This window comes from Streptococcus sp. zg-86, from assembly GCF_017639855.1.
GTDB classification, from domain to species: Bacteria; Bacillota; Bacilli; order Lactobacillales; family Streptococcaceae; genus Streptococcus; species Streptococcus zhangguiae.
The window spans coordinates 2,030,722-2,088,392 of sequence record NZ_CP072115.1 but is presented as its reverse complement, the minus strand read 5'-3'; the positions used below and the strand labels follow the sequence as shown (position 1 = coordinate 2,088,392).

The following is a 57,671-nucleotide window of genomic DNA, read 5'->3' as shown; positions in this document are numbered from 1 at the left end:
TCCTACCATAAAACAATAACATCCCACTCTAAATCCCTGTGGAAGAAAGGTTAGTACAATGTTCCCTTTTCCTTTTTGAATATCTATTTTCATAAAGCCATTTTGAGCTTTTACAATTGGTAGAACTTTTCCATTTTGCACTGCTGACCAACCTCTATCATAAGGTAGGGTAAGCAATAGTGAGGCATCAGACTCTGTTTGATAATCAATCGAAATTTTATTTTCTTTTGTCTTGACAGAAACATCTTTTTGTTTAAGAGTTTCAATAGCAGTTTGATATGCTTGTGTATCTAATCTATAGAATTGAGGTTTATCAAAGGAAACTTGAGAATTATGAGGGAAACTTATTGATAATGTAATGGACTGTTCATGCTCAAAGTATCCAGCGTCAAATAGTGAAAAAGTATTGTCCAGTGTAAAGTTTTTTGTTTCGTTCTGAATAGTAAATTGAACATTTTTGGTATCTTCATTTGTAAAATGAATGTTTGGAATAGTGACATACAGCTGTGTATGAGCTGGGACCATCAAGGAATAATGAATCTTAGGAGTTTCATCGCTATCTGTTCGAGATAGGGTCACGCGATTGTCCAATTCTACTCCATTTTCTACTTTAAATGGACTCAGTGAAGAATAATACTGTGCATCTAACCCTGAAAGCTGGTTTAAAAAGTTCGCTTGATTATCTAAGGTTAAATTAGAAAAGGTTACATCTTTGTAACGATTAGTAGTTAAGATTGCTAAGGGAAGAGAGTAGGCATTTTCATAAAGAGTATAGTTTCCACTGCTATGTATGGGTGTGAATCCAAATTTGTTGAGAGTATTTTCTAAGAGATTGTACTTGATTGAAAACAAGCTATCTGCTAAAAGTGTATTATTTTGATAGCGCAAGTTAAGATTGGTACCATCTGAACGAAAACCTAGCTTGTCTAATGTTGAACTCGAAGAACGATTACGAATGGAAGAAAATTGTGAAATTCCATTATAGTTGTACTTCATACTATCATTACCTGTTTGAGGAAACAGTCTTTCTGTCCTATAAAAATCTTCATTTATCAATTGACTATATTTTACAAGGTTGTCAATATTTGCCAAGTTTTGCTCATAATTTTCACGACTTGGGAAATGCCATTCATTAGCTAATCCATCGACTTGATAGTTTGTATTTAAACCGAGTTCAAGTAAAACAAACAATAAGCTAATAGATGAAAATACCTGAAACTGAATCCGTTTTTTACTGACTGCAAATAGAAGAATGCCATAAGCAGCTAAAAACTCAAATGATAGTAGGAAGTGAATGGAGTTTAAAAACTCGTACTGATTTTGGAAGAAAAATGTTGCTACAAAACCAAAAGTCAATAGGGCAAGAGGAATGAGGTACTGACAGGTCTGAATTTCTCTCCATCTATTTAATGTTTCTGCGGCCATGTAAATGATAATAAGAGAAAAAAGCCAAGCGTAGCGATGTAGGAACATATTTGGCGCGTGCAGTCCCTGCCAAAATAAATCAAGTGGTTGTAGATAAAAACTAGCAATAAAAATACAAAGTAGTAGTCCGTAACTCATTTTGACTTGCCATTTAATGGACTTTAAAGTAAAGAAAATAAGGGAAAGCAGTAAAGGAAAAATTCCTACATAAATCATGGGAATAGCACCAAATTTAGTGGTATCATAACTTCCTACTAAATTTTTAGCAAATATATCCAAATACCAAGAATTTTCAGTTTGTAGATTGACAATCTTTGTCAACTGTTCCCCATGTGTTTTTAAATCCAGATAAGTTGGCAGTAGCATAATCATGCTAGACAGACCAGCTAATAGTGACAATACTGTAAAGTCAAGGATAGATCTTATTCTTTTTTTGACATCCCAGGAGAGTTGAACAAGGAACCAAATCGCTAAAAATAGTGCCATCATGTAGCCAAAATAATAATTTTGAATGAAGAGGAAGGTGAGGCTGGCAAAATATAAGATTCTTCCTCGACCTTCTAAAAGATGATGAAGTCCAAGCAGGATAAGTGGAACGAGAATGAAGGTATCTAACCAGCTATTGATTTCAAGTTGACTAGTTGAGAAACTCATTAGCGAAAAGGAAGTTGACAGTAAAATAGCTAATAAGGGATGTAATTTTTTATGAATAGAAGAAAGACTAAAATAGGTTGACAGTCCTGTCAATCCGAATTTCAGAAGTGTAAAGAGATAGAGAGCATCAGGCATACTTTTTAAATCGAAAAAGTATGTTAAGGGTGACAGGATGGAGCCGAGATAGTAAGAAGATAGGGCATAGAAATTTAAGCCTAAGCCACTAGTGAAGGTATAAAATAATGAGCCATTGCCATGTAATGCATTTCGTAATACTTGATTAAAAATAACATACTGGTGGAAGGCGTCGCTTGCTAAAATGGTTATCTCGCTTCCCCACCAGATTCCTCTTATTGCTAATATGATAGCAATGATAAAAATAGGTAAGAAAAAGGAGAGGGCTAAACGTATAAATTTTGAGTGTTTTATTGAACTAATCATAATACTAGTGAAAAGAAAAGGCGACTTTTTCGCCTTTTCTTTAATCTTTCCAAAGTTCTTTTACTTTTGCTTGAACTTCTTGATTTTCCAAGAATTCGTCATAGGTTTCATCAATGCGGTCAATGACACCATTTTTTGAAATAACAATAATATGGTTTGCTAAGGTTTGAATGAATTCGTGATCGTGACTGGCAAAGATAATTGATTCTTTAAAGGCTTTTAATCCGTCATTCAAACTAGAAATAGATTCTAAGTCCAAGTGATTTGTTGGGTCATCAAGGACAAGGACATTTGATTTGAGGAGCATGAGTTTTGAGAGCATCACGCGCACTTTTTCTCCCCCTGAGAGGACATTGACAGATTTGTTGACTTCGTCACCAGAAAAGAGCATACGCCCCAAAAATCCGCGTAAGAAGGTATTATCATCTTCTTCTTTGCTTGCAAATTGACGAAGCCAGTCAAGAATGGATTCATCAGTTGCGAAATCGCGACTATTATCTTTTGGTAGGTAAGATTGACTGGTTGTTACTCCCCATTTAATTGTACCTTCGTACTCAATGTCTCCCATCAATGCACGGATAAGAGCAGTCGTTTGGATATCATTTTGTCCAATAAGAGCTGTCTTATCCCCTGGACGAAGAATAAAGCTAATATTGTCTAAAATGACTTCGCCATCAATAGTGACTTTCAAGTTTTCAACCGTTACTAAATCATTTCCAATTTCTCGCTCAGTTTTAAAGTTGATAAATGGGTATTTACGACTAGACGGAATAATTTCTTCTAATTCAATCTTATCGAGCATTTTTTTACGAGAAGTTGCCTGTTTTGATTTTGAAGCATTGGCAGAAAAGCGTGCAACGAATTCTTGTAATTCTTTGATTTTTTCCTCTGCTTTTGCATTACGGTCAGCTTGTAATTTCGCAGCTAATTCGCTAGATTGTTTCCAGAAATCATAGTTCCCGACGAAGATTTTGATTTTACCAAAGTCTAAGTCAGCCATATGGGTACATACTTTATTTAGGAAATGACGGTCGTGAGATACGACAATAACGGTATTTTCAAAGTCAATTAAAAATTCTTCTAGCCAGTTAATCGATTGAATGTCAAGACCATTTGTCGGCTCATCTAGTAATAGGACATCTGGTTTACCAAAGAGCGCTTTAGCCAAGAGAACCTTTACCTTTTCTCCATTGGTTAATTCACTCATATTTTGGTAGTGAAGATCTTCAGCAATATTTAGATTTTGAAGAAGTTGTGAGGCCTCACTTTCAGCTTCCCAACCGCCAAGTTCGGCAAATTCACCTTCTAATTCGGCTGCACGGACACCATCTTCATCTGAAAAGTCTTCTTTCATGTAAATGGCATCTTTTTCTTTCATGATACTGTAAAGCTGTTCATTTCCCATGATAACGACATCAATGACCCGTTCGTTTTCATAGTCAAAATGATTTTGGCGAAGCACAGAAAGGCGTTCGTCTGGTCCAAGGGAAATATGACCAGTTGTTGGTTCAATATCCCCAGCTAAAATTTTAAGGAAAGTTGATTTTCCGGCACCATTCGCGCCAATCAATCCATATGTGTTTCCTGCTGTAAACTTAATGTTGACATCGTCAAATAATTTTCGATCGCTAAAACGAAGCGATACATCTGATACTGTAAGCAATACAATTCTCCTATTTTTGTGATTAGTCCTATTCTACTCTAAAAAAGATGATTTTTCAATTGAAATTACATCGGAATCAGAATATCTTCTTCTAAATTTTGATGCGTCTTTTGTAAACTAAATCCTCTACCTTTTACTTGTGTAGCAGGCATGACAATAATAAAGGCTGTTTCATCAATGGAAAGGATATTCGTCTCCAATTTTTGATATTCTAGTCTTGAGACAGTTGTCATCAACATGCGGTTTTCTTGACCTGTAAATCCACCGATAATTGGAAGTTCAGTCACACCACGATCTGCCACTTTTGTAATGTACTTTTCTATTTGTCTATGGTGTTTTGAGATAATCATCACATTCCGTGAAGAATCAGCTCCTGCCATAACAAGGTTGACAGCATAGGTAATGGAAAGTAAAGCGATGATAGAGTACATGACAGTGTCTGCATCAAAAGCAACAAATCCTAGTCCAACGACAATTCCATCAACCAATGCCATACTTGTTCCCAATGGAATAGGAGTATATTTTTCAAACAACTGAATAATGATACCTGTCCCACCAGTTGATGAATGACCAATAAAGACAAGCCCAAGACCAAATCCAAGGACAACTCCTCCAAAGATGGCTGCGAGCAATACATTATGTGTCAAGGTTGGTAAACCTGCTGTCAATTTAATAAAAATCGGATAAATCCACGCGCCATAAACTGTTTTGATAAAAACTTCTTTTCCTAAGAGGAAAAAACATAGGAGAAGGAGGGGAATATTCGCGTAGAGTACAAAATTCGCAGTATTCCAACCAAACAAGGCGTTCATACTAATAGCAAGTCCTCCAACACCCCCGGAAGCAATATGGTTTTCAACAAACATGCTATTAAAGGCGATAGCAGAAATGAATGATCCAATAGTGACTAGGGCAAAATCTGTTAATTTTTGTTTCATATCAGTATCCTATCTGTAAATTTCCAGCTTCTATTATCCCTAATTCTCCCCTTGCCGTCAAGTTATTGAATAGCTTGACTTTCTATTTTTTAGGGTATATAATTGAAAAGAATCAGAAAAGTAATGAATCGGTTATTTTAAGAGAGTTTGTGGCAGGTGAAAACAAATAATAACGATTGATGAATGGGCTGATATAGACTGTAAATCGGAAAACAATAAAGATTTGGCTTGCAGGCCTTATATGCAAATGAGATGAGTTAACTCATAAGTGAGGTGGCACCGTGTCTTTGACGCCCTCGCATGGCTTTTGCTATGCGTGGGCTTTATTTGTATAAACAAAGGAGAATAGTATGACAAAACCAATTATTTTAACAGGAGACCGCCCGACTGGCAAATTGCATATTGGCCACTATGTCGGTAGTTTACAGAATCGTGTTCGTCTACAAAATGAAGAACAGTATGAAATGTTTGTCTTTTTGGCAGATCAGCAGGCTTTGACGGATCATGCTAAGGAGCCACAAAAGATTGTTGAGTCGGTTGGGCAAGTTGCATTAGACTATCTAGCTGCAGGATTAGATTCTAGGAAATCTACTATTTTCATTCAAAGTCAAATTCCAGAATTGGCTGAGCTATCTATGTATTATATGAACTTGGTTTCATTAGGGCGTTTAGAGCGTAATCCGACTGTTAAGACTGAGATTGCTCAAAAAGGTTTTGGAGAGAGTATTCCGACTGGATTTTTAGTCTATCCTATTGCTCAGGCAGCCGATATTACAGCCTTTAAAGCAAACTACGTACCAGTTGGTGTCGATCAAAAACCGATGATTGAGCAAACGCGTGAAATTGTCCGTAGTTTTAATCATGCCTATCAAACGGATGTTCTAGTTGAACCAGAAGGCATTTATCCTAGCCATGAAGGTGCTGGTCGATTACCAGGATTGGATGGCAATGCTAAGATGTCTAAGTCACTCAATAATGGGATTTATCTAGCTGATGATATGGATACTCTGAAGAAAAAAGTGATGAGTATGTACACAGATCCTGATCATATTAAGGTTGAAGATCCAGGAAAGATTGAAGGCAATATGGTTTTCCATTACCTAGATGTGTTCGGCCGTGAGGAAGATAAAGCGGAAATAGAAGCTATGAAGGAGCATTATCAACGGGGTGGTTTGGGAGATGTGAAGACCAAACGCTATTTATTGGAAATCTTAGAACGAGAATTAGCTCCTATTCGTGAACGTCGCTTAGAATTTGCGAAAGACATGGGTGAAGTCTATAACATGCTTCAAAAAGGAAGCGAAAAAGCACGTCAAACAGCTGCCCAAACCTTATCGGAAGTGAAAGCAGCAATGGGGTTACATTATTTCAACTAATCCAGATATTCGAAAGAGTAGGAATAGAATTTCTGCTCTTTTTGTGAACGAATTACTTTATTTTCAGGAAAAAGTTCGTCTTATATAGGATAATTTTCCTTAAATATCTTATTTAGAATATTTTTTAGAATTTAAAACGAATAATATTTGACAAATGATTTCAAAATGGTATGATATTTAAAATACAAATTAGCTAGTAGTAGCCTGAGAAAATAAAAAGAAAAGAGGAATCTGTGGATGTCTAATTGGGACACAAAATTTTTGAAAAAAGGTTTTACATTCGATGATGTATTGCTTATTCCTGCTGAAAGTCATGTTTTGCCAAATGATGCCAATCTTCAAACAAAACTGGCAAAGAATTTAACACTGAATATCCCAATCATTACGGCGGCCATGGATACCGTAACAGAGAGTAAAATGGCGATTGCCATTGCGCGTGCCGGTGGTCTTGGGGTGATTCATAAAAATATGTCAATTGAACAACAAGCCGATGAAGTTCGTAAGGTAAAACGCTCTGAAAATGGTGTCATTATTGATCCATTTTTCCTAACTCCTAATCATACGATTAAAGAGGCAGAAGAATTGATGGGCCGCTATCGAATCAGTGGTGTACCAATTGTTGAAACCATGGAAAATCGGAAATTGGTCGGAATCATCACTAACCGTGATATGCGTTTTATTTCTGATTATGATCAGCCAATTTCAACGAATATGACTAGTGAAAATCTTGTGACAGCGCCAGTTGGAACGGATTTAGAGACAGCTGAAAGTATTCTTCAAGAACATCGCATCGAAAAACTACCTCTTGTAGATGAAAATGGGCGTTTATCTGGCCTCATTACGATTAAAGACATTGAAAAAGTTATTGAGTTTCCAAATGCTGCGAAAGATGAATTTGGCCGTCTACTAGTTGCAGGTGCAGTTGGAGTTACTTCAGATACGTTTGAACGTGCAGAAGCTCTTTTTGAAGCAGGTGCAGATGCCATTGTGATTGATACTGCACATGGACATTCTGCCGGTGTGCTTCGTAAAATTGCTGAAATTCGTGCTCATTTCCCAGATCGTACTTTAATTGCTGGAAATATTGCAACAGCAGAGGGAGCTCGTGCTCTTTACGACGCTGGTGTTGATGTGGTGAAAGTTGGAATTGGACCAGGTTCAATCTGTACAACTCGTGTGATTGCAGGTGTTGGGGTGCCACAAGTGACAGCTATTTATGATGCAGCTCAAGTAGCGCGTGAATATGGAAAAACAATCATCGCTGACGGTGGAATCAAGTATTCTGGAGATATTGTCAAGGCTCTTGCAGCAGGTGGACATGCAGTCATGCTTGGTTCTATGTTTGCAGGTACAGATGAAGCACCTGGAGAAACAGAAATCTTCCAAGGACGTAAATTTAAAACTTACCGTGGAATGGGTTCCATTGCAGCGATGAAAAAAGGATCAAGTGACCGTTACTTCCAAGGTTCTGTCAACGAAGCGAACAAGTTGGTTCCAGAAGGAATTGAAGGTCGTGTGGCATACAAAGGTGCTGCAGCTGATATTGTTTTCCAAATGCTTGGTGGTATCCGTTCTGGTATGGGATATGTGGGTGCAGCTAATATCCAAGAATTGCATGATAATGCCCAATTTATTGAAATGAGCGGAGCTGGTTTGAAAGAAAGTCATCCGCATGACGTCCAAATCACCAACGAAGCACCAAACTACTCTGTACAATAATAAATAAGTAGTTAGGTAGCGGGAAAGAATGGAAATTATCCAATTAGAGATTTCGTTTCTGCATTTTCAAGCTTGGATATCTCTTATCTTCTAAAGTATCTTTGGAGTCTTATTCAAGAGTGAATAGAGATAACAATCAACCGTTGATTTGCTAATTTTGATAATAGAGGTAGGGACAAAAGTCCCTGACCTCATTATTTTTGTAGATTTAACAGTTTAGCGCAGTAGTTGTCTGGTTTTTAAAATGTTGATAAATCAACATTCTATTAGAAGATGCTAGCAAACATTTCTTCGCTAGCCCCATTTCCAACCTTTCACAATTCTCAATTGTGAAAGCTAGTCAACATGCGGGGTATTAACAGTCCGGTGGACTGTTAATACTTAAGCCTAGAAATTAGAAAGCGAAATTAACAAAATCGATTTCTACGAAATCACGATTTTTGTCCCACTCCCATCTTTTCTTTACAAAATAAGGTCATTATGTTACAATATAGAACTATGTTTTTCATTATAAAAAAATAATCAAAAAACTTTACAGGACAGTAAATAAAATTTACAATCTTGTAAAGTATGTTGTAAAGGAGAAAAATGGAAGGTATAGTATATGCACTCATCCCCATGGTCGCTTGGGGTAGTATTGGTTTTGTAAGTAACAAGATTGGCGGTAGACCAAATCAGCAAACTTTTGGAATGACTCTAGGTGCTCTCTTGTTTGCTTTGGTAGTTTGGATTTTAGTAAGGCCAGAAATGACTCCTATTTTGTGGGGAGTTGGTATTATTGGTGGTATGCTCTGGTCCATGGGGCAATATGGACAATTTCAAGCGATGCAGTACATGGGAGTATCTGTTGCAAATCCTTTGTCTAGCGGAGCACAGCTTGTTTTTGGTAGTTTAATTGGAGCGATTGTATTTGGAGAATGGACGAAATCGATTCAATTTATTTTGGGAAGTATTGCCTTATTGCTATTGGTCATTGGTTTTTATTTTACAAGTAAACAGGATTCACATAAAGTGGTTATAGAGAAAGGTTCTGATTTTGGAAAAGGATTTCGTGCTCTAACTTCCTCCACAATAGGTTATTTATCGTATGCTATTTTGTTTAATAATATCATGCATTTTGATGCTCTAGCGGTTATTTTACCAATGGCTGTCGGAATGGTCTTAGGAGCGCTACTATTTATGAAATTCCATATTCAACTTGAAGCAGTTGTCATTAAAAATGCGTTAGTTGGAATCATGTGGGGAATCGGAAACATCTTTATGCTACTTGCAGCTGCCAAAGCTGGTTTAGCTATTGCCTTTAGTTTTTCTCAATTAGGTGTGATTATCTCAATTATTGGTGGTATTCTCTTTTTAGGTGAAACAAAGACAAAAAAAGAAATAGGTTGGTTGAGCATTGGGATTATTTGTTTTGTAGCAGGTGCCATCTTACTTGGTGTTGTTAAATCATTCTAAACTTGACAAGGTTGTAAAGAGAACAATAAAAGCTGGCAATGCCAGCTTTTATTGTTCTTCAATTATTCCTTGATGGACAGTAAAGATTTTTACATTATCAGGTAGTTTTGATAGGTGATCCAGACTAGTTGTGGTGATAAATGTCTGGATATTTTGAGAGATAGTTTCCAGTAATTTTACTTGACGATTGTTGTCAAGTTCACTCATGACATCGTCAAGTAGTAAGATGGGATATTCTCTAGTCATTTCTTTCATGAGTTCAATTTCGGCCAATTTCAGCGAAAGAACTAAACTACGATGTTGACCTTGACTTCCATAGTGGGCATTGACACCATTTAGAAAGAAGCTAATATCATCGCGATGGGGTCCAACACCTGTATTTTTTTTGAACAAATCTCGTTTACGACAGCTTGCTAATTCTGTCAAGAAACTGTCAACTATTTTGTCTGAATTTGTAAACTTAATAGAAGATTGATAGTGGATAGTTAATTCTTCACCTTGATTGGAAATTTCAATCACTTTTTTGTTGCCAAAAAATTCCAATTTTTTGAGAAATTCCATTCGTTGTAGGATCACTTTGCTGCCGTATTCAGCTAATTGTTGATCTAGGATAGAAAGAAAGGTTTCATCAATCGCATTAGCAGATTTTAGATAGGTATTTCGCTGTTTTAGGATGTGATTATACTGAGATAAATCAGACAGATAGATTGGCTTGATTTGCCCTAGCTCGACATCTATAAATTTTCGTCTGAGAGCGGGTGCTCCTTTAATCAGTTGTAAATCTTCTGGAGCAAAAAGAACAACATTCATATGACCGATATAATCGGATAATTTAGACTGTTTGAGATGATTGACCTTAGTGATACGTCCTTTTTCTGTCAACTCAATGTCAAGTGGTAGTTTACCTGTTTGCCGGTGAAGTAATCCATTTAGAGTCAGCTGCGTTTGTTCAAATTGAACTAAGTCTTTGTCTACACGGGTTCGATGGCTGCGGGTAAGGGCTAAGAAATAGATACTCTCTAGGATATTCGTCTTTCCTTGTGCATTTTGTCCAAGAAATATGTTTAATCCGTCATGAAAACGAATGTCTAATTCTTGGTAATTACGGAAATGTTGTAAACGTAAAGATTCTAGCCACATACTTAGGTACCTGGAAAGCGGACAGGAGCTTTTTTCTTTTTGTTTTTAGGAGTCTTAGCAGAAGGAATTGCTGTTATCTTTCCCTGTTTATTTTGCGCATTTAGCTGTTTTACGAGCTTAGCGACACGCTCTTTTTCTGCCTTGTCTTCCTCGTATTGTTTTTGCTCATCCTCAGTTGGTGCAACAATAGTAATCGTAGCATTTTGGCTTGGAATACTGATAACATCTCCAATACGGATTTTTTTGCGTCTGCGTTCTTCTTTTTCATCATTAAAAAAGACGGGAAATTCCTGTAAAAATCCCTTAATAGCCCCTCCGCTTTGGATAATCCCAACTTCCTTTAATAAGGCTTGCAAAAGAATATATTCGTCATATAGTTTGTAGTCCATAAGTTACCTCGTTTCAGTTTATTATACCATAAAATGGTATAATTGAATTTAGAATGTTTTAGAGGAGTTAGGTATGAAATTGCAAGAGGGTGTTCATCTACATTTTATAGACGGAGAGAAGTTTACAACGAATCAGATTTTGGTTCGTTTTGCTGCTCCAATGAATCAAAAAACAGTAGCTGGACGCGTTTTACTCTCTAACTTGCTGGATATAGCCAATCAAGAATATCCCAGTTCTTATCAATTTTACCAGCGCTTAGCAGAATTATACGGTGCGCATTTCTCTGTTAGCGTATCGAAAAAAGGTCGAGTACATTCGATTGATATCAAAATAACCTATATAAAATCAAGTTACCTACCAGAAAAATTAGATTTAACGATACCATTACTAGATTTTTTACATGCCTGTCTCTTTAAGCCATTGATAAAAAAGGAGGCTTTTGAGAAAGAGTTCTTTGATATTGAAAAGAAAAATTTATTAAACTATCTTGATACAGAAGTGGAAGATCATTTCTATCATGCAGATGTGGAACTCTCGAGCTTGTTTTTTGAAGATGAATCGTTGAAAATTCCGCGTATTGGAAAACGGTATTTAGTAGAAAAAGAGACAGCAGAGACAGTTTACAAGACTTTACAGGATATGATTCATCTAGACCGGATTGATTTTTTCTTTTCTGGGGAATTTGACCAAGAGGAAGTTATCAATCGATTGAAAGCCTTTCGTTTTTCTTATCGTAATCCAAAATTAGAATGGACCTATAAGCAGGATTTTTCAAATGTTGTTAGAGAAAAAATGGAGCGAAAAGAAGTAGGACAGTCCATCTTAGAACTAGCCTATCATTTACAATCTATTTACAGAGATGTCAATTATATTCCTCTGGTTGTTCTGAATGGTTTATTTGGAAGTTTTGCCCATTCAAAATTATTTGTAAATGTCCGTGAACAGGAAGGCCTTGCTTATACAATCGGTAGTCAGTTGAACATTTTTTCGGGTCTTTTAAAAGTATATGCAGGAATTGATAAAGACAAGCGTAAAAGGACTATGAGACAAATCAGTAAGCAGTTGCTAGACATTAAAAGAGGTCATTTCACGGATGAAGAATTAGAGCTGACAAAAAAGATGTTGCTCCATTCTGCTACCCTTTCTCAGGATAAGCAGGGACAACTGATTGAACAAGCCTATAATAAGGTCATTTTTGGAGAAGAGCAGTTAGAACTAGAAGAATGGATGGAAGCTGTCAAGCGAGTTTCAAGAGAAGATATTATTCGTGCTTCAAAATTTGTTCGGTTGCAAGCAGTTTATTTTATGGAAGGAGTTGAACTGTAAAGATGAAGTTGACAGAAATAAACTACTCTTACTTGAAACATCCTGTTTATTATGGAAAGTTGTCAAATGGCTTGAAACTCGTGTTGATTCCCAAAAAAGATTTCCAAGAGACCTATGCCATACTAAAGGTTCAGTTTGGGTCAGTTGACAATGAATTTACAGATGTTGACAGTATAAAAAAGAGTTATCCGGCAGGTGTTGCACATTTTTTAGAACATAAACTGTTTGAAATGGAAAATGGTGGTGATATACTGCAGGAATTTGCTCGATATGGTGCAAATGCAAATGCTTATACCAGTTTTACCCAGACGAGTTATCTTTTTTCAACGACAGAAGATATCCGTCAACCTCTTTCCTTACTCCAGAAAATGGTGAGGGAAACGCATTTTACGGAAGGAAGTGTTGAACGAGAAAAAGAGATTATTGGTCAGGAAATTGATATGTATGCTGATGATCCAGATCATCGTTTGTACTTGGGAATATTAAATAGTTTGTACCCTGATACAGCCTTGGCTGAGGATATTGCAGGTTCGAGAGAGTCTATTGAGCTTATTTCTGCTAGGATTTTGCAAGAGAATTTTGGCCAGTTTTATCAGCCGCAAGAAATGACATTGGTTGTTATGGGGGACATAGATGTCCATGAGGTCTTTCAATGGATTGTGGAGAATCAGTCGGAGAATCTTACTACTTTTAAAAAGAACCGCAACGTTACCCTACTTCCAAAAAATCCGATTTTGCAGAACCGCAAGGAATATGTTGAAGTGGCTCTACCTAAAATGGCGATTGGTTTACGAGGGAATGATTCGATCGGGCAGGAGGAAGAGCAGCATTATCGAATTTGTCTCAGTTTTTTACTATCCATGTTGCTTGGTCGTACCTCCAAGAGATACCAAACCTTATACAGTGAAAATAAAATTGACCATTCTCTTTTATTTCATGTCGAGGTACATGGAGGTTATCACTTTGCAGTTGTGACAGCTGATACGGCTGAACCTATTACTGTTTCAAGTCAGTTAAAAAAGGCCTTGTTGAATTTTGAGCATGATGCTGATGTGACAGAGCAACATTTTACCATTTTAAAAAATGAGATGTATGGAGAGTTTATTCGCGGTCTCAATTCGTCCGAATTTACAGTTGGTTATTTTGTAGAACATGCTTCAGAAACAGAAACAATTTTTGATATTCCAGAGCTCTTGAATCATCTGACACTTGAGGAAGTGATAGAAGTTGGGCGACAATTTATTTCTAGCTGTGATATGACAGATTTTATGATTTTTCCAAAATAAAAGTGAATTAGCATCGAAATTTCCCTAATTTTTTGGTACAATATGGTATTGAAAACTAATTGATAGAGAGAGGAACTTATGAGACAAAAAAGTATAGGAGAGGTATTGCGTGCGGCTAGGGAAAGTCGTGGTTGGAATTTTGCTGATTTGCAGCGAATGACGAAGATTCAAGCGAAATATCTGCAGGCTTTAGAGTACAATGATTTTGAATTTATTCCAGATAAAACCTATACTCGTTCATTTTTACAGCGATATGCTGAGGTACTGGAATTGGATGCAGCTGTGTTACTGGATGCCTATGACCAAAATAGTTTAGTGATGTATTATGAAGCAGGAGAAGAAGTAGAGCTACAGTCTGAACTGAGAAGAAGCTATAAGGTGAAAAAAAAGAAAACGTCGTATCTACCGTTGATTTATTTATTATTGGCTTCGACTTTTATTCTTTGTTTTGTGACCTACATTGTCTATTCTCGCGTGCAAAATCAGGCACGAATTACCGGAACAAGCACTTCTTACAGTGTGGTATCGCAATCTTCGAGTACGATTATGGAGGAAAGTGAAACTTCTACAAGCACTTCCTCGTCTACAACTCCTTCTTCTAGTAGTCAAGTATCAGGTGTTAGCTTGGTAACTTCTGGTGGTGGGAGCGACTTAGCTGTTGCCGTTAAAGGGGCTAAAGGACCTGTTACTGTTACTCTTGCAGTTTCTAATGTAACAAGCTGGGTCAGTTTAACAGATAGTGAGATTGCGGGTGGGTTTACCTTGTCAACAGAAAACCCAACGGTATCAGCAACTCTTCCAGCAGGGACTTCGACAGCAACTCTGGTATTAGGTGTTGTTCGTGGCGTTGATATTACAATTGCAGGACAAAAGTTAGATACATCTGCTTTAACGAATCAGTCAGGAAATGTGATTCTGACGATTGAACAATGAGGAAGAAAATGAAAAAAGAACATATTCCCAACACTTTAACGCTTGGTCGTATCTTGGTAATTCCGTTATTTATTCTAATTTTAAGTGTTTGGAACAGTCTTGCTGCTCATATTGTAGCAGCAATCTTGTTTGCACTTGCTAGTTTGACAGATTATCTTGATGGTTATTTAGCGCGTAAATGGCAGGTGGTAACCAATTTTGGTAAATTTGCGGATCCAATGGCGGATAAAATTTTAGTAATGACAGCTTTTATCATGCTGGTTGAGCTAGGATTTGCTCCAGCATGGATTGTTGCGGTTATTATTTGTCGCGAATTAGCTGTAACTGGTTTGCGTTTGCTCTTAGTAGAAAATGGTGGAACGGTACTTGCTGCGGCAATGCCTGGTAAAATTAAGACATTTTCTCAAATGTTTGCGATTATCTTTTTATTAGTTCACTGGCAATTATTAGGGACAATTACTCTTTACATCGCCTTATTTTTCACTCTTTATTCAGGTTATGATTATTTTAAGGGGGCTTCCTATTTATTTAAGGATACTTTTCAGTAATGACAAATATAATTGAAGTAAAGCATGTAAGCTATAAATATGATGTAGAAGATCACCACTATACTCTGGATGATGTAACGTTTCACGTGAAACAAGGGGAATGGTTATCGATTATTGGTCACAATGGGTCTGGTAAGTCAACTACAGTACGCTTGATTGATGGTCTTTTGGAGGCTGAATCAGGAGAAATTATTATTTCTGGAGACATTTTGACACCTTCAAATGTCTGGGAGAAACGTCGCCAGATTGGCATGGTTTTTCAAAATCCAGATAATCAGTTTGTTGGGGCAACTGTTGAAGATGATGTTGCTTTCGGTCTTGAAAATCAAGGAATTCCACTAGAAGAAATGACACAACGGGTTCATGAGGCTTTGGAACTTGTTGGGATGTCCGATTTTAAAAAACGGGAACCTGCAAGGCTTTCTGGTGGTCAGAAACAACGTGTTGCGATTGCTGGGGTCGTTGCTTTGCGTCCCAGTATTATTATCCTTGATGAAGCAACTAGTATGTTAGATCCTGAAGGACGGTTAGAGTTAATCCGGATTGTTAAAGAAATTAAGGAAAAGTATCAGATTACTGTTCTTTCCATTACCCATGATTTAGACGAGGTAGCCTTGAGTGATCGGGTGATGGTGATGAAGCAGGGCAAGATTGAGTCGATTAGCAGTCCTGCAGAATTATTTATGCGTGATGATTTACAAGATTTAGGGCTTGATCAGCCATTTACAGCGAAGCTCGTCCAGGAATTAAGTGATAAAGGTTTAGCTATTCCATTGCGCTATTTTACAGAAGAGGAATTAGAAGAAGCATTATGGGCATTACTCTCCAACAAGTAGATTATACATATCAAGCGAACACGCCTTTTGAAGGACGTGCACTTTTTGGTGTCGATTTGGAGATTGTAGATGGCTCTTACACTGCTATTGTCGGTCATACAGGATCCGGAAAATCAACGATTTTACATTTATTAAATGGTCTTAATATCCCTACATCTGGCACGGTTTTAATTGATGATTTTTGTATTACACCAACCGCTATCAACAAGGATATTAAACAAGTACGTAAAAAAGTGGGACTCGTTTTTCAATTTCCAGAAAGTCAGGTTTTTGAAGAAACGGTTCTAAAAGATGTTGCATTTGGGCCACAGAATTTTGGTATTTCAAGAGAAGAGGCTGAGGAGATTGCGCGTGAAAAGCTAGCTCTAGTAGGAATATCGGAAGAGTTATTTGATCGTAGCCCCTTTGAATTATCTGGTGGACAAATGCGACGGGTTGCAATTGCTGGGATTTTGGCTATGGAGCCAAAGGTTCTAGTGCTCGATGAGCCAACAGCCGGACTTGATCCAGCAGGGCGAAAGGAATTGATGGCTATTTTTAAACAGCTTCATCAAGCAGGGATGACTATTGTTCTTGTAACGCATTTGATGGATGATGTAGCAAATTTTGCGGATTATGTGTTTATTATGGCCAATGGAAAATTGGTAAAATCAGGAAAACCGGTTGTGATTTTTCAAGATGTTGATTTTATGGAGAGTATTCAATTGGGTGTTCCTAAAATTACGAAATTTGCAGCAAATTTGGAGCGCAGAGGATTTGTCTTTGAGCGTCTTCCGATTACAATGGAGGAACTGATTGAGGTGGTGGCTCATGGATAAGTTAATTTTAGGTCGCTATATTCCAGGAGATTCGATGATACATCGCTTGGATCCGCGAAGTAAATTGCTCGTTATGATGAGTTTTTTATTGATTATTTTCTGGGCAAATAATCTGGTGACAAATATCTTATTATTTGCATTTGTACTACTGGTCATCTTTTTATCCAAGATAAAAATGAGCTTTTTCCTCAATGGTGTTAAGCCTATGATTGGTATTATTCTCTTTACAACCCTGTTTCAAGTCTTTTTTACAGGGGGTCAGGATGTATTGTGGCAATTTTGGATTTTAAAAGTGACGGAGGAAGGAATTCAGCAGGCAGGAATTATTTTTGTCCGCTTTATCTTGATTATTTTCCTTTCTACTTTACTCACGCTAACCACTATGCCCCTTAGTTTGGCAGATGGTATTGAAGCAGGTTTGGCTCCTTTGACTTATGTGAAGATCCCAGTGCATGAAATCGGATTGATGTTGTCCATGAGTTTACGATTTGTTCCAACCCTTATGGATGATACAACAAGGATTATGAATGCGCAGCGAGCGCGGGGAGTTGATTTTGGAGAGGGAAGTCTTGTTCAGAAGGTAAAATCTGTTATTCCGATTCTGATTCCATTATTTGCCTCTAGTTTTAAAAGGGCAGATGCTTTAGCAACGGCTATGGAAGCGCGTGGTTATCAAGGTGGAGAAGGTCGAACAAAGTATCGTGTGTTAAAATGGAAATTAGCAGATAGTCTTGCTCTGTTGGTTATTCTTTGTTTAGGAATTCTTCTTTATTACTTGAAAAGTTAGTGAAAATATAAGAAAAAGCGCCATTTTGGTGCTTTTATTGTCTAATTTAAACGTATTTGTAATATTTGTAATATTTTCACAAAGTTTGGGTAATATTTAGGTTGTATGATAGATGTCAGTTGGAAGAAAGGAATATGTAATAACATGACATTTACAAGGAAACAACTAAAACTAACGATTGCAGGATTTTTTGTTACAGCAACGATGCTGATTGCAGGTGTTGTAAGTGCAGATACTTATACTGTAAAACCAGGTGATACGCTATCTGAGATTGCCTTAACCTATCACACAACAGTTGAATCACTTGTTTCATTAAATAAAATTGCCAATCCGAATTTGATTTATGTAGATCAAATTTTGGAATTAGGCAATAGTCAAAATCAGTCTGGTCCTACAAATATCTCTGCGCCGCAAGCTGTTCAAGCAACTCCAGTTCAGCCGGCTCCAGCTGTAACTGTTTCTCCAGTGCCTGTATCGGGCGACGAAGCAGAGGCAAAAGAATGGATTGCACAAAAAGAGTCAGGCGGTAGTTATACTGCTCAAAATGGTATCTATTATGGCCGCTATCAGTTGACGAATACGTATTTGAACGGAGATTATTCTCCTGAAAATCAAGAACGTGTAGCGGATGCTTATGTAGCCAATCGATATGGTTCATGGGCTGCAGCCAAAGGATTTTGGTTGGCAAACGGTTGGTATTAATATCAAGAAAGACCGAAGCTGATTCGGTCTTTTTGCCTGTCTTGAATAAAAGGGAGTGAGGGTAAGCTGAGCTTCTTTAGTCTGTTCCAAAAATGTGTTGAGCGAGGCGTTTTCCAGTTGGTGTAATGGCAAGACCACCTTCGGCTGTTTCACGAAAGGCAGTTGGTAAGCTAGAACCCACTTGGTACATAGCGAGAATAACCTCATCTGCTGGGATTTTCGATTCGATACCTGCGAGTGCCATATCAGCTGCCACAAGTGCGTAGCTAGCTCCCATGGCATTTCGCTTGACGCACGGGACTTCTACAAGACCAGCAACAGGATCGCAAATCAGACCGAGCATATTTTTGATGACAAAGCAAATCGCTTGACTGGCTTGAAAGGCAGATCCACCTGCGGCTAAGGTTAGTGCGGCAGCGGACATGGCAGCAGCAGAACCAACCTCTGCCTGACACCCACCTTCTGCTCCTGAAATAGAAGCATTATTCGCAATCACAAGTCCGAAAGCACCTGCTGTAAAGAGAAAATCAAGTTGTTCTTTTTCAGTTAGTTTCAGTTTATCAATAGCAACTCCGAGGACTGCTGGTAAGCAACCAGCAGATCCAGCTGTGGGTGTTGCACAAACTAAGCCCATTTTGGCATTTAGTTCATTGACGGCAATGGCATTACGCGCAGCAGATAAAATAGTCGAGTCTGAAAGGGTTTTTCCAGACTGGATATAGCGCTCCAGTTTAGCTGCGTCACCTCCAGTTAGTCCAGAGACGGATTTACTTTCTGTCAGACCGTCAATAATAGAAGCTTTCATAACTGTCAAGTTTCTTGACATAAGTGCCACTATTTCTTCTTTTGACCGTCCTGTGAGCTCGATTTCGGTATGAATCATTAGGTCAGAAACACTGCCTGAAAAATGTTCATTGGCTTGTTTTACAAGTTCTTGAATTGTATAAAACATGTTTTTCTCTTTCTAGTTAAAGAAGTTGACATTGTGTAAATGAGGAATTTTTTCAATTTCTTTAATTGAATTGCCACATTGTCTTGAGTCTACTTCGATAATCATAATGGCTTTTTCACCAGCACTCTCACGGGTTACATTCATTTGAGCGATATTGATGTCATATTTAGAGAGAATATCCGTTACTTTGGCAATCATACCGGGTACATCTTGGTGAACAATAATAATAGTGGGAGTATTCATATTAAGATTGACTGCAAATCCATTTAGTTCCGTAACTTGAATATTTCCCCCCCCGATGGAAATCCCAGTTGCAGAAATCGATTTGTGATCATTTTTAATGATAATACGGGTTGTATTCGGATGGGGTGTATTGCTATCTTTATTGATTTTCCAGTAAACCTTAATGCCTTTTTCTCGCGCAATGTCAAGTGAATCTGGAATACGAGGGTCATCAGTATCCATTCCTAAAATACCAGCTACAAGAGCTACATCGGTACCATGTCCCCGATAGGTTTTGGCAAATGAATTATAGAGCTGAAATTCAACCTCGGTTGGTGTTTCGCCAAAGATTGATGAGACAATTTTACCGATGCGGACAGCGCCAGCAGTATGGCTAGATGACGGACCAATCATGACAGGTCCAATAATATCAAATACTGATTGAAATTTTAAATTTGTCATATCTTTTCCTCAATTTTTCTCTTACTTGTATTATATCAAATAACGTTCGGAAAATCTGCTTCTTAATTTTATTTGCTAGAAAATAGACAGGTATGTGGTATAATACTGTCTGTGCTATCTGCACTTCAAAATCGACCTTCAATCGTTTTTTGAAAATAGAGGAGTGTAAAGTAGGTTTACACTCGATTATATTGATGGGAGAATAGATAATGAGTGATAACTCAAAGATACGTGTTGTCGTTGGAATGAGTGGGGGTGTTGATTCCTCTGTCACGGCCCTTTTGCTCAAGGAGCAAGGCTATGATGTGATTGGCATCTTCATGAAAAACTGGGATGACACAGACGAAAATGGTTTTTGTACAGCGACAGAAGATTACAAAGATGTTGCAGCTGTTGCGGATCAAATTGGGATACCTTACTACTCTGTCAACTTTGAAAAAGAGTATTGGGATCGCGTGTTTGAATATTTTCTTGCCGAATACCGGGCAGGACGGACACCAAATCCTGATGTGATGTGTAATAAGGAGATTAAATTCAAAGCCTTTTTAGACTATGCGATGAACTTGGGGGCTGATTATGTGGCGACAGGTCACTATGCACAAGTGAAACGAGATGAGAATGGCCTTGTTCACATGTTGCGTGGGGCTGATAATGGCAAGGATCAGACCTATTTTCTCAGTCAATTATCGCAAGAACAATTGCAGAAAACGATGTTTCCTTTAGGACATTTGCAAAAATCAGAAGTACGTGAAATTGCTGAACGTGCAGGACTTGCCACAGCTAAGAAAAAAGATTCGACTGGGATTTGTTTTATCGGTGAAAAGAACTTTAAAGAATTTCTCAGCCAGTATCTGCCTGCTCAAAAAGGACGCATGATGACAGTTGATGGTCGAGATATGGGGGAACATGCAGGTCTCATGTATTACACCATTGGCCAACGTGGGGGACTTGGTATCGGTGGACAAATTGGTGGGGATAATGCTCCATGGTTTGTTGTTGGAAAAGATTTGTCACAAAATATTTTATATGTGGGACAAGGATTCTATCATGAGTCGTTGATGTCAACTAGCTTGACAGCTAGTCAAGTTCACTTTACACAGGAGAGACCTGAGAATTTTACGCTGGAATGTACAGCAAAATTCCGTTATCGCCAACCAGATTCAAAAGTGACAGTTCATGTGAGGGGAGATAAGGCAGAGGTCATTTTTGATGAGCCACAGAGAGCCATTACCCCTGGTCAAGCAGTTGTCTTTTATAATGGTAATGAGTGCCTAGGTGGCGGAATGATTGATTTTGCTTTTAAGGATGGGCAAGTGTGTCAGTATATTTAGATTGACAAAATTGTCAATTTTATTGCTGGTATTTTTGAATTGACATTCATACTGAATGTGATAAAATGAAAGTATAACAATGCTATGATGGTCAAAGCTCATAGGAATTGGACGTTTTTTGCGTGCAGTTTCTGAGGGTTTTGGCTCTTTTTGTGTAAAATGGTGAATAATTTGAAATTTAGAACAAGAAGTGGCTAACAGATTTTTGGCGTTCGTGCAACAGCACTGATGATAAAACATAACAAACTCTTTCTTTCCTATCGTGATATACGATTGGCGGAGCTATCAAGGTTGGAGAGTCAACAGAAGTTGCAGTAGTTCGAGAGGTAAAAGAAGAACTAGGGATTGATGTAGCAGTCAAGCAATTCGCTTTTATTGTTGAAAGTGAGTTTACAGTAGTTGACACGAAAGAGCCAGTCAATTTTCACAATGTTAAGTTTCACTATATCGTTGAACCAATGGAAGAAACGCCAAAAAATATGACAGAAGAAGGAGATGCTTTACCATGCTACTGGATGGAGGTTGACAACCTTGTAAACATTGATATCGTTCCTGATTTTTTGAAAATACACTTACGAAATTGGTCAGGGACGATTGAACAGATTCGATAAAAGGAGATTAGGAAATGACATATACCTTTACTGAAGAATATGATGTAATTGTAATTGGAGCCGGACATGCTGGGGTAGAAGCAGGTCTTGCAACTAGTCGTATGGGCTGTAAAACCTTGCTTGCAACGATAAATTTGGATATGGTGGCTTTTATGCCTTGTAATCCGTCTATTGGTGGATCGGCTAAGGGGATTGTAGTCCGTGAGATTGATGCTCTTGGTGGAGAAATGGGGCGCAATATTGATAAGACCTATATTCAAATGAAAATGTTGAATACAGGAAAAGGTCCTGCTGTACGTGCTCTTCGTGCCCAGGCTGATAAGGCCAAATACTCGCTAGAGATGAAGCGAACGGTTGAAAGACAGGAAAATTTGACATTACGCCAGACCATGATTGATGAAATTTTGGTAGAAGATGATCGAGTTGTTGGTGTTCGGACAGCGACCAATCAGTATTTTGCGGCAAAGGCAGTCATTGTAACAACAGGTACGGCTTTGCGTGGGGAGATTATCATCGGTGACTTAAAATATTCCTCAGGACCAAATAATAGCTTGGCTTCTGTTACTTTAGCAGATAACTTAAAAGAATTGGGACTTGAAATTGGGCGCTTTAAAACAGGAACTCCTCCCCGTGTTAATGCAAGAACAGTAGACTATACTGCAACAGAAATTCAACCTGGAGACGAGAAGCCCAATCATTTTTCTTTTTTATCCAAAGATGAGGATTATCTGCAAGACCAGATTCCATGCTGGTTAACTTATACCAATGCACGCAGTCATGAGATTATCAATAGTAATTTGCACCGTGCACCGATGTTCTCAGGTGTAGTTAAGGGGGTAGGTCCACGCTATTGTCCATCTATTGAGGATAAAATCGTGCGCTTTGCAGACAAGGAACGGCATCAGTTATTTTTAGAACCAGAGGGGCGTGATACGGATGAGATTTATATCCAAGGTTTATCAACGAGCCTTCCAGAAGATGTCCAAAAAGAATTGGTACATTCTATCAAAGGACTAGAGAATGCTGAAATGATGCGAACAGGGTATGCAATTGAGTACGATATGGTTATGCCTCATCAATTGCGGGCGACTCTTGAAACCAAAAAAATCTCAGGTCTGTTTACTGCTGGACAAACTAATGGGACTTCAGGCTATGAAGAAGCCGCAGGTCAGGGAATTATCGCAGGAATTAATGCGGCGTTGAAAGTACAGGGCAAGCCAGAGTTAATTTTGAAGCGTAGTGATGGCTATATTGGCGTGATGATTGATGACCTAGTGACCAAAGGAACAGTTGAGCCTTATCGCCTCTTGACGAGTCGGGCAGAATATCGTTTAATTTTGCGCCATGACAATGCAGATATGCGTTTGACAGAAATTGGGCGCCAGGTTGGTTTGGTCGATGATGAGCGTTATCAGGTCTTTCAGATTCACAAGAACCAGTTCGAAAATGAAATGGCGCGGTTGGATTCAATCAAGTTAAAACCTGTCAAGGAAACCAATGAGAAGGTTGTCGCGATGGGCTTTAAACCGCTGACAGATGCGTTGACTGCAAAAGAATTTATGAGAAGACCTGAAATCACCTATGCGGATGTCCTTCAATTTGTTGGTCCAGCTGTTGAGGAACTGTCTGATAAGACCATTGAATTGATTGAAACCGAGGTGAAATATGAGGGCTATATTACTAAAGCCTTGGACCAGGTTGAAAAAATGAAACGGATGGAAGAAAAACGGATTCCAGCAGATATTGATTGGGATGATATTGATTCCATTGCGACCGAAGCACGTCAGAAATTCAAGTTGATTTCTCCAGAAACAATTGGACAAGCTAGCCGTATTTCAGGGGTCAATCCGGCAGATATTTCAATCCTCATGGTTTATCTAGAAGGGCGTAGTCGCTCCATTTCAAAGACTAATGCAAAAAATAATGACTAAAGGCTGGGCATTTGTCTGGTCTTTTTGTAAATCTTTTGTGGAAATAGAAGCTAGCATTTTCAGCGGTTTTATGGTAGAATGGCAAGCAGAGGTTAGTGATGAAAAAATTTCGATTTTCAACGATTCATTTTGTGATGATTGGGATCATTCTCTTTGGATTATTAGCTTTAGTACAAAGTTTATACCCTACATCTACAATCACCTATTTATCCATTTTTATCGCCTTATTCTTACTTGTTCTGTTGTTTATTTTTCAACAACATTCCTATGAAGTGAGTGAAGTGGAACAGATTGAGTATCTAAATGCTCAGGCTGATTCTGGTCTGATGCGCTTATTGGCCCATATGCCAGTTGGTGTGATTAAAATCTCAGAAGACAATCAAGTAGAGTGGTTTAACCCTTATGCAGAACTTCTATTTGTCAAGGAAGATGGTGAGTTTGATCAACGAAAACTGCGGGAAATGATTGACGTTGGTCTTGATGAGGATAGGACTTATGTAACAATTGCTGACAAACGTTATGCAGTCTACGTAGATTTTGAACAAGGAATCTTCTACTTTTTTGATGCGTCAACAGAATATTATGCTACTTCAAATTTGATTGGTAGTCGGCCTGCTATTGGGATTATTTCTGTCGATAATTATGATGAGTTAGAAGATATTTATTCCGATTCTCAGATTAGCCAAATCAATAGCTTTTTAGCACAATTTGTATCTGATTTCGCAAACGAGAATGGGATTTACTACCGTCGTGGAACCATGGATCGTTTCTACTTCTTTACAGATTATGCGGTTTTGGAAGGATTAATTGAAGATAAATTTTCGGTTATCAATCGGTTTCGTGAAGAAGCAAAACAGATGGAGTTGGCCTTGACCCTAAGTATAGGAATTGCTTATGGAGCTAGTAATCATCAGCAAATCGGTCAGGTTGCGTTACAAAATCTCAATATGGCTGAAGTTCGGGGCGGGGATCAAGTTGTTGTCAAAGAAAATGATGAGAGCAAACAGCCGCTCTTTTTCGGCGGTGGCTCTGCTTCTGCTGTTAAACGGACACGAACGCGTACACGTGCGATGATGACGGCTGTTTCGGACAAATTGAAAATGGTGGATAAGGTCTTTGTGGTGGGACATCGCAACTTGGATATGGATGCCTTGGGTTCTGCTGTTGGAATGCAGTATTTTGCACAAAATATCATGAACAATGCCTACACTGTCTACAATCCACAGGAAATGTCAGCTGATATTGAGCGAGCAATCCAGCGATTGGCTCATGAAAATTGCTCGAATTTATTGACGGTAGAGGAAGCCAAGAAGCAGGTGACTTCTCAATCGCTTCTCATTATGGTCGATCATTCTAAGATTGGTTTGACCTTGTCAAAAGAATTTTATGAGTTGTTTAGCCAGGTTGTAGTGGTTGATCATCACCGTCGTGATGCAGATTTCCCAGAAAATGCAGTCTTGACCTATATTGAGAGTGGCGCTAGTTCAGCGAGTGAATTAGTGACAGAATTGATTCAATTCCAAAATGATAAGCACCATAAAATCAACCGTCTTCAATCTAGTCTACTGATGGCAGGAATTATGCTCGATACAAAGAACTTTACAGCTCGAGTAACGAGTCGAACATTTGATGTGGCAAGTTACCTCAGAAATCGTGGTAGTGATAGTTCAGAAATTCAGCAGATTGCGGCAACGGATTTCAACGAATACCGCCAAATCAACGAATTGATTTTAAGAGGACAAAAGATTTCAGACCATATTGTTTTGGTTTGTGGCGATGAACAAATTGCCTATGATACGATTGTCCCAAGTAAGGCAGCGGATACGATTTTAGGGATGGCAGGGATTGAAGCAGTCTTTGTTGTCACAAAAAATGTCAATGATTATATCGCTATTTCAGCTCGTAGCCGCAGTAAGGTGAACGTACAGCGAATCATGGAAGAAATGGGTGGAGGCGGTCATTTTAATCTTGCAGCAGCCCAAGTGCATTATGAATCACTTGATCAAGTTCAAATAAAATTACAGCAAGTGATTGAAGAGGAATTAAAAGAAGCATAGGAGGAATCCACATGAAAGTTATTTTTTTAGCAGATGTAAAAGGAAAAGGTAAAAAAGGAGAAATTAAGGAAGTTCCAACCGGATACGCCCAAAATTTCTTGATTAAGAAAAATCTTGCCAAGGAAGCAACTAATCAAGCCATTAGTGAATTACGTGGTAAACAAAAATCGCAAGAAAAAGCCCATGCTGAGATGTTAGCAGAAGCAGAAACGATTAAGGCGAGATTAGCTGAAGAGAAGACACTTGTTTCCTTTATTGAAAAAGTTGGTCCAGACGGTCGTACGTTTGGCTCTATCACGAGCAAGAAAATTGCTGAGGAGTTGGAAAAACAATTCGGTATTAAGATAGACAAGCGGAATATCCAGTTGGATCATCCAATTCGTGCGGTTGGCTTGATCGATGTTCCTGTGAAAATTTATCAAGATGTGACAGGTGTTATTAACTTAAGCATTAAGGAAGCCTAAGTAAATTGTAGTAGAGATGGGGGGTGAGAATCTTGGCAGAATTGGATGAACTGCGTGTACAACCTCAAGATATTTTGGCAGAACAGTCTGTTCTTGGTGCAATTTTTATCGATGAGGGAAAATTAGTTTTCGTTCGCGAATATATTGAAGCAGACGATTTCTTCAAATACGCCCACCAGCTGATTTTCAAAGCAATGATTGCCTTGTCGGATCGTCATGAAGCGATTGATGCGACCACCATGCGGAATTATCTAGCTAATCATGGGGACTTGGAAAATATTGGCGGTCTCAGTTATTTGGCAGAAGTAATCAATTCTGTACCAACTTCTGCGAATGCGGAATATTATGCCAAGATTGTTGCCGAAAAATCAAATTTACGAAAGCTGATTTCGAGTCTGACGGATTCGATTAATCAAGCCTATGATGGGGCAGATGAGTCAGATGAGATTATTGCGCGTGCTGAAAAGGCCTTAATTGATGTCAGCGAGGGCGCAAGCCGTAGCGGGTTTAAGCAGATTGAGGATATTTTACATATTAACTTTGAAAATTTGGAAAAACGCTCGCAACAAACGTCTGATATTACAGGAATTGCGACGGGTTATCCAGCCTTGGATGCGATGACAACAGGTTTGCATGAAGAAGAGTTGATTATTTTGGCGGCGCGTCCAGCGGTCGGAAAGACGGCCTTTGCCTTAAATATTGCACAAAATATTGGTACCAAACTAGGATTGACGGTTGCTATCTTTTCCCTAGAAATGGGGGCTGAAAGTCTCGTTGACCGGATGTTAGCAGCAGAAGGCATGATTAACTCCCGTTCGATTCGTACAGGTCATTTGACTGATGAAGAATGGCAAAAATTGACCATGGCACAGGCAAATTTGGCCAATGCGAGTATCTATATTGATGATACGCCAGGTATTAAGATTACTGAAATTCGCTCTCGTTCTCGGAAATTAGCGCAAGAAACAGGCAATCTCGGCTTGATTTTGATTGACTATTTGCAGTTGATTACAGGCACCGGTCGGGAAAATCGTCAACAGGAAGTTTCTGAAATTTCTCGCCAATTGAAGATTTTGGCTAAAGAGCTGAAAGTGCCTGTTATTGCGCTTAGTCAGCTATCGCGTGGTGTGGAACAGCGTCAAGATAAGCGTCCAGTCTTGTCTGATATTCGGGAGTCTGGTTCGATCGAGCAGGATGCAGATATTGTAGCCTTCCTTTATCGTGATGATTATTATGAACGGGGAGGTCAAGAAGAGGGGGGAATTCCAAATGATACTGTTGAAGTCATCATTGAAAAAAACCGTTCAGGAGCACGTGGAACGGTTGAACTGATGTTTAAAAAAGAATACAATAAATTTTCAAGTATTTCCAAGAGAGAGGATGGATAAGAATGAGTGATGCATTTACAGATGTTGCTAAGATGAAGCAAATCAAAGAAGATATTAAAAACCATGAAGGGCAAGTTGTTGAATTAACCCTTGAAAATGGCCGAAAACGGGAGAAAAATAAGCAAGGTCGAATTACAGAGGTGTACCAATCCCTCTTTATCGTAGAATACGAAGATCCGAACAATACCTATGTAGAATCCTATACCTATTCTGATGTGTTAACAGAAAAGATTTTGATTCATTATTTGGATTAGTAGAATAAAACATCACGACAAACGCATGAAGAAAATATCGCTTTCAGATACCGATTTTTCATAAAAAGTTATATGTTTAACTCTGAAATTTTGTTATAATGTAAATGAAAAAGAGGATGATCCGGTGTGCGTATGTAAATGTTGTGAAAATATTTTGAAGAAATGCATGTAGCTAGAAAATGGTTACATGCATTTTCTTCATGCGTACGTCGTGAATAAAACATGCAAAAGGCTTTACAAAGCCTTTTTTCTATGATATACTATCCCTTGTGTGAAATAGCAGCAGAGGAATATGAAGCTCGTCAACAGGTACTTTGCAATAGAAGTAACCTTAGCTGTGTAGGCGAAGGGTACCTGCACGAATCAGGATTTCTCAAAGACTATTTCCATAAAAAATTTATTTTATGGAGGACATTCTTATGTCACGTTATACAGGACCATCTTGGAAACAAGCTCGTCGTCTTGGTTTGTCACTTACAGGTACAGGTAAAGAACTTGCTCGTCGTAACTACGTACCAGGTCAACATGGACCAAACAACCGCAGCAAATTGTCAGAATACGGTTTGCAATTGGCTGAAAAACAAAAACTTCGTTTCTCTTACGGTGTGGGTGAGAAGCAATTCCGTAACTTGTTCGTACAAGCTACAAAAATCAAAGGCGGAATCCTTGGTTTTAACTTCATGCTTCTTCTTGAGCGTCGTTTGGACAACGTTGTTTACCGTTTAGGTCTTGCAACTACTCGTCGTCAAGCACGTCAATTTGTAAACCACGGTCATATCCTTGTTGACGGAAAACGCGTTGACATTCCTAGCTACCGTGTTGAAGTAGGTCAAGTGATTTCAGTTCGTGAAAAATCATTGAAAGTACCTGCAATCCTTGAAGCAGTTGAAGCAACTCTTGGACGTCCAGCATTCGTATCATTCGATGCTGATAAATTAGAAGGTTCATTAACTCGCCTTCCAGAACGCGACGAAATCAACCCAGAAATTAACGAAGCACTTGTCGTTGAATTCTACAACAAAATGCTTTAATTTTAAGAATTATCTTACAGAAAGCCTACGCAAGTGGGTTTTTTTGTTTTATATGAAAATGAAAATCAATTTATTTGTGAAAATAATTACAAAATCTATTGCAACCGATTGGTAAATAGGGTAAAATAATACGGTAACTTAAAAAAAGGAGAAGGTTTAATATGAAGAAGAAAGTTTGGCTAGGTGCCTTACTAAGTTTGTTCGCTGCTGTTTTCTTGATTGCTTGTGGAAGTAAATCAACCAATACAGCAGAATCGTCAACCCCTGCTTCATCTTCTAAAGAAGAAGCTGTTTCAGGAGCATCAGAGAAGGTCTATACAGATCCGTCAGAATTAAAAGACAGCTATGATGTGGTTGTTATCGGTTCAGGTGGTGCGGGTATGGCTGCAGCAGTTTCTGCTCACGATGCAGGTGCAAGCGTAGCTGTCCTTGAGAAAATGGGAGAAGTAGGTGGAAATACTGCAAAATCATCTGCAGGTATGAATGCTTCTCAAACAAAATTCCAAGATAAAGAGGGAATCAACGATTCAAACGATAAATTCTACGAAGAAACCCTTAAAGGTGGTGGCGGAACAAACGATCCAGAATTGCTTCGCTATTTAGTAGATAACTCAGCCTCTGCAATCGACTGGTTAGATGGTATGGGTATTACTCTTAGCAACATTACAACAACTGGTGGTATGAGTGAAAAACGAACTCACCGTCCAGCAGATGGTTCAGCGGTCGGTGGTTACCTTGTAACTGGTCTTTATCACAATCTGACAGAGCGCAAGATTCCAATGTTCGTCAATGCTGATGTGACAAATCTTGAAGAAAAAGACGGTAAGATTTCAGGCGTTGAAGTTAAAATTGATGGCAAAACTAAGAAAGTTGCAGCTAAAGCGGTTGTGATTGCAACAGGTGGTTTCGGTGCTGATTTAGAAAAAGTTGCCCAATTGAATCCAAAACTAAAAGGTTATGTAACAACGAACCAACCAGGATCAACAGGTGATGGTATTGCTCTTGCAGAAGCAAAGGGTGCTGCAACAGTTGATATGGAACAAATCCAAATTCACCCAACGGTTGAGCAAGAAAAATCGTACTTGATTACAGAAGCTATTCGTGGAGAAGGTGCTATTTTGGTGAATGCAAAAGGTGAGCGTTTCTTCAATGAATTGGAAACTCGTGATAAAGTTTCTGCAGCAATCAATGGTTTAGAGCCAAACTATGCTTACGTGGTGTTTGATTCAGCCTTGAAAGACCGCGTAAAAGCAATTGCTCAATATGAGAAAAAAGGTCTTGTGAAATCAGGTGAAACACTTGCAGATTTGGCAAAAGCAATTGATGTTCCAGCAGATGCCTTACAAACAACCTTGGATACATGGAACAAGGCTGTTGCAGATAAAAGTGATGCAGCATTTGGTCGTTCAAGCGGTATGGATCATGCTTTAGATAAAGCTCCTTACTATGCAATCAAAATTGCACCGGGAGTACACCACACAATGGGTGGTCTTAAAATTAACACCAATACAGAAGTATTGAACAAAGAAGGTCAGGCAATTCCAGGTCTTTACGCAGCTGGAGAAGTAACAGGTGGTGTTCACGGTAAAAACCGTATCGGTGGTAATGCCGTTGCAGATATTATCGTATTTGGTCGCCAAGCTGGTGAACAATCTGCGAAATTTGTGAAAAAATAATCTAGTGAATAAGGAGGTTGAGGCTCGTTCTCAGCCTCTTATTTTTTATCGAGTATAAAGTTTTCTTTCCTATAAAATCCAATTCATCTATTGAATCATGCTAGGCTTCTTCAAAAAATAGCAGAAGATGGTATAATAAGAAAGAGAATGGAGGAGGTTGTATGAAGAAGCGTTATTGGCTTTATTTAGTGTGTTTAGGGGCATTGATTGGCTATTTTTTGATGCCCAAACAAGTGCATCAAGCTTCTTATTTAGCAAAAGAGTGGACTGAATCTGAGCAAATTTGGATTGTAACCGATATGCATTACCTATCTCCAAGTCTGCACGATAATGGTAAGGCTTTTTCCATTATTCAAAACACAGCAGCAGGAAAAGATGTCCGCTATAGTAAGGAAAGAATGGATGCCTTGGTGGCTCAAGTGAAGAAAGAGAAGCCTAAGTTACTCCTTGTTAGTGGGGATTTGAGCCTAAATGGTGAAAAAAAGAGTATGGAAGACTTGGCAGAACAGTTCAACGTAATGGAAGCTGTTGGTACAGAAGTATTGGTTATTCCAGGAAATCATGATATTGCCAGTGGTTGGGCGCGTGAATTTAAGGATGAGAATCAGGTTAAGACAGCACAAGTCACCAAACAGGACTTTGAAAAAATCTTTACAGATTTTGGTTATGCCCAGGCCAGTCAACGGGATAAATCTTCTCTTAGTTATATGGCAAAGCCCTTTACAAATCTTTGGTTATTGATGATTGATAGTAATATCTATGCCGACGGTCTAGGAAAGGGTGCTCCTGCGACGAATGGGCGATTGAAAAAGGAAACGTTGACCTGGATAACTTCCCAATTGCAGGAGGCTAGGGAAGCGGGAGTTCAGGTGATTCCGATTATGCACCATAATGTCTTGGACCAGCACGCTACGCCGACGAGTGGATTTACACTGGATAATGCTGTTGATTTGCGAGAATTGTATGATCAGTATGGTATTACACTAACCTTTTCTGGTCATATTCATACCCAGCACATCACTCAATCAACAGGAAAACAATCGCAGCTTATAGAGGTTGTAAATGGCGCTTTTTCTATGTATCCTATGACCATTGGTCGTCTATCTTTAAAAGAGAATCGTCTCATTTATCAACAAACCAGACTTGATGTTGACTTGTGGAAAAACAATGCGAATCCTGATTTAGCAGATCATCAAAAATATTTAATGGATGTCTTTCAACGGTCAAGTGACATTATGGTTCATACTGCCTTACATGATGATGCAGCTTATGACCGGCAATTGGCAGATCAACTGTCAGACATTATGACACCGCTCAATCTTGCCTTTTTTTCAGGTGAACGTTTGACGGAGGAATGGTTTGAAGAAAAAATCTATCAACACCCAGCTTATGCAACTCTCTTGAAACAAGAACCTCAAAGTAGATTGGTAGATCATATAGACATGATGATAGATGAAATGAAAGAGGGAGCTGTTGATCATGTAGAAATCGAATGGAAGCAGAAAAAGCCCGATTAGGGCTTTCAGCTTGAAGAAAAAGTCTTTTTATTGCTACCGTCCTCATGTGCTTTCGGACATCAGCGACTTCCTTCGGAGTAAAATTTAGCCCGAGCCCAGAAACAAAGGAGCGAGGATAATCGATTTCAACGAAATCACGACTTCTGTCTCACTCCCACTTTTAGCACGGCGGAGGTGGCGGTATTGTGCTCGCTACGCTCGCAAATTTTCTAACCTTAAAACTACAGAAATTTAAATATCATTGTAATGTTTTTCTGAATTGTGCGGTTGAAAGCCCGATTAGGGCTTTTTGACTAGGATAGTAAGCTCGGTAACAATCAGTTTTTCCTGTTGTTAATTTACCTTGCTTCAACAGTCCAGCGGACTGTTGAAGATTGGAAATAAGGATTATGAAATAATCCTCAGCTTGAAGAAAAAGTCCATTTTTGGCAATTTTCTTCAAGCTTTTTTCTTTTACTTGAGAAATAAAAAACTCTTAATAATACCGCTATATCAGTATTTTTAAGAGTTGCTTCAAGATGATATCCACACTTTGAATTTGCTACTTTTCTGTCGCTTAGAGGGTTTGTCTACGTTCTTAAGGATTATGAAATAATCCTCAGCTCCCCTCGGTTACCCTGCGGTTTTTAGGACACAAGCTACGCTAGTTTTATCTATCACCTTCCACAATTCTCAATTGTGGAACCTAGTCAGATGTTGATTTTTATAGAGTATACCACACATTTCTGAACGATTGGGGAGATTTTTTCCTCCCCCATTTTCAATTGTCTTCAGTTTTTGGTATTAATCAGATTTTATAAAGTAGTATACTCATTGACATTCAAAAATAACCAACGGATCCACCATTTATACCCTTAAAAAATAGAAATTGGTTGCATTGACAATGTTAGGAGAGTGATGATGTCAGCTTGGAAGTACAGTAAGTCGAAGGTGTTTAAATATGGATATTTTAGCAATGAAACTCCGAGGGAGATTGCTTGCACTACCCAATAAAGTATCGAAAAATGCTGATTTGGATATGAATAGAGTATTAACTGTTTTCCACAGGAAGTAAGATTTTTAGTTGAACCCAGTTGTCCTCCTTGTTGAGTGTTAGACTGCCGCCGTATTTTTGGACAATAAAGTCCATACTTTTCAGGCCGATACCATGGAGATTTTTATCTTCTTTTGAAGTGCTGGGAAATTGTCCTGTGGATAAGTCAAGATTAGAAGTGTCATAATTATCGAGTCGAATGACGATAAATTGGCTGTGTTGAGAGACTTTTAAAGTCATAAGACGTTGCTCGGCTTGGCTGATTTTTTCCACAGCTTCAATGGCATTGTCAATCGCATTTCCAAAAAGAGCAGAGATGTCCATAATGTCCATGAAATGGAGAAGCTGACCCTGTACGATACAAGTAAAATTGATACCGTTTTGGAGACAGTATTGATTTTTTTGTGTCAAAATCGTATCAAGGACGGGATTTCCTGTCTCAATCTTAGCTTCAAAATTCTGAATGGCTACTGTCATTTCCTGGAGGTATTGTTGTTGCTTTTGCTTGTCTGCTTCTTGTTGGATAATGTAGAGCTGATGCTTGAGATCATGGGCTTTTCGGCTGATGAGATCATTATTTTCTCGATAGGCTTGGTATTGTTTATACTGCAGTTGGAACATGTTGTGGATGGCAACCAATTCTTCACGTAGATAGCGATCGTATTGCTGGGACTCTTGTGTGAGAAGGAGTAGAATACCAGAGAAATTGACCGTCGTTCTGAGGATAAAGATACTTGTTGAATCTTGAAATTGGGGTGTCCCAGAGAGGATAAACCCAATATTACTTAAAATAAAAATGGTTAATGAAGTAAAAACAGCGACCCAAACCTCTCGTTTTTCAATACTATTTTGCAGCTCTTCTAGGTTGATTTTTCGATTTTGCTGATAGAAGAGAAGGAAAGAGATGCTGGAAATGACTCCCATAAAAAGAGCCTGTGTCCACAAGTTATCCACAGGTTGTGAATAAATCGTGAGGCAGTAAAGATGCCAGGCAAGAGAGGCGACTAATTCTGCAGCGATAAAGGCCTTTGCAGTCAAATAAAGGGCAGTCTTATGTTGTTTAACACCCAGTAGGTAAATTGAGGCAAACATCCAAGAGATATTGATACCCATGCCGATTGTCCACAAGAGGATAGGGAATTGGCCAGCTAGGAGTTGCAGTAGAATTTGAGCCGGAAAGATGAGAAGCAAGGTTCTCACTTTTCGCAACCATTCCATGTTGATAATCAGGGGAAGACAGACCAAGCAACAGGCGACTGCTTCAGATAGTGCGGTATAGACTCGTGGAATATCTGGAAAGTGTGTCATCATAGCAAGGTGTCTCCGATGTAATTGGTCAGAGCAGTCATGAAATCTTTCTTACGAGGTCGACTGATTTGCAAGGGTTCTCCCTTGATATAGGCTAGATTGCCTTCGATTTTTTCCACATAAGCGAGATTAACAATATAGCCGGAATTAGAACGAAAGAAACTCTTTTTATCGAGCAATTGCTCCATATTTTTTAAGGTATTGCTAATGGTAATGGTTTCTTGCTTGCTATGGATATGGAGTTGGTGGCCGTCACTTTCCAGATAATAGATATCTTTTTGAGGAATTTTAAAAGTGGAAGCCTTATTTTTAACATAGAGATAGTGCTGCTCCTCTTCGGAGCTTGGTAGTTTTCGGAGCATTTTTTTGAAATGTTCTTCAAAAACGAAGTTGCTAAGCGGTTTGAGGAGAAAGTCGATTGCTTCAACAGAATATCCCTGAATGGCTACCTGAGAATGGTTGGTTACAAAGACAATCAAGACTTCCTTATCTACTGCGCGAATTTTTTGAGCAGTCGTCATACCGTCCATGATTTCCATTTCCACATCCAAATAAATAATATCAAAGCGATGCTGGTAGTCACTAATAATATCAATACCGTCGTTAAAACAGGTGATATCTACAGGGCGTTTGATCTTTTGGCAGTAGTTGTGAATATACTTACTGAGTCGTTCTTGCTCGACTTTTTGGTCTTCTACAATTGCGATGTTCATACTAGTCCTTTCTATCTGTTTTCTTTAGTATACCAAAAATTAGAAAAAGAAAATACTATTTGAAAAAAGACAAATTATGCAGTCTAAATGACAGATTATGAAGAAAGGGTTTTCACAGATTGTTTGATTTGGTAAAGTAGGTTTATAAAAAGAAAAGGCTTTCAAGCCATTGAATTATTTAGGAGGGTCTTATGAAGACTTGGAAAAACAAAGGACTAGCTTTGGTATCTGCTGGTACACTCCTTAGTGTTCCAGTAGCTGCTGAAGATTATGCTAAATCCTATCAGTCATGGGATGCAGCGGGTATGGTAAAGACGACCTTGATTGTCGCTTCAGTTGCAGTAGTTGCTTTACTGGCATATGCGATTTACCGAATTGTGCAGAACAAGCCGTTGAAAACAGTTAAGAGCAAGGTTGCAATGGGATTGCTGTCACTACTCAGTATTGTGATTGTAGGTGCTAACTATGCGGTGAACATGTTTGTAAACGTGATTGACACCTATTTTGCACCCTCTTATGCCGATGAAGGTAAAATCAAGGATGCAGAAGCAGTTTCCAAACAATTGGTGACAAAGATTCAAGAAGAAGGTACGGTTCTTTTGGAGAACAAGCAGAAAACCTTGCCACTTGAAAAATCATCAAAAGTCAATGTATTTGGGATTTCTTCTGTTGCAGTGACCTACGGTGGTTCAGGTTCGGGTTCAGCCGATGAATCAAAAAATATCAACTTGCAACAGGGTCTTGAAAATGCAGGTTTTAAAGTCAATACTGAATTGACCGATTTTTATAAAGAAAACTTACCGAAAAAAGAGGGAACCAATATCTTCTCATTAAACGGTGGAGATTACAATATCTATGAGCCAAGTCAAGACAAGTATTCGGAAGAGTTATTGAAAAATGCCAAGGCTTTCTCAGATACGGCTCTTGTTGTCATTTCTCGTAATGGTGGTGAAGGGGCAGATCTTCCTCAATCCATGAAAGATTATGAGCAAGGGCAAGCAGATAAGCATTATCTGGAGCTTCAAGATGTTGAAAAAGACATGCTTGAAACCGTTAAGAAAAACTTTGATAAAGTCGTCGTCTTAGTGAATTCATCTAATGCGATGGAGCTTGGTTTCCTAGAAGATGAAGGTGTCGATGCAGCCCTTTGGATTGGTGGACCAGGTTCAACAGGTCTTGATGGTGTAGCGCGCATCTTAGCAGGTGAGGTCAATCCGTCAGGTCGTTTGGTAGATACCTATGCCTATGATATGGCTTCTGCTCCAACATACTGGAATACAGGAGACTTCTCTTATACAAATATTACCTATGAAAATACTCCATGGGGTGCAAAAGAACCACAAACCTTTAACTACAAATTTGTCAATTACCAAGAAGGAATCTATGTCGGCTATCGTTACTACGAAACACGTTTTGTAGATAATGTGACAGGCAAAGTAGATGAAGCAGCGTATCAAAAAGCGGTTCAATACCCATTCGGATATGGTCTATCTTATACCAACTTTAAACAAGAAATCACCAGCATGAAAGAAGATGGTGATGAGATTGAAGTGAAAGTGAAGGTCACAAACACTGGTGAGGTTGCTGGTAAAGATGTAGCGCAAGTCTACTATACAGCACCATATACAGCTGGTGGCATTGAGAAATCGCACGTCGTTCTTGCTGGATTTGGTAAAACAGAGGAACTTGAGCCAGGTAAGAGTGAAGAATTAGCTATTCGCTTTGACCGTGATGACCTTGCATCCTATGATGAGAAAAATGAAAAAGCCTATGTCTTGGATGCTGGAAATTATGAGATTAAATTGATGAACAATGCTCATGATGTGCTCGATTCGAAGACTTATACCGTTGCTCAAAAAGAAGTACGCACACAACGCACATCTGATAAGGCTGAGGTAACAAATGCCTTTGAATATGCAGTAGGTGATGTTAACTATGTGACTCGTAACGATTGGGAAGGAACACTTCCAACGGAACGGACGAAGGACAAGGAAGCAACAGATGCGGTTGCAAAAGAAGTCGATCGTGAAAACTTCCGAATTGATGCCGATGCTGAAACACCAGTTGACAAGGTAGAAGCTGAAAAGAATGGTCTTCGTTTGGCAGATCTTGTTGGCGCAGATTATGATGATGAACGTTGGGAAAAATTGGTTGCTCAAATGACAGTAGCTGAGATGACTGCCTTGATTGGGCATGGTGGTTATGCAACGATTGCGGTTAAATCAGTTGATAAACCGGCAGTAGTGGATCTTGACGGACCTGCGGGAATCAACGGTATCTTCCAAGGCATCAAGGGAATCCAATACAATTCAGAAGTGGTTGTCGCCTCTACTTGGAATACAGCGCTTGCTGAAGAAATGGGTGATGCTTTTGCAAAAGAAGCCTTGGCTCATGGAATTGTCGGTTTGTACGCTCCTGCAGTGAATATTCACCGTTCTCCATTCTCCGGTCGAAACTTTGAATACTATTCAGAAGATCCTGTCGTATCAGGTAAAATGGCTTCTGCCCTAGTGAAAAAAGCCCTTGACAATGGTGTCTATACCTTTACCAAACACTTTGCTCTCAACGATCAAGAAGACAATCGTGAAGGTGTTGCAACTTGGTCAAACGAGCAAGCGATTCGTGAAGTCTACCTCAAAGCCTTTGAACTTCCAGTCAAGGAAGGTGGCGCAACAGCAATCATGTCTTCCTTCAACCGCATTGGTACTCTTTGGGCTGGTGGAAACAGTGACCTATTGAATACGGTTTTACGTGACGAGTGGGGCTTCCACGGTATGGTAATTACAGACTTTGATGGTCAAAATTACATGAGTCCTGACCAAGCGATTCGTAACGGCGGAGACTTGATGCTGACTCCTGTAGGAGATGATCCAACAGCTCTTTCTACTGGTACGAAAGAAGGAGTTGCAGCCCTTCGTCAAGCAAGTAAAAATATCTTATATACCATTGCACATTCAGCAGCACTTGATATTTACAAACCAAAAACAAAATGGTGGTTGGTTGTCCTTGTAGCGGCAAACATTGTTCTGGTTGCGCTAGTAGGGCTTGGTCTTGTGAAACTAACTGCAAAGAAAAAGAAGTAGCATAATGAACGAAGAGGTGTGAGGACGATTCGTCCTCCTCTCTTATTAGAAGGAGAAGTATGAAAGAGTGGATTGCCAAACATCCTGATTTGTGGGAATTTATTAAGTTTAATGTTTTATCAAATATTGCAACGATTACGAATTTCGCAGTTCTGTGGTTGTCAACAAACTTTCTATTTACCGCTTTTTCAGGGCAAGATTTTCACTGGCTGATTTTCCATTATACAGCAGCAGATCATGGTGGTTTAAATGGATTTCTATCCTTCCTGTTAGCTTATGTTGTTGCGCAGATTGTGAACTATATTGTTCAGCGGAAATTGGTTTTTGGAGCGGAAAATGATATATCAAAAACCCTCCATTGGTATATCTTGACGGTGGTTGTGGCAGGTATCTTATCCATTGTCTTACCACCCTATTCCACTCAGTTATTCACATCATGGGGCTTGAGCTTAGGCTGGGCTCAAACGGCTGCCAACTGGGTTAATATCCTTGTCCAAGTTGCCGTTAACTATCCGATGATGAAATTTGTCATTATGAAATAATGGAAAATGCTATTCCCCCAATGCTGAGCCGTTGGGGGAATTTTGTATCCCCTTCAATTGTTGAAAACAGATTATGTCGGAAACTTGTCAATTTATGAAGAAAGCGTTTTAATTCTTGTTCTTCTTTGCTATGATAGGTTCAGTAGAATAGAAATACTACTCATCAAACATCAATATCTGACGTCGTTAATTCATCTTGCTGAACTCTAGTTCTACCTACAGTTTCGTTGCCTAGTCAGATTTTGATTTTTTATAGAGTATAAGTGGGGAAAAGTATGAAACATCGTGAGATTATTGAGCAATTAACCTTAGCAGAAAAAGCAGCTCTGATGTCTGGTAAGTCTGTTTGGGAAACCAAGGATTTTCCAGAAAAAGGAATTCCGTCCGTTTTTCTATCAGACGGGCCACACGGTATTCGTAAGCAAGAAGGAAGTGGAGATCACCTAGGCTTGAATGCTTCCGTTCCAGCGACTTGCTTCCCAACAGCAGCGACTCTTGCAAATAGTTGGGATCCAAATTTGGTGGAAGAAGTTGGGGTAGCCTTAGGGGCAGAAGCAAGTAGTTTGGGTGTTCATGTGGTCTTGGGACCTGGACTCAATATCAAGCGGAATCCCTTGTGTGGACGTAATTTTGAATATTATTCAGAAGATCCATATCAGGCAGGAAAAATGGCAGCAGCTATGATCCGTGGTCTGCAATCTCAAGGTGTAGCAGCTACGCCAAAACATTTTGCGGTAAATAGTCAAGAGCTTCGTCGTATGGCTTCTGATTCCGTCGTAGATGAGCGCACACTGCGTGAAATTTATCTGACAGGATTTGAAATCGCTGTTCGTGAAGGAAATCCGAAGGCGATTATGTCTGCTTATAATAAGATCAATGGGATTTATGCTAATGAAGATAAACGATTGTTACGAGATATTTTACGGGATGAATGGGGCTTTACAGGCTTTGTGGTCTCAGACTGGGGTGGCTCAAATGACCATGTTCTTGGAGTTGAAAATGGCAGTCATCTGGAAATGCCAGGCACGACAACGGTTGGTCAAAAGGAATTGATTGTTGCAGTCCAATCTGGGCGTCTGTCTGAACGTGTGCTCGATGAGCGCGTGGATGAGCTGTTGCAGGTTGTCTTAGAATTAGCAGCACAAGAAAAGCGTAGCATTCATCCTGAGGGACAGCACCGTCTAGCGCAACGAGCAGCTGCAGAAAGTATTGTCTTACTAAAAAATGACGAACAAATCCTCCCACTTAAAGCAGAAAAAACAGTTGCTATAATTGGAGAATTTGCTCAAAATCCACGTTATCAAGGAGCAGGTTCTTCCCTTATTAACGCTAGACAGGTAGAAAATACGGTGGATAGCATTGTGGATTATTCCTTAACAGTTGTTGGCTATGCACAGGGTTACCAGCGAATTGACCAACCAGATGAAACCTTGGTGACAGAAGCGATTGCCTTGGCGAAGCAAGCGGATACTGTCTTATATTACATGGGCTTGGATGAAATTAGTGAGAGTGAGGGGCTAGATCGTAGCCATTTGAATTTGCCGCAAAATCAGCTTTATTTACTTGGGAAATTAGCAGCAGTTCATGAGAATATTGTCGTAGTCCTATCAGCAGGTTCTGTCGTTGATATGAGTTGGACTCAGCATGTAAAAGCAGTAATTCATGGTTATTTGGCAGGTGAAGCGGGGGCAAGAGCCATGCTGGATGCGCTGACTGGTATCGTCAACCCAAGCGGAAAATTAAGTGAGACCTATCCAGTGAATCTGGCAGACGTCCCTTCTTCGAAAGATTTTCCTGCTGAGGGTGATTATGCACTCTATCGCGAGGGTCTATACGTTGGCTACCGGTATTTCGATACCAGTAAGAAAGCTGTTCACTATCCATTTGGGTATGGACTGTCCTATACAACCTTTGCTTATAGCGATCTCCTTGTTCACGAAACAGGAATTTCTGTAACCGTGACCAATACGGGTACTTGTGCTGGTGCTGAAGTCGTGCAATTGTATGTGGGGAAAGAAGACGGCGCTATTTTCCGTCCCAAAAAAGAATTAAAAGGTTTTGCAAAAGTGTATTTGGAAGCAGGTCAATCAAAAGAAATAACGATTTCCTTTGATGATAAGACTTTCCGTTACTTCAATACCTTGACCAATTCCTTTGAAGTTGAAGGAGGAGTCTATCAGCTTTACATCGGTACAAGTGTGTCAGATATTCGTTTGGTGGCAGAAGTAACGCAAGCAGCTACAACTGATCAATTACCTGATATGGCAGGACTAGAACGCTATCAATCTGGTCAGGTTGATCAGGTGACAGATGAAGAGTTTGCTCGTTTGCTAGGCCGACCAGTACCCGTGGAATCTTGGACAATTGGTCAAGAATTGCGACTCAACGATCCCTTATTGAAGTTGCAGTATGCCAAGAGTGGATTGGCTCGCTTGATTTATAAATTGCTACATCATTTATTGAAAAAAGCTGAAAAGAAAGGAAAACCAGACCTGAACTTACTGTTCCTTTACAATATGCCATTTAGAGCGCTTGCTAAAATGACAGGCGGCATGTTGGATCAACAAATGGTTGCAGCTATTTTAGTCATCGTGAATGGTCACTTTATAAAAGGTGTTAGCCAATTATGGAAAGCCTTTCGTGCCAAGAACAGTTACCAAAAGCAACTTTCGTAAAATTATGGTAAAATAAATAAAAAATCTGCCAGCTTGAGCTGGCAGATAATTCATTGATAGGGAGTAGGAGATGACTTTATTAAGTATTGCCATTCCGAGTTACAATGCGCAAGAATATCTACATTACTGTGTTGAATCACTCGTTGTTGGAGGTGATTTAGTCGAAATTTTAATTGTCAATGACGGTTCAAGCGATCGTACACAAGAAATTGCGGAACAACTAGCAGCCAAGTATGCCAATGTTCGAGCGATTTATCAAGAAAATAAGGGCCATGGTGGAGCAGTAAATACTGGTATGCGGGAGGCTACAGGTCGCTATTTTAAGGTAGTAGATAGCGATGACTGGGTCGATACGAGAGCCTACCTCAAAATCCTTGAAACCTTGACAAGTCTCGAAAATAAGGGTCAGTCCGTAGATGCTTTTATCTCGAATTTTGTCTATGAAAAAGAGGGACAATCTCGTAAGAAGAGCATGAATTACCAGAATGTCTTGCCGACTGAGCGTATTTTTACTTGGGATGATGTAGCAGCCTTTTCAAAGGGCCAATATATGATGATGCATTCGCTGATTTATCGGACAGACCTGCTAAGAGAAGTAGGTTTGGTGTTACCAGAGCATACCTTTTATGTAGACAATATTTTCGTCTTTACACCGCTACAAGCTGTCAAGACCATGTATTATCTGCCGGTTGATTTCTACCGTTATTTTATTGGGCGTCACGACCAGTCCGTTAATGAATCGGTAATGATTAAGCGGATTGACCAGCAGCTGAAGGTGAATCGTATCTTGGTGGACAGTTTGGACTTGGATGCCATTGATCAACCTGATTTGCGAAGCTATTTACTCAATCATGTGGAGATTACGACCATTATCTCTTGTGCCCTTCTTAATCGAGGTGGGACAGCAGAGCATATGATGAAAAAGCAAGAATTGTGGAAATACATTCAAGACAATAATCCAGCCCTCTTTAAAATCGTTCGCAGTGGCTTGTTGGGTCAATTGACCAACTTATATGGCTACCCAGGACGGAAGATTTCAAACGCTGTCTACAAGATTGCAAAGAGCATTTACGGATTTAATTGATAGGAGAAATCAATGCAAAAATTGGGGAAAACAGGACTAGAAGTCTCTCGAATCGCACTAGGCTGTATGCGCATGGCCAGTTTGGAGGCATCAGCAGCTCAAGTAGTTGTTAAAACGGCTTTAGAAAATGGCATTACGTTTTTTGACCATGCAGACATTTATGGTGGTGGGGAATCAGAGCTTCGGTTTGCAGCAGCTGTGAACGAATTGGGCATCCGTCGTGAGGAGTACATTCTGCAATCTAAATGCGGTATTCGCAAGGGATATTTTGATTTTTCAAAAGAGCATATCCTAACTTCTGTCGATGAGATATTAAAACGATTGGGAACTGATTATCTCGATGTCCTAGCCCTTCATCGTCCAGATGCCTTAATGGAGCCAGAAGAGGTTGCAGAAGCCTTTAGTCAGTTGAAACAAGCTGGGAAAGTCCGCCACTTCGGTGTCAGCAATCAAAATTCCTATCAAATGGAATTACTCCAGTCTTATTTGGATGAGCCTTTGGTGGTCAATCAGTTGCAATTTTCACCTGCCCATACTCCCCTTATTGATATGGGCTTACATGTCAATATGAAAGAAGATGGAGCAACTGTCCGAGATGGCGGTGTCTTAGACTATTGCCGCTTGAAAGGAGTAACCGTTCAGGCCTGGTCGCCATTTCTGATTGATTTACAAAGAGGAATTTTCGTTGATCATCCAGATTATGCCAACTTAAATCAGACGATTGAGCGCTTAGCTGCGCAATACCATGTTTCACGTGAAGCAATTGTCGTAGCCTGGATTTTGCGCCATCCTGCTAAGATTCAGACTATTGTAGGTTCTATGAATCCTGATCGGTTGGCTAACATTGCCGCAGCAGAACAGGTGACCTTGACACGGCCTGAGTGGTATGACATCTACACGAGCGCAGGAAACAGTCTACCGTAACAGAAGGAGATTGGTTAGTAGCTATGTTGGCTGTCCGCTTGATTAGTGTGATGTGTCCTTAAACAGTCTGAATAGTAAATAGAAACAAGGTCGGGTACTTTTACCTAGCCTTTTTCTATCAAGCAAGGATTTTCGAGAAAATTCACTCGAATTGTTCCCGATTTGCCTGCTTTTATGATAGAATAGTTAGGTATAAAACCAAGAATAGATGGAAGATGGGCATGCAGGTTTGTGCTACTGGATTCCATAATCGGAGAGAGGAAAATATGAAACGTTCGATGTATGCGGGACGTGTTCGGAAAGAACACATCGGTCAAGAAATTACTTTGAAAGGTTGGGTTGGTCGCCGTCGTGACTTGGGTGGCTTGATTTTTATTGACTTGCGGGACCGTGAAGGAATCATGCAGTTAGTTATTAATCCTGAGATGGTATCTAGTGATGTGATGGAACAGGCTGAGAAAGTGCGGAGCGAGTTTGTTCTTGAAGTAACAGGACAAGTTGTTGCACGTGAACAGGTCAACGCTACTCTACCGACAGGTGAAGTCGAGCTACAAGTGTCTAGCCTGACGATTTTAAACGTAGCCAAAACAACTCCGTTTGAAATTAAGGATGGTATTGAAGCAAGCGATGATACTCGTCTTCGCTACCGCTATTTGGACTTACGCCGTCCTGAAATGCTTGCAAACTTTAAATTGCGAGCTGCAGCAACACATAGTATCCGCAATTATTTGGACGAACTGGAGTTTATCGACGTTGAAACACCGATGTTGACCAAGTCAACGCCAGAAGGTGCGCGTGATTACTTGGTGCCAAGTCGTGTGAGTAAGGGGCATTTTTATGCTTTGCCACAAAGTCCACAGATTACCAAGCAATTGCTTATGAATGCTGGTTTTGACCGCTACTATCAAATTGTGAAATGCTTCCGTGATGAGGATCTGCGTGGAGATCGCCAGCCAGAGTTTACACAAGTTGACTTAGAAACCTCCTTCTTATCTGAGCTAGAAATTCAAGATATAGTAGAGGGCTTACTGGCGCGTGTCATGAAAGAGACCAAAGGAATCGATGTTGCTCTACCATTTCCTCGTATGAGCTATGACCATGCCATGAATGCTTATGGTAGCGATAAACCGGATACTCGATTTGAGATGCTCTTGCAAGACTTGACAGATCTTGTAAAGGAAGTTGACTTTAAAGTCTTTTCCCAAGCTCCTGCTGTTAAAGCGATTGTAGTCAAAGGTGCAGCAGACAATTACTCGCGTAAAGACATTGATACATTAACCGATTACGCTAAGCAATTTGGGGCAAAAGGCCTAGCTTGGATAAAGGTTACAAATGGTGAATTGACAGGTCCAATTGCCAAGTTCTTGACAGCTATTACAGAAAAGTTGACAGAAGGTTTACAATTAGTAGACAAGGATTTGGTTCTATTTGTCGCAGACGAATTAGAAATTGCGAATAATACATTAGGAGCGCTTCGTACTCGTCTTGCTAAGGAACAAGGCTTGATTGATGAAAGCAAGTTTAACTTCTTGTGGATTGTGGATTGGCCAATGTTTGAATGGTCAGAAGAAGAAGGTCGTTTCATGAGCGCTCATCATCCATTTACACTTCCGACAGAAGAAACAGCACATCATTTGGAAGGCGATTTGGCAAGTGTTCGTGCGGTTGCCTATGACATCGTATTAAATGGTTATGAATTAGGAGGTGGAAGCCTACGTATTAACCAAAAAGAGATGCAAGAGAAGATGTTCAAAGCGCTTGGTTTTAGTGCTGAACAGGCTCATGACCAATTTGGTTTCCTTTTGGAAGCGATGGACTACGGTTTCCCACCACATGGTGGACTTGCAATCGGATTGGACCGTTTGGTCATGCTCCTAGCAGGTAAGGACAATATTCGTGAGGTAATCGCCTTTCCTAAGAACAATAAGGCCAGTGATCCAATGACCCAAGCTCCAAGTACGGTAGCCAACAGTCAATTAGAAGAATTAGCACTTCAGATTCAAACAACTAATGAATAGATATTTTAGAAAACTTCGTATTCAATTCTTGAGAAAGGCAAGGCGCAATCGTTTTTGGTCTGTCATCTCGAGTGTCTCAAAAGAACGCTATGCAGAGCGTATATCCGGATCAATCATTTATGGAATTTTATCCAGTATAGCTGTCAATTTCTTTTTCCGACCAGGAAATGTCTATTCTTCTGGAGTAACAGGAATTGCACAAATCGTGTCTGCAATCTCTATTACCTACTGGGGCTTTGAAATTCCGCTGGCTCTAGTCTACTATGGTCTAAATATTCCCTTGCTCCTCCTTGCTTGGTATAAGATTGGGAACAAATTTACTATCTTCACTTTTATCACCGTTAGTTTTAGCTCTTTCTTTATCCAGTTTATGCCCCATATTACCTTGACGACAGATCCCCTGGTCAATGCTATTTTTGGTGGGCTTATGCTGGGGACAGGAATTGGTTTTGCCCTTCGGAATAATGTGTCCAGTGGCGGAACAGATATTGTTAGTATCTTGATTCGGCAAAAGACAGGAAAGCAAGTTGGGAGTATTTCTCTGATTGTCAACATCTTGATTATGCTAGCAGCTGGAGTGACCTTTGGTTGGAAATACGCCTTGTATTCGATGATTGCCCTCTTTGTTTGTAGTCAGATGACGGATGTGATTTATGTCAAGCAAAAGCGCATGCAGGCCATGATTATCACCAGTCATCCGAATCGTGTTATCAAGATGATTCAAAAGAAATTGCATCGTGGAGTGACCATTATCAATGGTGCAGAAGGTGCCTACAATCATGAAGAAAAGACCGTTCTGATTACCATTATTACCCGAGCAGAATTTAATGACTTCAAGGCTATTATGAAGAAGACCGATAAGGCAGCCTTCGTATCGGTGGCCGATAATGTCAATATTATCGGACGCTTTGTCGAGGCTGAGGAATAAGGTTCAGGAGCCTGTGTATGGATTGACAAACACAATATATAGTTATAAAATGGTAGTTATATTCTATATATTGTGTTTTTGATTGGAGAAGAGATGAAGAAAGTCTATCTTGTTTATATTAGCCTAAGTGGAAATACGGAAAGTTTTGTGAAGCGCTTGACTACTTTTTTACAATTTCAGTCTGATTTGCAGGTCGAGCAGGTGCATGTCAAGGATTTGGTCAAACAGGATATTCCTTTTTACGAATTGGATGGACCTTTTGTCGCCTTTTTACCAACCTATTTGGAAGGTGGAAATGGTGTGGACAATGGCGATGTTGAGATTTTGACTAATCCGCTAGGCGATTTTATCGCCTATGGAGGAAATGTGGATAAGTGCCTTGGCATTATTGGTTCCGGCAATCGGAATTTCAACAATCAATACTGCCTAACGGCTAAGCAATATGCAGAACGATTTGGTTTTCCTGTGCTTGCTAACTTCGAACTTCGTGGTCTCCAAAATGATATTGAACGAGTAGGGAAAAAGATTATGGAGTTGGTGTGATTGCTTATTGCGGCACATACATATAGTGAATTGAATAAAGGTTAGGACATCGTTCAGTCGCTTTGCTTCAATAGTCCAGTGGACTGTTGAAGGTTGGAAATAGGGATTATGGAGTAATCCTCAATTAACGCTAGTTCTATCTGCAGCTCCTTGCCTTTTCCTATTCCTTTCTCAATCTAATATAAAATCAAAAATCACTAATCAGCTATAAACTGGTTAGTGATTTTGTGTTCTATCGGTAAGTGCTACTTATCTTCTAAAATACAGATACTCTGACCCGCCAGAATGATTTGCTCGCTATCTTCGCTCATTGGTGGAAAGGTGAAGCGGACGGTTTGAGTTGCTTCTTTTTCATAAGTGATATCATCATTTGAGAAATTGATAATAAATTGAATCCTTTCTGTATCTGATGTGACGGTGTAGCGTAGGACATATTCAGTTAGCCAGTAGAAATCACAGCTGGTTTGAATGATTTGGTAATCCGCTTGTGTAAGACTGGGGTGCTCTTTGCGGAAAGCAATCAATTCACGGATAAACTGGATATGCTCGCGGTAGCAAATAGCCCTTTCCCAGTCAAGGCGGTTCACCTGGTCTGGAATATTATATGTATTGTCGATTTCATCTTTGGTGCGGAAAAATTCTTGTCCGCTATGAAGAAAGGCGATACCTTGTGAGATGAGGATTAGTTGAAGTCCAAAGCTAGCTGCGCGTTTTTGCTGCTGCGGTGTCCAGTTAGGTTTTTCGATGTGGAAATAATCAAAGGCTGTCGCATTGTCATGGCATTCAATATAATTGACAGATTGTTCAGGATTGAGGAAATGACTGAAACGACTTCCTGTTAAGAGGTGTTGGATTTTTTCGTGTAGTTGTTTTGTGACCAAACGCTCTGGATTGAGCAGGACTTTTTTTACTGTATCACGGTAATCATCGTTGAAAAAGGCAAGTGTTGGCAGTTTTTCTGCATTGTATTGATGCGCTAATTGATCAAAATCGAGACCTGTTGCCATTTTCCATCCTTCACCATATAGATAAATGTTTGGGTGGAGTGTTCGAAGTTCGCTCTCAATTTGGTTCATGGTTTCGACATCAAGAATACCCATAAGGTCAAAGCGGAATCCATCAAATCCATAAAGAGTTGTCCATTGACGGAGGGATTGTTTGATGTAGTTACGAACCATACTGCGTTCGCTAGCCACATCATTTCCACAGAAGGTACCGTCTGTTCGGAGACCATTTTCTTGATAGCGATAGAAATAGCCAGGGACAATACGCTCAAAAGCATATTCTTCAGCGTGGTAGACATGGTTATAGACAACGTCCATGATAACGCTGATGTCGGAATCGTGATAGGCTTGAATGGCAGTCTGTAATTCCTGAATGCGTGTATAAGGATCATTGGGATTGCTAGAGAAAGATCCTTCAGGAGTATTGTATTGTACGGGGTCATATCCCCAGTTATACACAAGCTGTGGATAATTCTCATCCACACTACCAAAATCATAGAGGGGCATGAGCTGGATATGGGTTACTCCGAGCTCCTTGATATAGTCCATTCCAAGGTGCATTCCTTCTTGCTGAGGTGATTCCGTTAAACCAAGGAATTGACCAGCATGTTGGAATCCTGCGCTTGCTTGTTGAGAGAAGTCACGAACGCTCATTTCATAGATAATGGCTTGTGCAGCTGGTATTTGACTACGAGCGCGGCGTGGTGTAGCGAGTTTGGTTGGATTGATAACGTAGCTATCACCAGAGTTTGCTTTAGAAGATAGAGCATAAGGATCATGGACAGAAATCCATTCTCCATTGACCTTGTGGAGATAATGGTAGCTAGCACCGTCTAAATCGCCTGTGATCGTTACTTGCCAGACACCTTTTTCTTGTCTGTCCATGGCATAAGGTTTGCCTTCAAGGACTAGAAAGACAGCTTTTGAAATCGGCGCCCACAGTTTAAACTGAGTGTGAGTTGGACTGTAGTGAGAACCGAGGTCATCGCCGTCATAAGTAAAGGTTTGTTCAAAGAGATGAGAGCGGACAATTTGTCCATAGGCTAATTCAGCCGTATTCCGATCCTGATCGTAAATGGTGTAATCACCTGCCAAGTGAAGGGGATGAAGACTCGCTAGAAAATAGGTTACGGTCTCACCTTGCTCCATGCGGCTGTGGATAACTAATTCCTCTTCTGCTTGATGAGAGGCAATGTGGAAGGTCATATCAGGATGATCAAAGCGTTTTTCAAGCAGAATACGGATGCTTGCTTGGTCATCAAGGTAGGCTTTAAATTGTCGTAAGGCCATGAGCCAATGGCTCCTTTCTAAAGTTCAGTAATGGTATGTGGAATCACACGGCGATAGCAAATTTGTTTTTCTTCCTTGCTATCATTGATAATCTGCAGTAGGGTATCGCAGGCGACACGTCCTAATTGAATGGCATGAACGTCCACGTAGGCATCAATTGCAAGTTTTGGTTTGACAGAGTCAAAGGAAATAATTGGTAACTGTACATTGATTTCATTCAGATAATGTAGAATACCTTCCGCTACCATGGTATCTGTGGTGACAATAGCATCTGGTTTTTGTTTCATGAGTTTTTTCATGATTTTGTAACTGCTGTCTTCTAAGAGGAAACCAGAGCTAAATTTGACCTTACTATCATCAAGGGGAATATTGTAGGCTTTGAGTGCCTTTTTATACCCTTTATAGCGGTCTTGTGATACCACGAGCTCCTTATTTCCAGCGACAAAAGCTGGGTTTTTATAGCCTTTTTGGATAAAATAGCTGGTTGCTTCAAAGGCAGCTTGGATATTGTCATTGTCGACTAGGGAAATAAAAGGCGATGCAGCCTTTCCCAAGATTAGAAATGGAAAATTATGTTGAATAGCTAGCTGTACGAGGGGATCATCAGGCTTTGAGTAAAGGAAAATTAGCCCATCTACCCGCCGGCCGTAGACCATTTGAGAAATCGCTTCAAGGCGTTGTTTTTCATCTTTTCCAGTGCTGATTTGAATGGCATAATTATGGTCGGCTGCTACCTGAGAAATGCCACGTAGAGCTGTTGGAAAGAAAGGGTTTTGATAGAAAATATCAGAATCATCTGGTAGAACTAGACCAATGACCTGAGTGTAGCTACTAACCAGACTTCGGGCATTGAGATTGGGATGATAGTTGAGTTCTGCCATGGCCTTTCTGACACTGTCTTTTGTTTTTTGGCTAATAGCAGAGCTGTTTTGAATGACACGAGTAACAGTTGAGGGTGAAACCCCTGCTAGTTTTGCAACATCTTTAATGGTAGCACGCATACAAACCTCCTAAGCACGATCCCGAAATTTTGTGGTAAAAAATACCCAGAGTAAGACAAGGACAAATAAGATATTTTGTACTGTCATGACTGTCGTCACCGTTTGTCCAAATAAACCGACAAAACAAGCGATAATCGTTGGCAAACCAAGACAGTTCAGGGATAGATTATAGCATTCCTTGACGGACTGCAGATGAAAGAGTTTGGATTTTTTCGTTAGATAGAGGAAGAAGGTTGCTCCAAGGATGATAAAGAGCAAATTTGAGCCTAAAAGCAGGGCAGAAATGAGGGTAATGGTGAGGCTGATAGGCAAACGATTCTGCTGATACCAGGCCTGTGAAATAGCAGCTGTTAAGCTCTCTTTACTTTGGAAGCTACTTGTTTCAAATCCCTGATAAGGTGTTTCGACCAAGGTGGTTTCCCCTTTACGAATGGTCAGCTGTTCAGTATTGAATTGGTAAGTAAAACCAATACTTTGTGGTATTTTCTGACCGAATGTAATATCTGAATAGGTAGCTGTTCCAGTATAGGTCAATCGTCCATTATCCAATTGGCTATGGCTAGCCAAGTCTGCCATGACTTGTTCTGTTAAGGGGTCATAAATACCGTCGATAAACTGATCCAGCGGGTAGCTGGTCAATTGAACGGTTTGCAAAGACGAAGGAATGACCAAAAGAGCAATCAGAAAAATCGTTGTAAAGAAACGTTGCCAAAGTGTTAACGCATGCCGATTGGCAAACATCTTTTGTGGTTTTACGAGACTGGAAAAGTAAGAAAAGGGGTAGGGTAACATAGGCATCCTCATTTCTATCGTTCTTTAGAACCTGTATTCACAGTTTTGCACTTCCATCTAAGGCTAGTTTCTAAGTTCCTCATCGTTAGTTTTTTTCAAAATACAGTCAGTATTCCCTCAAAAAATTGCCTTGATTAGCGAAAAACTATCTCTTATATAATAGCACTTCTCTTGTGCATACAGGTTCTTCGTTTTGTATTGAACAGTTATCATCAGTACGACGTTGGGCTTTCTTAGTTCACTTCGTTCTCCTCGCACATATGTTTATCTCGACCACAAGAAAAGGTGGGACAAAAGATTATCCCTTGTCACCACCACTCGTTAAACCAGATACAAAGTTCTTTTGAAGGAAGAAGAATAAGGTACAGATTGGCAGAGCAATGAGAATCGCCCCAGCAGCAAAATATGCGATTTTCAAATTTTTCGCATCGTTGACAAAGGTCTGAAGACCAACGGCAACGGTATAGTATTCTTTCTCACGAAGTAAGAACTTAGATAAGATGTAATCGCCAAACGGTCCCATAAATGCCCAAAGTGCTTGTACAGCAATCATTGGACGAACAAGAGGGAGAACGATTTGCCAGAAACGTCTGAAGTGTCCAGCACCGTCGAGTTTTGCAGATTCATCAAGAGAGATTGGCACCGTATCAAAGTAACCTTTCATCAACCAAGCATTCATTGGAATTCCACCACCGACATACAAGAAGATGAGGAACCAGCTTTGGTTGAGGGCATTTAACATCAAGGCCATGACGAAGAAGGCCGTGAGGGCAGCCATAGTCGGCACCATTTGGATAATCAAGAAGAAAATTAAACTTTGTTTACGAGCGAGGAAATTATAACGACTATAAGCGTATCCTGCTAGTACCACTATACTGGTTTGGACAACCATTGTCAAGAGGGCTATAATCAAGGTATTGAGGTACCAAGTGCCGTATAAGGTTTCGCTAAACAGTTTGCTAAAATTCTCTAGAGTAAAGTTAATGTTTCCATCCAACTTGAAGGCCACAACGTTGCCTGATTTGAAGGCAGACATAATGGTAATCAATAGTGGGTAGATGATAATGACAGACAAGACAATCAAGTAGAGATAGGTCAAGGTCTGGCTAACACGACGTTTGAATTTTACGGAAAGTTTCATCTTATACGTCCTCCATTTCAAAGGCGTTTAATTTCTTGAAAGCAATCATGGAGATACTGATGACAATCATCGAAATAATCAATGTCACGGCTGCTGCCATGGAGTATTGTGGAGACGTTCCCGTAGTCAATTTATAAATCCATGAAATCAAGATATCTGTTGAACCAGCTCCGCCACCGACACTACCAGGTCCCCCATTGTTGAAAAGGTAGATGATAGAGAAATTGTTGAAGTTGAAGGTATACTGACTAATCAAGGTTGGTGCAGCCACCGCAAGAATCATTGGGAAGGTAATGCTGCGGAATTTTTGCCAAGGACTTGCCCCATCGATATAAGCAGCTTCGTACAAATCGTTTGGAATAGATTGTAAAATTCCTAAAGTCAATACGTAGATATATGGGAAACCAAGCCAAGCCTGCATCATGATTAAGGCAACTTTTGTCCAGAATGGGTCTGTTTTCCATGGAATGAGGAAATTATCAATAAATGGCAAGAATTTACTCAAGAATGGAAGAACCTGCGTATTGATTGCCCCAACGCTATCGTTGAACATATTACTGAAGGTCAAAATAGTAACAAAAGCAGGAACTGCCCACGGCAACAAGAAGATAACCCCAAAAATACGCTTTCCTTTGATAAAAGGCTGGTTAGCTACAATAGCTGTTAAAATACCGATGACAATCTGAGCAGTTGAAGCGCATAGAGCCCAAATAATGGTCCAAGATAAGACAGATCCAAAGGCACTGCGGAAGGTACTCAATGACCAGATATTAGAGAAGTTGGCAAGACCAACCCAGTCCAACAAGGCACCTGGTGGTAAATGTTGAAAGTCATAGTTGGTAAAGGCAATCAAAAGCGTTACCACAACAGGGAAGATAATCGCAAAGGTCATGGCTACGTAAGACGGAATAATCAAGAGATAGGGAAAACCATTCTCATAGATATTTTGGAACATACCTTTGAGGGTTGTGGTGACAGGAATGCCACTATTCCAACGTTTTGCCGTATCTTTTGCATCTTTCAGGTTTAAGAAATAAAAGAATAGATAGATAATAATGATGATGAGGTGGAAGGAACCACGAATCAGCATGAAGAGGGAATTATCACGTCCTCGTTGGCTTCCCAGTGTGATGAGGTTGACAATTTCTCCAGAAGCGATTGTCATGAGATAGAGCAAGAAAGCAATCGTTACTCCAAGAAAGATGAAGCCTTTTGCTTTTTGTTTATTATAGAGTTGTCCAAGACCTGGAATCAAGGACAATAGGAGGGCTTTACTAGGGTTTTGTTGGGTCATCCTAAAATCTCCTTTCTAGTAAGCGATAGTTGGTAATGATGAGATTTGAATAAAAGACTGGGAATCAACCCAGCCTTTCATTCAGTCATTCTGTTTATTGGCCGTATTTTTGTGCAATGGTATCTTCAATCAATTTTACAGCATCGTTTGCAGCTGTTTTCGCATCTTTTTTACCGCTTGCAGCTTCAAAGAGCATATTTGCAGCTGGCTCCCAAACTGTACTCATTTCAGAGATATTTGGAAGCGGTTGAGCAGCAGAGAATTGTGCGACAACTGCGCTTGTCAACTCATCTTTTTTACCTACTGCATATTCACGAGCTTCCGTATTTGCTGGCACTTCGTTTGTCATATCGTAAAGTGCTTTTTGTTGGTCAGTTGAAGTCAAGTAATCTACAAATTTTTGAGCCATGTCAGGGTTTTGTGATCCAACTGGAATAACCCATGCTTTACCACCACCGAATGCTTGGTATTCTTTACCATTTGGAAGGGTTGGAATCGTTGCTACCCCATAGTTCACTTTTGCTTCCTTGTAAGAAGCTGCTTGCCATGGTCCATCGATGATAGCTGCAGTTTTACCTTCTGTAAATTGTGTCTTGATGAGGTTTGCTGCTGCAGAAGTATCTTGAAGACCTTGAGGCCATTGACCATACCATGTTTTAGCATATTCAATCGCTTTAACGGCACCTTCATTGTTCAAACCAATTTCTTTTGGATTAGTACCATTGTCACCGAACACATATCCGCCGTATCCAGCAAGGAGTCCGTAAGTGTAGTAGAAGTTTGTCCAGTCAGCAAGGAAAGCAGTTGTTTTACCATTTTCTCCTGCAAACGCATATTTACTATCTTTTGCAAGTGCTTCTAATTCAGCAAATGTTTTTGGTGCTTCGGTAATCAAGTCTTTGTTGTAGTAAAGAACGAGTGTTTCGATAACGGCTGGTGAACCGTAGACTTTACCACCATTTGTCACAAGCGCTTTTGTTGTGTCATCCGTCATGCTAGTTTCAGCAAGTTTTACTTCTGACAATTGTCCTTCTGAACCAAGGCTACCTACGCGGTCGTATGGTGCCATCATCACATCAGGTGCTGAACCAGATTGGTTATCAAGAGAAAGGTTATCAAGTCCTCCAAGTGCATCACCTGTTTTGACAGTAACTTTAACACCGTTATCTTCTTCAAATTTTTTCGCTGCAGATTCAATGTATTCTTTGTAACCTTGATCCACATAGACGGTCAATGATTTTCCATCAGCAGCTGAATCATTAGAAGCTGATTTGTTTGACGAACAAGCAGCAAGTACGCTTGTCGTAGCAGCAAGAAGAGCCATGCTCTTGATTAATTTGTGTTTCATATTATCCCCTCCAAGAATAATGTTAATGTAGTAAAACGCCCACGGATAACGCAAACGTTTGCTTGTTGAAATCATTATATCGTAAAATGAATGCGTTTGCAAGTCTTTTTTTGAAAAATTGTTAAAAAAATAGTTGAGAGGACAAAAACGATTAAATGTAAAGAAAAACATAGAAAAAACATAGATTCTTACCAAATAGGGCTTGATTTGTGAGCGCTAACATTATATAATGTGAACAAGCAAACGTTTGCGAATAGATGAGCAAACAATAGACTATATTCTATATAAAAGGAGTAGGATTATGAAAGAACGACGCAGTGGAGTCTTGCTTCACATTTCCTCCCTACCAGGGAATTACGGAATTGGGACCTTTGGGCAATCTGCTTATGACTTCGTGGATTTTTTGGAACGGACCAAGCAACGCTATTGGCAAATTTTACCTTTAGGAACAACGAGTTATGGCGATTCTCCTTACCAGTCATTTTCAGCCTTTGCAGGCAATACACATTTTATTGATTTTGAGTTATTGATGAAAGAGGGCTGGCTAGAAGGACATGAAATAGAAGGGATTGATTTTGGAGAGAATCCAACTGAAGTAGATTATGCAAAAATCTTCTATGGTCGTCGTCCTGTTTTAGAAAAGGTTGTCGCACGCATGAAAGCACAAGGTTTGCCAGCAGATTACCAGGCTTTCTTGGAAGAGCAGGCTTCTTGGCTGGATAATTTTGCAGAGTATATGGCCATTAAGGAACACTTTGATCTTAAGGCTTGGACAGATTGGGAAGATGATGCCATCCGTAGACGGGAACCAGGAGCTCTTGCTTTTTATCGTGAGCAATTGGCCGACAAAATAGATTATCACCGTGTGACGCAATATCTGTTCTTCCGTCAATGGCGGGAGTTGAAGACCTATGCGAATGAGCGTGGTATTGAAATTGTTGGAGATATGCCGATTTATATTGCAGCTGATTCTTCTGATATGTGGGCAAATCCACAGTTCTTCAAGACAGATGAAGAAGGTCGTCCAAGTGTGGTTGCAGGTTGTCCACCTGATGCTTTTTCAGAAATCGGTCAGTTGTGGGGTAATCCGATTTACGACTGGGAGGCAATGAAGGCAGACGGATTTTCTTGGTGGATTGCTCGCTTACGTGAGAGTTTCAAATTGTATGATATGGTACGAATTGACCACTTTATTGGCTTTGCTTCTTTCTGGGAAATCCCAGTAGGTGAAACAACAGCTGTCAATGGTTATCGCGTAGAGGCACCAGGTTTTGAATTGTTTGCGGCCATCAAGGAAGCCTTGGGCGATTTGAATATTATTGCTGAGGATTTAGGTTCTGTGACAGATAAGGTTATTGAACTACGTGAAACAACCGGCTTCCCTGGCATGAAGGTCTTGCAATTTGCTTTTGACCCTCATGGAGACAGCATTGAAGCCCCCCATAACCACCGGCGAAATGTTGTGGCCTATACTGGTACGCATGATAATAGTACGGTTCGTGGTTGGTATGAGAATGAAGTCAGTGATGAAGCAAAGGCTTATCTGGATGCTTATAGCAACCGTCATTCGGATGAATCCATTAACCATGCCATGCTGCGGATGTTGTTTGGCTCAGTTGCCTTTATGGCAGTTGCAACCATGCAAGATTTACTTGAACTAGACGGCTCTGCACGGATGAATTTGCCAAATACCCTAGGTGGAAACTGGACATGGCGGATGACAAAAGAGCAACTGACAGCAGAAGTAGAAGCAAATCTGCTAGATTTGACGACTACCTATCGCCGCCAGAATGTGAAATAATAGAGAGTTGTTCTGTTTGAAAGCATGTAATATTTTCTTACGATTAGGATTGACAAGCCAAAAATAAAGGAGTATAATCGATTGTAACAAAACAATAATACAAAGGAGAAGGTATGATGAAAAAACCGATTCATTTATATATTTTAGTGACATTGTCAACCATTGCGACACTAGCGAAGCTATGGGGAAGGTTTACTCCTAAAACGTTTGATGAGGATCTGATACGAGACACCTATACTAAGCTGAATATGCCCAAGGTTAATATTGATGAGATGATCAAAGTCACAAAAGCGGGAATGGAATTTGACGGAAATATACTCAATAAAATTCTAGCCCTTGTCCTCTTGGTATTAATTGTTGCAACAATTGTTTTCTTATTCCAGAAGAAAAATGAAACAGCTTCCTATACGTATCTAGCCTACTTGTTTGTCACCTTAATTAATGGAACCTATGCTTATATCGGTGGAAGGGGTATTGCTACTTATTATTCAGATGAAATGCTACGTAAAACAATGCAAGCTACAACTTTGGGAGGTTATGGTCTAGGCATTGTGCTCTTTCTCCTATTTTCCGGTTTGACGGTCTTCTTCCTACTTCGTAAACCAAAAGAAAAACCGTCAATGGAACAGACAGCAACAGATATTTAAAGTGAATAAAACTCCTTGGATTTCCAAGGAGTTTGTTCTTTACATTTTTTCAGGAGCTTCAACACCAAGGAGACGAAGAGCTTCTTTTAAGACAACACCTGTTGCGTAAGCCAAAGCTAGGCGGCTGTCGCGTTCTGGACTTTCATCAAGAATGCGAGTGTGTGCGTAG

The 57,671-nt window shown here is 39.7% G+C and carries 47 protein-coding genes, 1 pseudogene and 1 other annotated feature (2 of these 49 only partly in view); of the genes and pseudogenes, 32 read left to right on the top strand and 16 right to left on the bottom strand.

Translation table 11 applies throughout. The annotated features are described in order from the left end of the window. From J5M87_RS09730 to J5M87_RS09720, 3 genes are all read right to left on the bottom strand, one after another. On the bottom strand, positions 1–2,520 hold the 5' portion of the coding sequence (locus J5M87_RS09730; RefSeq protein ID WP_154607653.1) for a YfhO family protein. Its footprint begins 51 nt before the window's first position; 2,520 of the gene's 2,571 nt are visible here — the first part of the coding sequence; its start codon is at positions 2,518–2,520; the stop codon falls past the left edge of the window. A 40-nt stretch (positions 2,521–2,560) separates the two neighbouring features. After that, a complete protein-coding gene (locus tag J5M87_RS09725) occupies positions 2,561–4,183 on the bottom strand; it encodes an ATP-binding cassette domain-containing protein (protein ID WP_154607652.1) in 1,623 nt (540 codons plus the stop codon). 65 nt (positions 4,184–4,248) lie between these two features. After that, positions 4,249–5,121 (bottom strand): YitT family protein, encoded by an 873-nt coding sequence (locus tag J5M87_RS09720; RefSeq protein ID WP_154607651.1) that lies wholly within the window; start codon positions 5,119–5,121, stop codon positions 4,249–4,251. A 98-nt stretch (positions 5,122–5,219) separates the two neighbouring features. Next, positions 5,220–5,422 (top strand) — a binding site (T-box leader). 49 nt (positions 5,423–5,471) lie between these two features. On the opposite strand from J5M87_RS09720, the gene trpS reads away from it, so the two are divergent. The 3 genes from trpS to J5M87_RS09705 all read left to right on the top strand — a co-directional run bounded on the left by trpS (position 5,472) and on the right by J5M87_RS09705 (position 9,671). Next, entirely contained in the window at positions 5,472–6,497 is a 1,026-nt protein-coding gene (gene trpS / locus J5M87_RS09715) for a tryptophan--tRNA ligase (protein ID WP_154607650.1), read from the top strand. A 237-nt stretch (positions 6,498–6,734) separates the two neighbouring features. After that, on the top strand, positions 6,735–8,216 hold the full coding sequence (guaB, locus tag J5M87_RS09710; RefSeq protein ID WP_154607649.1) for an IMP dehydrogenase: 1,482 nt from the start codon (positions 6,735–6,737) through the stop codon (positions 8,214–8,216). Positions 8,217–8,804: 588 nt separating this feature from the next. After that, complete coding sequence (locus J5M87_RS09705; protein WP_154607648.1) at positions 8,805–9,671, top strand: GRP family sugar transporter; 867 nt, start codon at positions 8,805–8,807, stop codon at positions 9,669–9,671. 48 nt (positions 9,672–9,719) lie between these two features. Here J5M87_RS09705 and recF read toward each other — a convergent pair whose 3' ends face one another. Together recF and J5M87_RS09695 are read right to left on the bottom strand one after the other, a co-directional pair. Continuing rightward, positions 9,720–10,811 (bottom strand): DNA replication/repair protein RecF, encoded by a 1,092-nt coding sequence (recF, locus tag J5M87_RS09700; protein WP_154607647.1) that lies wholly within the window; start codon positions 10,809–10,811, stop codon positions 9,720–9,722. Positions 10,812–10,813: 2 nt separating this feature from the next. After that, complete coding sequence (locus J5M87_RS09695) at positions 10,814–11,200, bottom strand: RNA-binding S4 domain-containing protein (RefSeq protein WP_154607646.1); 387 nt, start codon at positions 11,198–11,200, stop codon at positions 10,814–10,816. Positions 11,201–11,273: 73 nt separating this feature from the next. Between J5M87_RS09695 and yfmF the strand changes: the two genes are divergently transcribed. From yfmF to apf, 8 genes are all read left to right on the top strand, one after another. After that, complete coding sequence (gene yfmF / locus J5M87_RS09690; protein WP_154607645.1) at positions 11,274–12,527, top strand: EF-P 5-aminopentanol modification-associated protein YfmF; 1,254 nt, start codon at positions 11,274–11,276, stop codon at positions 12,525–12,527. Positions 12,528–12,529: 2 nt separating this feature from the next. Continuing rightward, positions 12,530–13,813 (top strand): EF-P 5-aminopentanol modification-associated protein YfmH, encoded by a 1,284-nt coding sequence (gene yfmH, locus J5M87_RS09685; protein WP_154607644.1) that lies wholly within the window; start codon positions 12,530–12,532, stop codon positions 13,811–13,813. A 78-nt stretch (positions 13,814–13,891) separates the two neighbouring features. Beyond that, on the top strand, positions 13,892–14,746 hold the full coding sequence (rodZ, locus tag J5M87_RS09680; protein WP_154607643.1) for a cytoskeleton protein RodZ: 855 nt from the start codon (positions 13,892–13,894) through the stop codon (positions 14,744–14,746). An 8-nt stretch (positions 14,747–14,754) separates the two neighbouring features. Further along, positions 14,755–15,294 carry a CDP-diacylglycerol--glycerol-3-phosphate 3-phosphatidyltransferase gene (gene pgsA, locus J5M87_RS09675; RefSeq protein WP_154607642.1) on the top strand — a complete coding sequence of 180 codons (540 nt, stop codon included), beginning with the start codon at positions 14,755–14,757 and terminating at the stop codon, positions 15,292–15,294. Next, positions 15,294–16,130, top strand: a complete 837-nt coding sequence (locus tag J5M87_RS09670; protein WP_154607641.1) for an energy-coupling factor ABC transporter ATP-binding protein — start codon at positions 15,294–15,296, stop codon at positions 16,128–16,130. The genes pgsA and J5M87_RS09670 overlap by 1 nt, the downstream gene beginning before the upstream one ends. Then, positions 16,106–16,948, top strand: coding sequence for an energy-coupling factor transporter ATPase (locus tag J5M87_RS09665; RefSeq protein ID WP_154607640.1), 843 nt, complete (start codon positions 16,106–16,108; stop codon positions 16,946–16,948). Before J5M87_RS09670 ends, J5M87_RS09665 begins: the two co-directional genes overlap by 25 nt. After that, a complete protein-coding gene (locus J5M87_RS09660; RefSeq protein WP_154607639.1) occupies positions 16,941–17,735 on the top strand; it encodes an energy-coupling factor transporter transmembrane component T family protein in 795 nt (264 codons plus the stop codon). The genes J5M87_RS09665 and J5M87_RS09660 overlap by 8 nt, the downstream gene beginning before the upstream one ends. Before the next feature lie 144 nt (positions 17,736–17,879). After that, positions 17,880–18,437: an aggregation-promoting factor gene (gene apf / locus J5M87_RS09655; RefSeq protein ID WP_154607638.1), complete on the top strand. Its 558-nt coding sequence runs from the start codon at positions 17,880–17,882 to the stop codon at positions 18,435–18,437. A 76-nt stretch (positions 18,438–18,513) separates the two neighbouring features. Here the strand turns inward: apf and sdaAA are convergent, their stop codons facing one another. Continuing rightward, positions 18,514–19,389 (bottom strand): L-serine ammonia-lyase, iron-sulfur-dependent, subunit alpha, encoded by an 876-nt coding sequence (sdaAA, locus tag J5M87_RS09650; protein WP_154607637.1) that lies wholly within the window; start codon positions 19,387–19,389, stop codon positions 18,514–18,516. A gap of 12 nt (positions 19,390–19,401) precedes the next feature. Next, a complete protein-coding gene (gene sdaAB, locus J5M87_RS09645) occupies positions 19,402–20,073 on the bottom strand; it encodes an L-serine ammonia-lyase, iron-sulfur-dependent subunit beta (protein ID WP_154607636.1) in 672 nt (223 codons plus the stop codon). 209 nt (positions 20,074–20,282) lie between these two features. Here sdaAB and mnmA point away from each other — a divergent pair, with 209 nt between their 5' ends. From mnmA to J5M87_RS09595, 11 genes and pseudogenes are all read left to right on the top strand, one after another. Continuing rightward, complete coding sequence (gene mnmA / locus J5M87_RS09640; RefSeq protein ID WP_154607635.1) at positions 20,283–21,404, top strand: tRNA 2-thiouridine(34) synthase MnmA; 1,122 nt, start codon at positions 20,283–20,285, stop codon at positions 21,402–21,404. A 272-nt stretch (positions 21,405–21,676) separates the two neighbouring features. Beyond that, a pseudogene (locus tag J5M87_RS09885) lies at positions 21,677–21,883 on the top strand (NUDIX domain-containing protein); the annotation flags it as partial. Continuing rightward, positions 21,884–22,015: an NUDIX hydrolase gene (locus J5M87_RS09880; protein WP_326830639.1), complete on the top strand. Its 132-nt coding sequence runs from the start codon at positions 21,884–21,886 to the stop codon at positions 22,013–22,015. Between the two features lie 14 nt (positions 22,016–22,029). Further along, complete coding sequence (gene mnmG / locus J5M87_RS09630) at positions 22,030–23,946, top strand: tRNA uridine-5-carboxymethylaminomethyl(34) synthesis enzyme MnmG (protein ID WP_154607634.1); 1,917 nt, start codon at positions 22,030–22,032, stop codon at positions 23,944–23,946. 98 nt (positions 23,947–24,044) lie between these two features. Further along, the gene (locus J5M87_RS09625; RefSeq protein WP_154607633.1) at positions 24,045–26,003 is read left to right on the top strand and encodes a DHH family phosphoesterase; all 1,959 of its coding nucleotides are present in this window, start codon (positions 24,045–24,047) and stop codon (positions 26,001–26,003) included. 11 nt (positions 26,004–26,014) lie between these two features. Next, positions 26,015–26,467: a 50S ribosomal protein L9 gene (rplI, locus tag J5M87_RS09620; RefSeq protein ID WP_154607632.1), complete on the top strand. Its 453-nt coding sequence runs from the start codon at positions 26,015–26,017 to the stop codon at positions 26,465–26,467. Positions 26,468–26,499: 32 nt separating this feature from the next. Next, entirely contained in the window at positions 26,500–27,855 is a 1,356-nt protein-coding gene (gene dnaB, locus J5M87_RS09615) for a replicative DNA helicase (protein WP_154607631.1), read from the top strand. Between the two features lie 2 nt (positions 27,856–27,857). Then, positions 27,858–28,109: a Veg family protein gene (locus J5M87_RS09610; RefSeq protein WP_067087450.1), complete on the top strand. Its 252-nt coding sequence runs from the start codon at positions 27,858–27,860 to the stop codon at positions 28,107–28,109. Between the two features lie 419 nt (positions 28,110–28,528). Next, positions 28,529–29,140 carry a 30S ribosomal protein S4 gene (gene rpsD, locus J5M87_RS09605; protein ID WP_067087439.1) on the top strand — a complete coding sequence of 204 codons (612 nt, stop codon included), beginning with the start codon at positions 28,529–28,531 and terminating at the stop codon, positions 29,138–29,140. 161 nt (positions 29,141–29,301) lie between these two features. Further along, entirely contained in the window at positions 29,302–30,816 is a 1,515-nt protein-coding gene (locus J5M87_RS09600) for a flavocytochrome c (RefSeq protein ID WP_154607630.1), read from the top strand. A 161-nt stretch (positions 30,817–30,977) separates the two neighbouring features. Then, complete coding sequence (locus J5M87_RS09595) at positions 30,978–32,333, top strand: metallophosphoesterase (RefSeq protein ID WP_154607629.1); 1,356 nt, start codon at positions 30,978–30,980, stop codon at positions 32,331–32,333. Between the two features lie 1,030 nt (positions 32,334–33,363). On the opposite strand, the gene J5M87_RS09590 is transcribed toward J5M87_RS09595, so the two are convergent. Together J5M87_RS09590 and J5M87_RS09585 are read right to left on the bottom strand one after the other, a co-directional pair. Further along, positions 33,364–34,677 carry a sensor histidine kinase gene (locus J5M87_RS09590; RefSeq protein ID WP_230082339.1) on the bottom strand — a complete coding sequence of 438 codons (1,314 nt, stop codon included), beginning with the start codon at positions 34,675–34,677 and terminating at the stop codon, positions 33,364–33,366. Continuing rightward, positions 34,674–35,387: a LytR/AlgR family response regulator transcription factor gene (locus J5M87_RS09585; RefSeq protein ID WP_154607628.1), complete on the bottom strand. Its 714-nt coding sequence runs from the start codon at positions 35,385–35,387 to the stop codon at positions 34,674–34,676. Before J5M87_RS09585 ends, J5M87_RS09590 begins: the two co-directional genes overlap by 4 nt. Before the next feature lie 191 nt (positions 35,388–35,578). On the opposite strand from J5M87_RS09585, the gene J5M87_RS09580 reads away from it, so the two are divergent. The 8 genes from J5M87_RS09580 to nrdI all read left to right on the top strand — a co-directional run bounded on the left by J5M87_RS09580 (position 35,579) and on the right by nrdI (position 47,184). Next, complete coding sequence (locus tag J5M87_RS09580) at positions 35,579–38,470, top strand: glycoside hydrolase family 3 protein (protein ID WP_154607627.1); 2,892 nt, start codon at positions 35,579–35,581, stop codon at positions 38,468–38,470. 59 nt (positions 38,471–38,529) lie between these two features. Continuing rightward, on the top strand, positions 38,530–39,012 hold the full coding sequence (locus J5M87_RS09575) for a GtrA family protein (protein WP_067091443.1): 483 nt from the start codon (positions 38,530–38,532) through the stop codon (positions 39,010–39,012). Between the two features lie 275 nt (positions 39,013–39,287). Next, entirely contained in the window at positions 39,288–41,687 is a 2,400-nt protein-coding gene (locus J5M87_RS09570) for a glycoside hydrolase family 3 C-terminal domain-containing protein (protein ID WP_154632435.1), read from the top strand. A gap of 70 nt (positions 41,688–41,757) precedes the next feature. Further along, positions 41,758–42,771, top strand: a complete 1,014-nt coding sequence (locus J5M87_RS09565; protein WP_154607625.1) for a glycosyltransferase family 2 protein — start codon at positions 41,758–41,760, stop codon at positions 42,769–42,771. Positions 42,772–42,783: 12 nt separating this feature from the next. Then, positions 42,784–43,695 carry an aldo/keto reductase gene (locus tag J5M87_RS09560; protein WP_154607624.1) on the top strand — a complete coding sequence of 304 codons (912 nt, stop codon included), beginning with the start codon at positions 42,784–42,786 and terminating at the stop codon, positions 43,693–43,695. Positions 43,696–43,961: 266 nt separating this feature from the next. Continuing rightward, the gene (gene aspS / locus J5M87_RS09555; protein ID WP_154607623.1) at positions 43,962–45,713 is read left to right on the top strand and encodes an aspartate--tRNA ligase; all 1,752 of its coding nucleotides are present in this window, start codon (positions 43,962–43,964) and stop codon (positions 45,711–45,713) included. Continuing rightward, on the top strand, positions 45,706–46,641 hold the full coding sequence (locus J5M87_RS09550) for a YitT family protein (RefSeq protein WP_154607622.1): 936 nt from the start codon (positions 45,706–45,708) through the stop codon (positions 46,639–46,641). The genes aspS and J5M87_RS09550 overlap by 8 nt, the downstream gene beginning before the upstream one ends. A 93-nt stretch (positions 46,642–46,734) precedes the next feature. Further along, positions 46,735–47,184 (top strand): class Ib ribonucleoside-diphosphate reductase assembly flavoprotein NrdI, encoded by a 450-nt coding sequence (gene nrdI / locus J5M87_RS09545; protein ID WP_154607621.1) that lies wholly within the window; start codon positions 46,735–46,737, stop codon positions 47,182–47,184. A 245-nt stretch (positions 47,185–47,429) separates the two neighbouring features. Here nrdI and pulA read toward each other — a convergent pair whose 3' ends face one another. The 6 genes from pulA to J5M87_RS09515 all read right to left on the bottom strand — a co-directional run bounded on the left by pulA (position 47,430) and on the right by J5M87_RS09515 (position 55,054). Continuing rightward, positions 47,430–49,478, bottom strand: coding sequence for a type I pullulanase (pulA, locus tag J5M87_RS09540; RefSeq protein ID WP_154632436.1), 2,049 nt, complete (start codon positions 49,476–49,478; stop codon positions 47,430–47,432). A 17-nt stretch (positions 49,479–49,495) separates the two neighbouring features. Next, on the bottom strand, positions 49,496–50,479 hold the full coding sequence (locus J5M87_RS09535) for a LacI family DNA-binding transcriptional regulator (protein WP_154607619.1): 984 nt from the start codon (positions 50,477–50,479) through the stop codon (positions 49,496–49,498). A gap of 9 nt (positions 50,480–50,488) precedes the next feature. Further along, positions 50,489–51,271, bottom strand: coding sequence for a hypothetical protein (locus J5M87_RS09530; protein ID WP_154607618.1), 783 nt, complete (start codon positions 51,269–51,271; stop codon positions 50,489–50,491). A 298-nt stretch (positions 51,272–51,569) separates the two neighbouring features. Continuing rightward, a complete protein-coding gene (locus J5M87_RS09525) occupies positions 51,570–52,412 on the bottom strand; it encodes a sugar ABC transporter permease (protein ID WP_154607617.1) in 843 nt (280 codons plus the stop codon). 1 nt (position 52,413) lies between these two features. Next, on the bottom strand, positions 52,414–53,706 hold the full coding sequence (locus tag J5M87_RS09520) for a carbohydrate ABC transporter permease (RefSeq protein WP_154607616.1): 1,293 nt from the start codon (positions 53,704–53,706) through the stop codon (positions 52,414–52,416). Between the two features lie 94 nt (positions 53,707–53,800). Beyond that, positions 53,801–55,054 (bottom strand): extracellular solute-binding protein, encoded by a 1,254-nt coding sequence (locus J5M87_RS09515; protein ID WP_154607615.1) that lies wholly within the window; start codon positions 55,052–55,054, stop codon positions 53,801–53,803. Positions 55,055–55,355: 301 nt separating this feature from the next. On the opposite strand from J5M87_RS09515, the gene malQ reads away from it, so the two are divergent. Together malQ and J5M87_RS09505 are read left to right on the top strand one after the other, a co-directional pair. Beyond that, the gene (malQ, locus tag J5M87_RS09510) at positions 55,356–56,855 is read left to right on the top strand and encodes a 4-alpha-glucanotransferase (RefSeq protein WP_154607614.1); all 1,500 of its coding nucleotides are present in this window, start codon (positions 55,356–55,358) and stop codon (positions 56,853–56,855) included. A gap of 113 nt (positions 56,856–56,968) precedes the next feature. Continuing rightward, positions 56,969–57,502 carry an ABC transporter permease gene (locus J5M87_RS09505; protein ID WP_230082338.1) on the top strand — a complete coding sequence of 178 codons (534 nt, stop codon included), beginning with the start codon at positions 56,969–56,971 and terminating at the stop codon, positions 57,500–57,502. A 39-nt stretch (positions 57,503–57,541) separates the two neighbouring features. Here J5M87_RS09505 and argS read toward each other — a convergent pair whose 3' ends face one another. Next, positions 57,542–57,671: the final stretch of an arginine--tRNA ligase gene (gene argS, locus J5M87_RS09500; protein WP_154607613.1), read on the bottom strand. 1,559 nt of this gene lie beyond the right edge of the window; the window shows 130 of its 1,689 coding nt (coding positions 1,560–1,689); the start codon falls outside the window, past its right edge; the stop codon is at positions 57,542–57,544.

What these genes read in the sequence shown, in the direction of transcription:
- J5M87_RS09720 (WP_154607651.1), bottom strand. Translation starts at nt 5,121, where the DNA reads ATGAAACAAAAATTAACAGATTTTGCCCTAGTCACTATTGGATCATTC.
- trpS (WP_154607650.1), top strand. Translation starts at nt 5,472, where the DNA reads ATGACAAAACCAATTATTTTAACAGGAGACCGCCCGACTGGCAAATTG.
- guaB (WP_154607649.1), top strand. Translation starts at nt 6,735, where the DNA reads ATGTCTAATTGGGACACAAAATTTTTGAAAAAAGGTTTTACATTCGAT.
- J5M87_RS09705 (WP_154607648.1), top strand. Translation starts at nt 8,805, where the DNA reads ATGGAAGGTATAGTATATGCACTCATCCCCATGGTCGCTTGGGGTAGT.
- recF (WP_154607647.1), bottom strand. Translation starts at nt 10,811, where the DNA reads ATGTGGCTAGAATCTTTACGTTTACAACATTTCCGTAATTACCAAGAA.
- J5M87_RS09695 (WP_154607646.1), bottom strand. Translation starts at nt 11,200, where the DNA reads ATGGACTACAAACTATATGACGAATATATTCTTTTGCAAGCCTTATTA.
- yfmF (WP_154607645.1), top strand. Translation starts at nt 11,274, where the DNA reads ATGAAATTGCAAGAGGGTGTTCATCTACATTTTATAGACGGAGAGAAG.
- yfmH (WP_154607644.1), top strand. Translation starts at nt 12,530, where the DNA reads ATGAAGTTGACAGAAATAAACTACTCTTACTTGAAACATCCTGTTTAT.
- rodZ (WP_154607643.1), top strand. Translation starts at nt 13,892, where the DNA reads ATGAGACAAAAAAGTATAGGAGAGGTATTGCGTGCGGCTAGGGAAAGT.
- pgsA (WP_154607642.1), top strand. Translation starts at nt 14,755, where the DNA reads ATGAAAAAAGAACATATTCCCAACACTTTAACGCTTGGTCGTATCTTG.
- J5M87_RS09670 (WP_154607641.1), top strand. Translation starts at nt 15,294, where the DNA reads ATGACAAATATAATTGAAGTAAAGCATGTAAGCTATAAATATGATGTA.
- J5M87_RS09665 (WP_154607640.1), top strand. Translation starts at nt 16,106, where the DNA reads ATGGGCATTACTCTCCAACAAGTAGATTATACATATCAAGCGAACACG.
- J5M87_RS09660 (WP_154607639.1), top strand. Translation starts at nt 16,941, where the DNA reads ATGGATAAGTTAATTTTAGGTCGCTATATTCCAGGAGATTCGATGATA.
- apf (WP_154607638.1), top strand. Translation starts at nt 17,880, where the DNA reads ATGACATTTACAAGGAAACAACTAAAACTAACGATTGCAGGATTTTTT.
- sdaAA (WP_154607637.1), bottom strand. Translation starts at nt 19,389, where the DNA reads ATGTTTTATACAATTCAAGAACTTGTAAAACAAGCCAATGAACATTTT.
- sdaAB (WP_154607636.1), bottom strand. Translation starts at nt 20,073, where the DNA reads ATGACAAATTTAAAATTTCAATCAGTATTTGATATTATTGGACCTGTC.
- mnmA (WP_154607635.1), top strand. Translation starts at nt 20,283, where the DNA reads ATGAGTGATAACTCAAAGATACGTGTTGTCGTTGGAATGAGTGGGGGT.
- J5M87_RS09880 (WP_326830639.1), top strand. Translation starts at nt 21,884, where the DNA reads ATGACAGAAGAAGGAGATGCTTTACCATGCTACTGGATGGAGGTTGAC.
- mnmG (WP_154607634.1), top strand. Translation starts at nt 22,030, where the DNA reads ATGACATATACCTTTACTGAAGAATATGATGTAATTGTAATTGGAGCC.
- J5M87_RS09625 (WP_154607633.1), top strand. Translation starts at nt 24,045, where the DNA reads ATGAAAAAATTTCGATTTTCAACGATTCATTTTGTGATGATTGGGATC.
- rplI (WP_154607632.1), top strand. Translation starts at nt 26,015, where the DNA reads ATGAAAGTTATTTTTTTAGCAGATGTAAAAGGAAAAGGTAAAAAAGGA.
- J5M87_RS09610 (WP_067087450.1), top strand. Translation starts at nt 27,858, where the DNA reads ATGAGTGATGCATTTACAGATGTTGCTAAGATGAAGCAAATCAAAGAA.
- rpsD (WP_067087439.1), top strand. Translation starts at nt 28,529, where the DNA reads ATGTCACGTTATACAGGACCATCTTGGAAACAAGCTCGTCGTCTTGGT.
- J5M87_RS09600 (WP_154607630.1), top strand. Translation starts at nt 29,302, where the DNA reads ATGAAGAAGAAAGTTTGGCTAGGTGCCTTACTAAGTTTGTTCGCTGCT.
- J5M87_RS09595 (WP_154607629.1), top strand. Translation starts at nt 30,978, where the DNA reads ATGAAGAAGCGTTATTGGCTTTATTTAGTGTGTTTAGGGGCATTGATT.
- J5M87_RS09590 (WP_230082339.1), bottom strand. Translation starts at nt 34,677, where the DNA reads ATGATGACACACTTTCCAGATATTCCACGAGTCTATACCGCACTATCT.
- J5M87_RS09585 (WP_154607628.1), bottom strand. Translation starts at nt 35,387, where the DNA reads ATGAACATCGCAATTGTAGAAGACCAAAAAGTCGAGCAAGAACGACTC.
- J5M87_RS09580 (WP_154607627.1), top strand. Translation starts at nt 35,579, where the DNA reads ATGAAGACTTGGAAAAACAAAGGACTAGCTTTGGTATCTGCTGGTACA.
- J5M87_RS09575 (WP_067091443.1), top strand. Translation starts at nt 38,530, where the DNA reads ATGAAAGAGTGGATTGCCAAACATCCTGATTTGTGGGAATTTATTAAG.
- J5M87_RS09570 (WP_154632435.1), top strand. Translation starts at nt 39,288, where the DNA reads ATGAAACATCGTGAGATTATTGAGCAATTAACCTTAGCAGAAAAAGCA.
- J5M87_RS09565 (WP_154607625.1), top strand. Translation starts at nt 41,758, where the DNA reads ATGACTTTATTAAGTATTGCCATTCCGAGTTACAATGCGCAAGAATAT.
- J5M87_RS09560 (WP_154607624.1), top strand. Translation starts at nt 42,784, where the DNA reads ATGCAAAAATTGGGGAAAACAGGACTAGAAGTCTCTCGAATCGCACTA.
- aspS (WP_154607623.1), top strand. Translation starts at nt 43,962, where the DNA reads ATGAAACGTTCGATGTATGCGGGACGTGTTCGGAAAGAACACATCGGT.
- J5M87_RS09550 (WP_154607622.1), top strand. Translation starts at nt 45,706, where the DNA reads ATGAATAGATATTTTAGAAAACTTCGTATTCAATTCTTGAGAAAGGCA.
- nrdI (WP_154607621.1), top strand. Translation starts at nt 46,735, where the DNA reads ATGAAGAAAGTCTATCTTGTTTATATTAGCCTAAGTGGAAATACGGAA.
- pulA (WP_154632436.1), bottom strand. Translation starts at nt 49,478, where the DNA reads ATGGCCTTACGACAATTTAAAGCCTACCTTGATGACCAAGCAAGCATC.
- J5M87_RS09535 (WP_154607619.1), bottom strand. Translation starts at nt 50,479, where the DNA reads ATGCGTGCTACCATTAAAGATGTTGCAAAACTAGCAGGGGTTTCACCC.
- J5M87_RS09530 (WP_154607618.1), bottom strand. Translation starts at nt 51,271, where the DNA reads ATGTTACCCTACCCCTTTTCTTACTTTTCCAGTCTCGTAAAACCACAA.
- J5M87_RS09525 (WP_154607617.1), bottom strand. Translation starts at nt 52,412, where the DNA reads ATGAAACTTTCCGTAAAATTCAAACGTCGTGTTAGCCAGACCTTGACC.
- J5M87_RS09520 (WP_154607616.1), bottom strand. Translation starts at nt 53,706, where the DNA reads ATGACCCAACAAAACCCTAGTAAAGCCCTCCTATTGTCCTTGATTCCA.
- J5M87_RS09515 (WP_154607615.1), bottom strand. Translation starts at nt 55,054, where the DNA reads ATGAAACACAAATTAATCAAGAGCATGGCTCTTCTTGCTGCTACGACA.
- malQ (WP_154607614.1), top strand. Translation starts at nt 55,356, where the DNA reads ATGAAAGAACGACGCAGTGGAGTCTTGCTTCACATTTCCTCCCTACCA.
- J5M87_RS09505 (WP_230082338.1), top strand. Translation starts at nt 56,969, where the DNA reads ATGATGAAAAAACCGATTCATTTATATATTTTAGTGACATTGTCAACC.